General features: G+C 66.8%; 62 protein-coding genes. 18 read left to right on the top strand and 44 right to left on the bottom strand.

Features of this window, described 5'->3' with window-relative positions; genetic code table 11:
• Positions 1-162: 162 nt before the first annotated feature.
• Genes DNA98_RS07400 through DNA98_RS07390 form a run of 3 tightly spaced genes read left to right on the top strand, consistent with a single transcriptional unit; the run spans position 163 to position 1,324 of the window.
• The gene (locus DNA98_RS07400; protein ID WP_110528503.1) at positions 163-396 is read left to right on the top strand and encodes a hypothetical protein; all 234 of its coding nucleotides are present in this window, start codon (positions 163-165) and stop codon (positions 394-396) included.
• 23 nt (positions 397-419) lie between these two features.
• On the top strand, positions 420-827 hold the full coding sequence (locus DNA98_RS07395) for an antitoxin Xre/MbcA/ParS toxin-binding domain-containing protein (RefSeq protein WP_013012839.1): 408 nt from the start codon (positions 420-422) through the stop codon (positions 825-827).
• The gene (locus tag DNA98_RS07390; RefSeq protein ID WP_110528500.1) at positions 824-1,324 is read left to right on the top strand and encodes an RES family NAD+ phosphorylase; all 501 of its coding nucleotides are present in this window, start codon (positions 824-826) and stop codon (positions 1,322-1,324) included. The genes DNA98_RS07395 and DNA98_RS07390 overlap by 4 nt, the downstream gene beginning before the upstream one ends.
• A 73-nt stretch (positions 1,325-1,397) precedes the next feature.
• On the opposite strand, the gene DNA98_RS07385 is transcribed toward DNA98_RS07390, so the two are convergent.
• Positions 1,398-1,613, bottom strand: a complete 216-nt coding sequence (locus DNA98_RS07385) for a hypothetical protein (RefSeq protein ID WP_110528498.1) — start codon at positions 1,611-1,613, stop codon at positions 1,398-1,400.
• 148 nt (positions 1,614-1,761) lie between these two features.
• Between DNA98_RS07385 and DNA98_RS07380 the strand changes: the two genes are divergently transcribed.
• Complete coding sequence (locus DNA98_RS07380) at positions 1,762-2,022, top strand: hypothetical protein (protein WP_013012836.1); 261 nt, start codon at positions 1,762-1,764, stop codon at positions 2,020-2,022.
• Between the two features lie 66 nt (positions 2,023-2,088).
• Here DNA98_RS07380 and DNA98_RS07375 read toward each other — a convergent pair whose 3' ends face one another.
• Positions 2,089-2,808, bottom strand: a complete 720-nt coding sequence (locus DNA98_RS07375) for a sigma-70 domain-containing protein (protein ID WP_013012835.1) — start codon at positions 2,806-2,808, stop codon at positions 2,089-2,091.
• A gap of 351 nt (positions 2,809-3,159) precedes the next feature.
• Positions 3,160-4,593, bottom strand: a complete 1,434-nt coding sequence (locus DNA98_RS07370) for a VWA domain-containing protein (RefSeq protein ID WP_233493147.1) — start codon at positions 4,591-4,593, stop codon at positions 3,160-3,162.
• A gap of 158 nt (positions 4,594-4,751) precedes the next feature.
• Here DNA98_RS07370 and DNA98_RS07365 point away from each other — a divergent pair, with 158 nt between their 5' ends.
• Complete coding sequence (locus DNA98_RS07365) at positions 4,752-5,222, top strand: hypothetical protein (RefSeq protein ID WP_110528495.1); 471 nt, start codon at positions 4,752-4,754, stop codon at positions 5,220-5,222.
• A 46-nt stretch (positions 5,223-5,268) separates the two neighbouring features.
• Here DNA98_RS07365 and DNA98_RS17660 read toward each other — a convergent pair whose 3' ends face one another.
• The 24 genes from DNA98_RS17660 to DNA98_RS07260 all read right to left on the bottom strand — a co-directional run bounded on the left by DNA98_RS17660 (position 5,269) and on the right by DNA98_RS07260 (position 25,274).
• The gene (locus DNA98_RS17660) at positions 5,269-5,451 is read right to left on the bottom strand and encodes a hypothetical protein (protein ID WP_157413562.1); all 183 of its coding nucleotides are present in this window, start codon (positions 5,449-5,451) and stop codon (positions 5,269-5,271) included.
• The gene (locus DNA98_RS17895; RefSeq protein WP_013012832.1) at positions 5,424-5,576 is read right to left on the bottom strand and encodes a hypothetical protein; all 153 of its coding nucleotides are present in this window, start codon (positions 5,574-5,576) and stop codon (positions 5,424-5,426) included. The genes DNA98_RS17660 and DNA98_RS17895 overlap by 28 nt, the downstream gene beginning before the upstream one ends.
• A complete protein-coding gene (locus tag DNA98_RS07360; protein WP_110528492.1) occupies positions 5,573-6,967 on the bottom strand; it encodes a hypothetical protein in 1,395 nt (464 codons plus the stop codon). Before DNA98_RS07360 ends, DNA98_RS17895 begins: the two co-directional genes overlap by 4 nt.
• Before the next feature lie 144 nt (positions 6,968-7,111).
• Positions 7,112-7,456: a hypothetical protein gene (locus DNA98_RS07355; RefSeq protein WP_233493146.1), complete on the bottom strand. Its 345-nt coding sequence runs from the start codon at positions 7,454-7,456 to the stop codon at positions 7,112-7,114.
• On the bottom strand, positions 7,453-8,079 hold the full coding sequence (locus tag DNA98_RS07350) for a hypothetical protein (protein WP_110528489.1): 627 nt from the start codon (positions 8,077-8,079) through the stop codon (positions 7,453-7,455). Before DNA98_RS07350 ends, DNA98_RS07355 begins: the two co-directional genes overlap by 4 nt.
• 9 nt (positions 8,080-8,088) lie before the next feature.
• A complete protein-coding gene (locus DNA98_RS07345) occupies positions 8,089-9,489 on the bottom strand; it encodes an S-layer homology domain-containing protein (RefSeq protein ID WP_110528487.1) in 1,401 nt (466 codons plus the stop codon).
• Positions 9,490-9,501: 12 nt separating this feature from the next.
• Positions 9,502-10,716, bottom strand: coding sequence for a hypothetical protein (locus DNA98_RS07340; RefSeq protein ID WP_110528485.1), 1,215 nt, complete (start codon positions 10,714-10,716; stop codon positions 9,502-9,504).
• Entirely contained in the window at positions 10,713-11,660 is a 948-nt protein-coding gene (locus tag DNA98_RS07335) for a hypothetical protein (RefSeq protein WP_233493145.1), read from the bottom strand. Before DNA98_RS07335 ends, DNA98_RS07340 begins: the two co-directional genes overlap by 4 nt.
• Complete coding sequence (locus tag DNA98_RS07330; protein ID WP_110528482.1) at positions 11,657-12,061, bottom strand: hypothetical protein; 405 nt, start codon at positions 12,059-12,061, stop codon at positions 11,657-11,659. Before DNA98_RS07330 ends, DNA98_RS07335 begins: the two co-directional genes overlap by 4 nt.
• Positions 12,058-12,648 (bottom strand): hypothetical protein, encoded by a 591-nt coding sequence (locus DNA98_RS07325; protein WP_110528478.1) that lies wholly within the window; start codon positions 12,646-12,648, stop codon positions 12,058-12,060. The genes DNA98_RS07330 and DNA98_RS07325 overlap by 4 nt, the downstream gene beginning before the upstream one ends.
• Before the next feature lie 3 nt (positions 12,649-12,651).
• The gene (locus DNA98_RS07320; protein ID WP_110528475.1) at positions 12,652-14,277 is read right to left on the bottom strand and encodes a hypothetical protein; all 1,626 of its coding nucleotides are present in this window, start codon (positions 14,275-14,277) and stop codon (positions 12,652-12,654) included.
• Positions 14,277-15,242, bottom strand: a complete 966-nt coding sequence (locus DNA98_RS07315; protein WP_110528471.1) for an AAA family ATPase — start codon at positions 15,240-15,242, stop codon at positions 14,277-14,279. Before DNA98_RS07315 ends, DNA98_RS07320 begins: the two co-directional genes overlap by 1 nt.
• Positions 15,206-15,664, bottom strand: coding sequence for a lytic transglycosylase domain-containing protein (locus DNA98_RS07310; protein WP_110528469.1), 459 nt, complete (start codon positions 15,662-15,664; stop codon positions 15,206-15,208). The genes DNA98_RS07315 and DNA98_RS07310 overlap by 37 nt, the downstream gene beginning before the upstream one ends.
• Entirely contained in the window at positions 15,649-15,915 is a 267-nt protein-coding gene (locus DNA98_RS07305; RefSeq protein WP_199489365.1) for a hypothetical protein, read from the bottom strand. Before DNA98_RS07305 ends, DNA98_RS07310 begins: the two co-directional genes overlap by 16 nt.
• Positions 15,905-16,153, bottom strand: coding sequence for a hypothetical protein (locus tag DNA98_RS17655; protein ID WP_146237984.1), 249 nt, complete (start codon positions 16,151-16,153; stop codon positions 15,905-15,907). Before DNA98_RS17655 ends, DNA98_RS07305 begins: the two co-directional genes overlap by 11 nt.
• 3 nt (positions 16,154-16,156) lie before the next feature.
• Entirely contained in the window at positions 16,157-16,648 is a 492-nt protein-coding gene (locus DNA98_RS07300; RefSeq protein WP_233493144.1) for a hypothetical protein, read from the bottom strand.
• Entirely contained in the window at positions 16,629-16,838 is a 210-nt protein-coding gene (locus DNA98_RS07295) for a hypothetical protein (RefSeq protein ID WP_110528466.1), read from the bottom strand. The genes DNA98_RS07300 and DNA98_RS07295 overlap by 20 nt, the downstream gene beginning before the upstream one ends.
• Complete coding sequence (locus tag DNA98_RS07290) at positions 16,828-19,089, bottom strand: type IV secretory system conjugative DNA transfer family protein (protein WP_110528463.1); 2,262 nt, start codon at positions 19,087-19,089, stop codon at positions 16,828-16,830. Before DNA98_RS07290 ends, DNA98_RS07295 begins: the two co-directional genes overlap by 11 nt.
• Entirely contained in the window at positions 19,086-19,313 is a 228-nt protein-coding gene (locus DNA98_RS07285; RefSeq protein ID WP_110528460.1) for a hypothetical protein, read from the bottom strand. The genes DNA98_RS07290 and DNA98_RS07285 overlap by 4 nt, the downstream gene beginning before the upstream one ends.
• A 19-nt stretch (positions 19,314-19,332) precedes the next feature.
• Positions 19,333-20,724 carry a hypothetical protein gene (locus DNA98_RS07280; RefSeq protein WP_233493143.1) on the bottom strand — a complete coding sequence of 464 codons (1,392 nt, stop codon included), beginning with the start codon at positions 20,722-20,724 and terminating at the stop codon, positions 19,333-19,335.
• Between the two features lie 9 nt (positions 20,725-20,733).
• Complete coding sequence (locus DNA98_RS07275) at positions 20,734-22,101, bottom strand: hypothetical protein (protein ID WP_110528455.1); 1,368 nt, start codon at positions 22,099-22,101, stop codon at positions 20,734-20,736.
• The gene (locus DNA98_RS07270; RefSeq protein WP_110528452.1) at positions 22,098-24,638 is read right to left on the bottom strand and encodes a TraC family protein; all 2,541 of its coding nucleotides are present in this window, start codon (positions 24,636-24,638) and stop codon (positions 22,098-22,100) included. Before DNA98_RS07270 ends, DNA98_RS07275 begins: the two co-directional genes overlap by 4 nt.
• Positions 24,625-24,933 carry a hypothetical protein gene (locus DNA98_RS07265; RefSeq protein WP_110528449.1) on the bottom strand — a complete coding sequence of 103 codons (309 nt, stop codon included), beginning with the start codon at positions 24,931-24,933 and terminating at the stop codon, positions 24,625-24,627. The genes DNA98_RS07270 and DNA98_RS07265 overlap by 14 nt, the downstream gene beginning before the upstream one ends.
• Positions 24,933-25,274, bottom strand: a complete 342-nt coding sequence (locus DNA98_RS07260) for a TrbC/VirB2 family protein (RefSeq protein ID WP_110528446.1) — start codon at positions 25,272-25,274, stop codon at positions 24,933-24,935. The genes DNA98_RS07265 and DNA98_RS07260 overlap by 1 nt, the downstream gene beginning before the upstream one ends.
• Positions 25,275-25,332: 58 nt before the next feature.
• Between DNA98_RS07260 and DNA98_RS07255 the strand changes: the two genes are divergently transcribed.
• A complete protein-coding gene (locus DNA98_RS07255) occupies positions 25,333-27,132 on the top strand; it encodes a hypothetical protein (RefSeq protein WP_110528444.1) in 1,800 nt (599 codons plus the stop codon).
• Positions 27,104-27,682, top strand: coding sequence for a replication-relaxation family protein (locus tag DNA98_RS07250; RefSeq protein WP_110528441.1), 579 nt, complete (start codon positions 27,104-27,106; stop codon positions 27,680-27,682). Before DNA98_RS07255 ends, DNA98_RS07250 begins: the two co-directional genes overlap by 29 nt.
• A gap of 64 nt (positions 27,683-27,746) precedes the next feature.
• Here the strand turns inward: DNA98_RS07250 and DNA98_RS07245 are convergent, their stop codons facing one another.
• The 12 genes from DNA98_RS07245 to DNA98_RS07195 all read right to left on the bottom strand — a co-directional run bounded on the left by DNA98_RS07245 (position 27,747) and on the right by DNA98_RS07195 (position 36,800).
• Positions 27,747-28,373: a hypothetical protein gene (locus tag DNA98_RS07245; protein WP_110528438.1), complete on the bottom strand. Its 627-nt coding sequence runs from the start codon at positions 28,371-28,373 to the stop codon at positions 27,747-27,749.
• A gap of 12 nt (positions 28,374-28,385) precedes the next feature.
• The gene (locus DNA98_RS07240) at positions 28,386-29,054 is read right to left on the bottom strand and encodes a hypothetical protein (protein WP_110528434.1); all 669 of its coding nucleotides are present in this window, start codon (positions 29,052-29,054) and stop codon (positions 28,386-28,388) included.
• Positions 29,055-29,157: 103 nt separating this feature from the next.
• Positions 29,158-29,745, bottom strand: a complete 588-nt coding sequence (locus DNA98_RS07235; RefSeq protein WP_233493142.1) for a hypothetical protein — start codon at positions 29,743-29,745, stop codon at positions 29,158-29,160.
• On the bottom strand, positions 29,746-30,567 hold the full coding sequence (locus tag DNA98_RS07230) for a hypothetical protein (protein ID WP_110528432.1): 822 nt from the start codon (positions 30,565-30,567) through the stop codon (positions 29,746-29,748).
• Positions 30,568-30,604: 37 nt separating this feature from the next.
• A complete protein-coding gene (locus DNA98_RS17650; RefSeq protein WP_146237983.1) occupies positions 30,605-32,125 on the bottom strand; it encodes a hypothetical protein in 1,521 nt (506 codons plus the stop codon).
• 23 nt (positions 32,126-32,148) lie between these two features.
• Positions 32,149-32,403 carry a hypothetical protein gene (locus tag DNA98_RS07220; protein ID WP_233493141.1) on the bottom strand — a complete coding sequence of 85 codons (255 nt, stop codon included), beginning with the start codon at positions 32,401-32,403 and terminating at the stop codon, positions 32,149-32,151.
• The gene (locus DNA98_RS07215; RefSeq protein ID WP_233493140.1) at positions 32,400-32,720 is read right to left on the bottom strand and encodes a hypothetical protein; all 321 of its coding nucleotides are present in this window, start codon (positions 32,718-32,720) and stop codon (positions 32,400-32,402) included. The genes DNA98_RS07220 and DNA98_RS07215 overlap by 4 nt, the downstream gene beginning before the upstream one ends.
• On the bottom strand, positions 32,714-32,860 hold the full coding sequence (locus tag DNA98_RS17760) for a hypothetical protein (RefSeq protein WP_158531617.1): 147 nt from the start codon (positions 32,858-32,860) through the stop codon (positions 32,714-32,716). The genes DNA98_RS07215 and DNA98_RS17760 overlap by 7 nt, the downstream gene beginning before the upstream one ends.
• 256 nt (positions 32,861-33,116) lie before the next feature.
• Positions 33,117-35,069 carry a hypothetical protein gene (locus tag DNA98_RS07210; protein ID WP_233493139.1) on the bottom strand — a complete coding sequence of 651 codons (1,953 nt, stop codon included), beginning with the start codon at positions 35,067-35,069 and terminating at the stop codon, positions 33,117-33,119.
• A gap of 44 nt (positions 35,070-35,113) precedes the next feature.
• Positions 35,114-36,052, bottom strand: coding sequence for a toprim domain-containing protein (locus DNA98_RS07205; RefSeq protein ID WP_110528421.1), 939 nt, complete (start codon positions 36,050-36,052; stop codon positions 35,114-35,116).
• Complete coding sequence (locus DNA98_RS07200) at positions 36,012-36,431, bottom strand: hypothetical protein (protein WP_110528965.1); 420 nt, start codon at positions 36,429-36,431, stop codon at positions 36,012-36,014. Before DNA98_RS07200 ends, DNA98_RS07205 begins: the two co-directional genes overlap by 41 nt.
• Before the next feature lie 114 nt (positions 36,432-36,545).
• A complete protein-coding gene (locus DNA98_RS07195) occupies positions 36,546-36,800 on the bottom strand; it encodes a helix-turn-helix domain-containing protein (protein WP_110528418.1) in 255 nt (84 codons plus the stop codon).
• Positions 36,801-36,861: 61 nt separating this feature from the next.
• On the opposite strand from DNA98_RS07195, the gene DNA98_RS07190 reads away from it, so the two are divergent.
• The 7 genes from DNA98_RS07190 (at position 36,862) to DNA98_RS07160 (ending at position 45,380) form a co-directional block, all read left to right on the top strand.
• Positions 36,862-37,572, top strand: a complete 711-nt coding sequence (locus DNA98_RS07190) for a helix-turn-helix domain-containing protein (protein WP_110528415.1) — start codon at positions 36,862-36,864, stop codon at positions 37,570-37,572.
• The gene (locus DNA98_RS07185) at positions 37,569-39,194 is read left to right on the top strand and encodes a recombinase family protein (protein ID WP_110528412.1); all 1,626 of its coding nucleotides are present in this window, start codon (positions 37,569-37,571) and stop codon (positions 39,192-39,194) included. The genes DNA98_RS07190 and DNA98_RS07185 overlap by 4 nt, the downstream gene beginning before the upstream one ends.
• A complete protein-coding gene (gene coaD, locus DNA98_RS07180; RefSeq protein ID WP_110528409.1) occupies positions 39,104-39,598 on the top strand; it encodes a pantetheine-phosphate adenylyltransferase in 495 nt (164 codons plus the stop codon). The genes DNA98_RS07185 and coaD overlap by 91 nt, the downstream gene beginning before the upstream one ends.
• A gap of 36 nt (positions 39,599-39,634) precedes the next feature.
• The gene (locus tag DNA98_RS07175; RefSeq protein ID WP_110528406.1) at positions 39,635-41,227 is read left to right on the top strand and encodes an aldehyde dehydrogenase family protein; all 1,593 of its coding nucleotides are present in this window, start codon (positions 39,635-39,637) and stop codon (positions 41,225-41,227) included.
• A gap of 245 nt (positions 41,228-41,472) precedes the next feature.
• Complete coding sequence (locus DNA98_RS07170) at positions 41,473-43,212, top strand: NAD-dependent malic enzyme (RefSeq protein ID WP_110528403.1); 1,740 nt, start codon at positions 41,473-41,475, stop codon at positions 43,210-43,212.
• An 87-nt stretch (positions 43,213-43,299) separates the two neighbouring features.
• Positions 43,300-44,028, top strand: coding sequence for a heat shock protein transcriptional repressor HspR, fused homodimer type (hspR, locus tag DNA98_RS07165; protein ID WP_110528400.1), 729 nt, complete (start codon positions 43,300-43,302; stop codon positions 44,026-44,028).
• Between the two features lie 17 nt (positions 44,029-44,045).
• Positions 44,046-45,380: a dipeptidase gene (locus DNA98_RS07160; protein ID WP_255418282.1), complete on the top strand. Its 1,335-nt coding sequence runs from the start codon at positions 44,046-44,048 to the stop codon at positions 45,378-45,380.
• A 6-nt stretch (positions 45,381-45,386) separates the two neighbouring features.
• Here DNA98_RS07160 and DNA98_RS07155 read toward each other — a convergent pair whose 3' ends face one another.
• The 3 genes from DNA98_RS07155 to DNA98_RS07145 form a co-directional block, all read right to left on the bottom strand.
• Positions 45,387-46,142, bottom strand: a complete 756-nt coding sequence (locus DNA98_RS07155) for a 2-phosphosulfolactate phosphatase (RefSeq protein ID WP_110528395.1) — start codon at positions 46,140-46,142, stop codon at positions 45,387-45,389.
• Positions 46,126-46,797, bottom strand: coding sequence for a ribulose-phosphate 3-epimerase (rpe, locus tag DNA98_RS07150; RefSeq protein WP_110528392.1), 672 nt, complete (start codon positions 46,795-46,797; stop codon positions 46,126-46,128). Before rpe ends, DNA98_RS07155 begins: the two co-directional genes overlap by 17 nt.
• A 96-nt stretch (positions 46,798-46,893) precedes the next feature.
• Complete coding sequence (locus DNA98_RS07145; RefSeq protein ID WP_110528389.1) at positions 46,894-47,571, bottom strand: Crp/Fnr family transcriptional regulator; 678 nt, start codon at positions 47,569-47,571, stop codon at positions 46,894-46,896.
• A gap of 102 nt (positions 47,572-47,673) precedes the next feature.
• Between DNA98_RS07145 and DNA98_RS07140 the strand changes: the two genes are divergently transcribed.
• From DNA98_RS07140 to DNA98_RS07125, 4 genes are all read left to right on the top strand, one after another.
• On the top strand, positions 47,674-48,297 hold the full coding sequence (locus DNA98_RS07140) for an ABC transporter ATP-binding protein (protein ID WP_233493137.1): 624 nt from the start codon (positions 47,674-47,676) through the stop codon (positions 48,295-48,297).
• Between the two features lie 44 nt (positions 48,298-48,341).
• Positions 48,342-49,064 (top strand): purine-nucleoside phosphorylase, encoded by a 723-nt coding sequence (locus DNA98_RS07135; RefSeq protein ID WP_110528386.1) that lies wholly within the window; start codon positions 48,342-48,344, stop codon positions 49,062-49,064.
• Between the two features lie 2 nt (positions 49,065-49,066).
• A complete protein-coding gene (locus tag DNA98_RS07130) occupies positions 49,067-49,876 on the top strand; it encodes an enoyl-CoA hydratase/isomerase family protein (RefSeq protein WP_110528383.1) in 810 nt (269 codons plus the stop codon).
• A 77-nt stretch (positions 49,877-49,953) separates the two neighbouring features.
• A complete protein-coding gene (locus DNA98_RS07125; protein ID WP_110528953.1) occupies positions 49,954-50,826 on the top strand; it encodes a phosphohydrolase in 873 nt (290 codons plus the stop codon).
• Between the two features lie 4 nt (positions 50,827-50,830).
• Here DNA98_RS07125 and DNA98_RS07120 read toward each other — a convergent pair whose 3' ends face one another.
• Complete coding sequence (locus DNA98_RS07120; RefSeq protein WP_110528380.1) at positions 50,831-51,406, bottom strand: TetR/AcrR family transcriptional regulator; 576 nt, start codon at positions 51,404-51,406, stop codon at positions 50,831-50,833.
• Positions 51,407-51,496: 90 nt separating this feature from the next.
• Complete coding sequence (locus tag DNA98_RS07115) at positions 51,497-53,266, bottom strand: M3 family oligoendopeptidase (RefSeq protein ID WP_110528377.1); 1,770 nt, start codon at positions 53,264-53,266, stop codon at positions 51,497-51,499.
• Between the last annotated feature and the right edge of the window lie 209 nt (positions 53,267-53,475).

The raw sequence follows: 53,475 nt of genomic DNA, 5'->3' as shown, positions 1-53,475 counted from the left end.
CCCCAAAGCTTGTCTGCAACCGGGACTGCCAGGGTCCGGGGCTGGGGAAGCACCCCGGAGTGGGTCTTGAACCTGTTCGCAACGTAGCGACATCAGCGCCTTGTCCATGGGCTCCATCGCTTGGCCTCGTCATAGACGGGCTCCAAGCCCCTGGCTTCAGCCATGGGGTCTACGACCTGCCTGTGCGCCGCGCAGTCAGGACTTACGGGTTGGTTGTCTTTCGATGGGGGGGCGGCCACCGCCTTCCTGCACTTCAGCGCGGACTACTTCCGGGTGCTGGCGAAGCGCTACGGGGAAGACGCCCGCTTCCGCCGGGGGCGGGACTACCTCGAGGCCGATCTCTCCCAGGCCCCCCGCACCCTGCGGGCGGCGAGGAGGTTGGGGCTGGAGCGTTGACTTGTTCAAGGTGGAACGCCATAATGTCCCATATGGGAACAGTGCTCCCCCTCCGCTTCGACGGCTCACCCACTGACGTGGCGAGCGTCCGGGAGGGGTTGCCGGTCGAACTCATCACCGAGGTGGCCCGGCACTACGGCCTCAGCCAGCACGACGTGCTGGAAGCCGCCGGCATCCCCCGCAGCAGCGTCCACCGCTACAAGGGCCTGGGACGCCTGAACCGGGAGCAGTCCAACCGCCTGTACCGGGTGATCTACCTGCTGCGCCGTGCCGAGGAGCTCTTCGGCTCGCCCCAGCTGGCGGCCTCCTGGATGAACAGCCCCAAGGTGTTCCTGCACGGCTCGAGCCCCCTCGCGTACCTGGACACCGAACCTGGCTTCCAGGCGGTGGAGCACCTCCTGGGCCGCCTGGAGGACGGCCTGGTGACGTGAGGGCCTGGCGGATCACCTCCCGCAGCTACGCCCACGCCGCCTTCACCGGGGAAGGGGCAGCTAAGAGCCCCGGACGCTGGAACCGCCTCGGGGTCCCCCTGGGTGTACGCTCGCAGAGCGTCCCGAAGGGGATCGTCCCGGTGGTGTACCTGGCCGAACACCTCTCCACCGGCATCCTGGAGGTGCTGGTTCACGTGGACGACCGGGCTCACCTGGCCGCGTTCGTGGCCATCGAGGTGGAGATCCCCGATCCCCACGTCGAGGAGCTGAGCGAACTGCCCCCCGACTGGCGGCAGTTGCCCGAGCCCTACCCCGAGTCCACCCAGAGGCTGGGCAGCGAGTGGGCCCTGAGCCTGCGCTCGCTGGCCCTGCGGGTTCCCTCGGCGGTGGTGCCGGTGGAGTTCAACCTGCTGCTCAACCCCCGCCACCCCGCGATGAGGGAGGTGCGCACCGGCGAACCCCAGCCGCTCTTCCTCGATCCGCGCCTGCTGCGCTAGGGTACACTCTGTGCAAAAAAAGAACCTCCCAAGGAAAAGGATTATCCTCGGAAGGCAAAGAAGGACGGAAGGGTTAGTCGAGGATGACGACCGAAGGGAAGAGAGCCCTCACAAACTCCACAAAACCCCGTTGAAGGGCTTCACTGCGGAAAGTGATCCTATAGGCGGGCTTGAGCCAACCCTGGTCTCCTTCCCATTCGACGAGTCCACCTGCTTTGAAGCCCAGGTAGAGCAACTCCGCAAGCTTCTCGCCGGTGCGCAGATCTGGACAGACAAAAACCTTTTCCATTTTTACCTCCTGACGACAATATTGTATTGTTCAATCTTGACCGCTTCAATCCCCCTCGAGTACCATAAAAAGTGGAAGGGGAAGCCTTTTCCCCTCCTGACCGCAGATGCGCCGGGCTTTCCCGGCCATTTTGCGTTAAGATGGAGCTATGCCTAAAGCAATTCACGAAGGAACCCGAGTTCGCTTCGTTGACACCGATCACCCGGAGGACCTGGCCTGCTTTCTGCGCCACATGGCTGCGTCACTCGGGGAAGAGCCTCTGCTTGATGTTTCAGGCGATACGGTGGTTATCGAATGCCAGACTGCCCCACGGATGCTCGAGTTCCTCGAGGGGTGTCTCAACGGGCGTCTGGTGCCGGTATGGGACAGCAACGGGGCTTACTTCCGCGAGCGCGGCCCGATGAACTAGCCACCGGCCCAAAAAAGAACCTTCCAAGGACAGGGATGATCCTCGGAAGGCAAAAAGGCTTGCCTGCTATGCGACCATGCGGGCCTTGAGCGTCGCCGCCAGGGCGTCCAGATTGGCCTGGGAGACTTCCTCTCCCGCCAGGAAGCGGTCGAGGGTAGAGAGTTCCTCAGCCTTCAGCCCCAGTCGGGCTTTCTCCAGGGCTTCCTCAAGCTCCTCGAGCACGTCTTCCTCTTCGGTTGACGCAACCATCTCCTCCAGCCGTGTGCCGGTCTCCGGGTGTGGAGCCGATAGGCTGAGAATGCGGTTTGCCTCCTCCACAGCGAGAAGGCGCTCGAGGGTCTCCTCATCGACCCCGAGGGCCTGCGCCAGCTCGGGGTGGGTGGGGGCGCGTCCCTTTTCCCCTTCCAGCTCCAGCCGCACCGCCACCAGCTTCTTGAGAAGCCGGTTCTCGCGGTACGTGCCCACGCCGTCCTGGGTCAGCCGCTCCCGGACCTTGCGGTCGAGGGCCACGTTCACCCAGAAGGTGAGGTTCTTGGAGCCGGAGGGAAGCGGTTTCGAGAGCACCTCCACCACTTCACACAAAAGCTCCTGGGCCAGGTCACGGGCCTCGTCGCCGAGGCGGTGGAACAGCCGGAAAGCCTTCTCGAACGCCAGGTAGCCGTAGTGCGCCACCAGGGCCTCGAAAGCCTGGCCATCCCCGTGCTTGTAAGCGATGTAGTTCCGCATGACCATCTCCCGCGACAAAAGCCCGAGGCCGCCGACCATCAGCCGGATGCTGTCGTACATGGCTTTACCTCCTGGGAATATAATACTTGATAACGGCAATAAGAAGTGACATACTGAGGACGCCTGCGAAGGCTGCCACAGCCGAGTGCTGATGGTTTTACTTCCTGCACCGAAGCCCCCCGCAAGGGGGGTTAGGTGTCTAGGTGTTATGTATGGCCGCGGTCGTGTTTTTAAGGCCCGCATACCTCCGTTCCGGTCAGCGCGCTTACGCAGGGTCCGACGTCTACCGCCAACAGATATACGACGGCAGGCGCATCCTCATACGGGCGCCCTGGCCCTTGGAGAAGCGTCGAGTTCTCCGCAGCCGGCAACGCCGGGCGGACCCGCCCGGCGTTGCGAACCTTCAGTAGCCTACTTTCCGGAGCGGTCATGGGGTACCACCACGTCGGCCGAGCCGTAGCCAGTGTTCCCGCTGGCGTCGGTGGCCCGGTACGTGACTGTGTAGACGCGGCGGTTGCCCTGGGCGCTGCGCTCGGCCCGCACGAAGATCCGGCCGTTAGTGGTGATCTGCACGTCATCAGCGGTGTTCCCGTCGCCCTGGCCGTCGTCGGGCTCGCTTACCTTCACCCCGACCAGCTCCACCCTTGGGGTAGGGTCGAGGTTGTCGCTGGCACTTACAGCAGGCTTGACCTCGACCAGCTTGTGGTTGGGTGGCCAGAGGGTAGATGGGGTAACGCTCACGGTAACACTGGGGGGCTCACGGTCTACCGTGGAAGGGTCGGTGTCCCGGATGTTGTTGAAGATTTCACCCAGGGCATACTCGAAATCGGACTGGCTTCCGCCGGGGAGGTAGAAGTACTTGCCCCCGGTTTCCTCGGCGATGCGCTTGAGCACGACCTGGCTAGAAAGCGCCGTTGTGCTCACGCTCTGAACGCCAATGCCTGCCCGGCTGGATACCGAAGCGGGCGGGAGACCACAATCCCCTGAGAGCAGCACGTTCACCCGGACATTGTTGAGCTTGGCCACCGCGAGGATCCCGCTCACGTCGCCGGGCTGGGCTGAGGCGTCGGTGATTACCACCAGATCTCGAGTGTGGTCCACATAAGGCCAAAGGGCCAAGATCCCCGAGCTGATTCCGCCTAGCACGTTCTCGGGACAGTCATCGCCACCCCAGGCGTAGAGGCCATTTACCCAACCAAGGATGGCGTTGCGGTCGGTGGTGGTGCCCAGGACCCTGACGTCGTCTTTGAAGGTGATCAGGTTCCACAGGGTGTACTCGTCCTCAGGGATGCTATTTATATACCCGGCGAGGGAAGCCTTGACCGCTCCGATGACGCTGCCCATTGAGCCGGTATCATCGACCACCAACGATACTGCGCGGGGTCTGCACTGAACATTGCGCTCGTTGGAGTACCGCCGTGCTAGCGGAATCGCGATCACCCCGCCATCAGGGTTGACCGCCTCGATGTTGAGCTTGCTTCGGTAGACTCCGTCACGGCAAGTGGCCACAACGACCAGCTCGTACTGCCTCCAGGTCGCACCTGCCGCTCCCACCTCCTTACGGACCCGGGGGCCGGTGGCAACCTTGGTCCAGACCCCGCCCTGGTTGCGTTCTAGCTCCAGGAACGCTGTGAGGAGGAAGGGCTCACTGCTGGGCGGGCATCGACCGATGGCATCGGCTTTGACTTCGGTAGGATTGTACCCCGACTGGTGCGGATAATTCAGGGTGAAGACGCATAGGCTGATGTCGATCCCCTGTGCGCTTACACCCCCAGCCGTACCTCCTATGGGATCGAACTGAACAGTGACAGCATCAGGGTCGGGTCGTTCCTGACCAAGATTCACCTTGCTGGGACTGACAGAACAAGCTGATAGCAATGCAGTTAACGCTAACAAAAAACGAACCTTGTTCATGGACTTAAGTCTAACAGTAAGAACTAGACCAAGGATGTTTGGATGACCTGCTGGGCGGTATGCAAAGGTCCCAGGTCTATACTGGCAACATGCAGCCCATGTCTGATCCTGATCTAGAGTTGCTGCGGGGGAGCCTACTCGAGGCAGCCGAAGCGCTGAGCCGTCTGGCTCGGGAGCCTGGCCCAGGAGGCCTCGAGCTCGCGGCCGCAGTAACCCAGGCTGTCTCGGAGCTGAACGGACAAGTCAATGCCCTGCTGTTGGGTCTTGCCGCTCGACCAGTGGAACCCATGGATGAGGCCTACCTGCGCTACCTAAAGGACCTGGTCCGACTGCGGGCAGGGGTGATGGAACTCGAGCAACTCCTGCTCGATCGTGCAGCCTTCGAGCGAGCGCGGGAGGAGTGGCTGGGCTTGACGGTCTTGCTAGACCGAACTTTAGAGCCGTTGATTGATCTGATGACGTTCGCTGATCCTAGCCAGCCGGAGGCTGACCTGAGCCGGGGCTACTCCTTCGACAGCGAGACTCTAGGCTTCACCCGAGTGAGGTTCAAGCCGCGTTGACACTCCTACGGCGGGCGGGAGGAAAGGCGTCTGTCACCCGGGGTGGTCAGTGAGCCCCATCCAGGCTGGCTTCGGGGAACTGCTCGAGGGGCTTGCCTGGGTCCACCCCTCCTTCACCACCCGGCTGGCCGTGCCCGGGGCTCAGTTCGTCCACCCCAAGGTCTGGCTGGGCATCCCTGTCCCCGAGGAGGCCCGCGTCGTTCAGCGCCCGGCCTGCGAACGCACCCACCGCCACAGCCAGGCCAGCCACAGCCAGGCCAGCAGCAGACCCACCGCAATTCCCACCCCCACCCCGGCCTTGAAGCCGAAGCCCACCCCGTTCTGCCAGACTAAAGCGACGTGCTCGAGGGTCATCTGAACAGTCCTCCTTTCTTACCCATTCCAAGATACCGGCTCACCCGCCGCACCCACGACTCCAGCGCCGCGATGCGGCTCTCCGTCGAGCGCCGCATGAGCTCCTCGGCCTCCTCCAGCCGGTTCTCCACCTCCAGCAGTATCCGCCCGCGCTCCTCGTCCATCCGTGCCCGGAGCTCCCGTATCTCCTTCTTGCCCGGAGGCGCGGACTTCTCCTCGGAAGAGGAAGCAGGCGCGAGGGTGTCTACCCTATGGCTCACCTTCAGGGCCAGGTCGCGGGCCTCCCGGGCGGCCTCCCGCAACGCCCGAAGCCCTGGGGCCATCCCCCCCAGCCGGGTCTCGGTGCGGTGCAGGCCCGCCTCCAGCCGGGCCACTGCCCGGCGAAGCTCCTCGACCTCGGCCTCGAGGCGTCCGATCTTCATCAGCGCCACCCCGCTCGGCAGGGGGAGGTACGCGGTCCCACCCAACTCCGGTTCCTCGTCCGGTTCGTCCGTCCGGTGTACGGGGCGTGAACCCCGTCCCACCAGGGGATCGTCCGGCCCCAGGACCTCCGTGAGCTCCCTCGTCCGACCGGCGGCTTCCTCTTCGGACGCCCGGACGGCCTCGAGGGCCTTCCGCCGTCCGACCGAGCGTCCGGGGTCGTAGAAGTTCATGGCCGCCCGGATGCGGGCCTCGGCCAGCGGGCCGTCCGGCTCCTCCCCGAACACCGTCCGGTAGGCCTCGTGCCACTTCGCCCGATTGCGGTTCGAGGAAACAGGCCTGTCCGGCTGTGCCTCCCCCTCGCTCATGGGGGCAGTCTTGCCCCCTGGCTCCCCTTCCTCGTCCGGTGACGGGGGCAGGATGCGCCCCGCCTCTACCGGCCTGCCGCCCGGCCCCAGGACCAGGGGGTCGAACTCGTGGTCCGGGTTCCAGGGACGCACCGCTTCAAGGTGTTCGCTCCGCGAAGCAGCCAGCGCCTCCACCCGGCTCCTGGCCTCACCCCGCTCCATCAAGCCCATCGCCCGGCGCACCCGCGCCTCGAAGAGGCCATCCACCTCCCCAAACACCTTCCGGTACGCCTCCTTCCAGCGGGTCCGGGTCTTGCCGGACAGGGGGGTGTCCGGGGTGTCCGCACCAGGCTGTCCGGGGGGTGTCCCTACCCTCTCTGCCGGGACAGGGGGGGTGTCCTTCAGGGTGTCCGGGGGGTGTCCCACCCTGTCCACCCTGGGTGTCCCAGGGTGTCCATCCGGGGTGTCCCTGCCCTGTCCGACCTGTCCTTCAGGGGTGTCCACGGACAGGACAGGGGGGGTGTCCGGGGGGTGTACCTCCTGTCCCTCCACCCTGTCCGATTGAGGGGGTTCAGCGACCTTTTCTCTCGCCTGCACGTCGTTTTCCTTATCCTCACTGGACATTTTCAACCTCGCCCACTTTAGCGTTTTTCTCTCTCCCACGCGCGAAAGGACAGGGGGTGTCCGGGGGGGAGGGAAGTTAGGACAAGAAAGCAACAAAAGCTATCGGTTCAGGAGGGTGTCCCTACCTGTCCTGTCCGGGGTGTCCTATCGGGACACCCACAGTCCGCCCACATAGCCCACCGCCATTCCGATAAGCCACCCCCACCGCTCGCTCCGGCCACCGGCTAGGGCCAGCAGTTGCGAGGCCAGCACCAGCCCCACCAGGGTGAACGGGTGCAGACCCAGCCCGCTCACGAACCAGCCCACCCCCACTCCCACCCCGAGGAGCATCCCGTCCGGCAGCAGCCGCAGGGCAGGCAGCACCGCCAGCCCTACGACGATCAGCAGGGTGGGGGCATCCAGGGCTGCCATCGTCAGGTACCCCAGGTAGGCCAGCCCCGCCAGTACCCACAAGGCCCAGGGGGTGTCCGTCCGGGGTTCCTCGTTCACGGCACCACCACCTTCCCGTCCGCCTCCAGGCGGCTCACCCGGGTCACCCCCTGGGTCTCTCCCTGCACCAGCCGGAAGGCCACGTCCTTCCCGGTGGGCACCGAGAGGGTGGCCTTAGCCTGGGCCACCACCTCCCGCGCCACCAGCACCCGCCCTTTCAGGCTCGAGGGGGGTTCGTCGGCGTAGGTGGGCACCCCCACCGCCTCCTGGGGGAGCATCCACGCCTCGGCCAGTCCGCCCTGCGCCGGGTCGAGCCAGGCCGCCGTGACCTGTACGCTCACCCGCTTGCGGGAGAGGGGCACCGTGGTCCGCCCCCCCTTCTTCACGGTGGCGTCCGTCCGGCCCTCCTGGTAGACCAGGCCGTCCCGTCCGGCCTGTCCGACCAGGGTGTACGCCCCGTCCGGCAGGTTCACCCGGAAGCTGTACGGCTTCGCACACCCCTCCCAGCTACCGGTCAGCTTCCCCTCTTTCAGGGCGTCCAGGCGAACGCACATCCCCTCGAGCGCCCCCGTCACCTCCACCAGGGCGGCAGGCTGGAACTCCCCGGCCACCCCTGAGATCACGTCGCATCCAGAGACCAGGAGGGCCAGCGCGGCCCCCCCGAGAAGCACAGACTTTTTCACCGCTGCCTCCTAGAACTCCAGCCTGTACCCCACCCGCACCGTGAAGTCCGTCCGGCTGGCCGTGGCGTTCTGGTAGCGGAAGCTGAAGCTGCCTGGCTCACCGGCCACCAGCCCTTCCGTACCCCGCACCCCGAGTTCCACGAAGGGGTTGGCGCTCGAGGTGAAGCGCACCCCCCACTCGCTGCCCCTGTTTCCGCTTCCGGGGAAGGCCACCAGCCGGTAGTACCCCCCGAGGCTGCCGAAGTCGGCCTGCCAGTCCAGCCGCCCCTCCAGCAGGCTGTAGGGCTCCTCGCCCTGGTAGCGCCAGTACCCCAGGCTGGGGGTCACGCCGCCGAAGCGGTAGCCCGCCCGGACGAAGAGCAGGTTGCGCGAGAGGCTGCCCTCGTGGAAGCCCGCGCCCGCCCCGGCCTCGGCCACCACCCCGGGGATCAGGCCCCCGTCCGGTTCGTGGATGAGCCGGGCCACCCCGAAGGTCGAGTCGCCGTAGCCCACCTCCAGCCCCAGGGCCACCCCCTCGAACAGCCGATACCCGGCCCGGCTCTCCGAGAGCCCGTCCTTCTGGACGTGCTCGAGGGTGAGCCCGCCCCCTTCGGCCCGTACCTGTACCCCGTCCGGGTTCACCCGTCCGGCGAGCCGTACCCCGTTCGCCTCACCCCGGACGAACACCTCCCCGTCCGGCTGTCCGTCCGAGAGGCCGACCGAACCCCCCACGCTGAGCTTCGGACGGTTCCGGCCCCCCTTCTCCAGGGCGTCCACCCGCCCGCCAAGGTCGAAGACCTTCTTGTTGAGCTCCCCCTGCCCGGCCTGGATTCGCCCCTCGAGGTCCCGCAAGGCCCCCTCGAGGACGTTCACCCGGGCCTGGAGGGCCTTCAGGCCCTCCTCACCCCGCTGGATGAGTCCCTCCAGCGCGCCCACCGAGGCCATGAGGTCGCCGATCTCCTCGCGGGTGACCATCTGGCTCGAGACCTGGGCCAGCTCCTCGGCCAGCCCCTCCACGTTCTTGCGGGTCTCCTCCAGGTCGGCCCTGACCTCGGGGTAGTCCGCCATCGCCTCCTGCACGATCTTCAGGGCCTCCTGAAGGTCACGGATGGCCGCGAAAGCCTCCTCGAGCCGGGCCTGGGAGTCCTGGGCCAGGGCCTCCCTCACCCGGCGCGCCACGTCGTCGGCGAAGACCAGGTAGGCCCGGTAGAGCATGGCGGCGGCCTGATAGCGGGTCATATACTCACGCCCCCGAAAGGTGCCGTCGGGGTAGCCCTGCACGATGCCCTTCTGATAGAGGAAACGGATGTCCTCCAGGGTGGGGGGGACATCCGTGAAGGGGGCCTGCTGGGCCAGGGCCAGCCCTAGACTGGCGCTCCAGACAGAGAGGGCGGTTTTTGCCAGACGCGAACGCTGTTCTCGTGAAAGCATAGCAATAACATATTACCTCACTTTTGTACAATATTCCCGAACGCTCATCACCTGTCCCCGGTAGACCTCCCCGCCCATGATCCCGGTAGACCGGGCCAGGTAGCTCACGTAGGGCTCCCCGCGCATCCACTCGATCCCCACCCCCTGGGGCCTTCTGCCGTAGCCCTCCAGCCCCGGGATCTGGTAGGCCTGTCCGTTCACCCGCACGATCCCCCCCGGCTCCACCGGGAAGGTGCCCTGGGCCTGCCACACGGTGCGCTCGAGCCAGGGCCGAATCCGCGCGGTGACCTCCTCCTGGGTCTTGCGGGTCTCGTACCGGAGGGGATAGATGTCCGCCTGCGTACACCAGTTCCATCCACACTGGGTGCCCGAGCCGCTGCCCCGGTTGCGCCCCTGGAGGTCGTAGATGTAGTACCCGCGCCACCCACACCCGAAGGGGCCGCAGGTGGCGGCGTACTCCACCGCGCGGAAGGTCTCCATTCCGGTGCCGGGGTTGAAGCTGAAAGTATAGTTGTTCCCCAGCGGGCCGGTGTACCGGGCCGTCCGGTTGGTGTCCACCCCCACCTCCACCACGGTGGTCACCGAGCGCAGCGTGCAATCCCCCCGCCCCGTCCCGCCCGCCTCCACCAGGGGCAGGGTCTCCCCGGTGTAGATGCGGTAGGGGTCATACCCCTGCACCCGCACGTCCTGCACCGCCCCGTTCCAGACGTGGTTGAACAGGTAGCTGCTGCTTACGGGGTCGCCCAGGTAGCGTTCCGTCACCTGGAACTCCACCCGGGCCGTGAGGCTGCCCGTCCAGCTCCCCTCCACCCAGGCCCGCCCCGTCCGCGGCCCCGAGAGGCCCATCCACAGGGCGATGCGGTCGTTCTCGGCCCAGCCCGGGTCGTAGATGAGCCCCAACCCCCGGAGGGCGATCCCCTCCAGGCTGCCGCCCTGCCCCACAATGAGGCCCAGCGGCTCCTTGACGCTGCCGGGGAGCACCCGGATGGGGAGCGGGCTGCCGCAGTACTTGGGGGCCTCGCTCTGGGGGATGTAGAAGGTGGTGGGCCCCGCCGTGCGCCACTGCGCGAGTTGCAAGGCCCAGGGGGTGATCTGGGGCACCACCAGGTGCAGCTCCCCGGGTGCGTTGAGCACCTGCTTTAGCCCGGCCAGGTCGGAGAGGCTGCCGCTGGTGGTTTGGGCCGTCGCGAACCCCATCGCCAGAAATACGCCGATGGCCCACCTCATGGCCGCACCTCCCGCGCATTCTGCTGCAAGGCCGAGAGGGAGAGGGCCTTGCGGAATAACTCACTAGCCCCCTTGGGCATCTCGATCACCTGGGTCGCGTCGCTGAAATCGCCCCGCGCAGACAGCAGGATATAGTCGTGGCGGTATCCCCGCACCACGAGCACCCCCGCCACCCCTTTGGTGCCGAGCTCGTACGAGCGGCTGTCCTTCTGGCCGCCGTACAGCCCCAGGCTGGCCCAGCCCTGCTGGAACAGCTCCCCTACCCCCTGCACCGCGTAAAGGCGAAGCTGCACTGGCGCGATGGCGTAACACCACCCCGCGCAGGCGGGCGGGAAGTTCCCCTGGTTGAGGTAGCCCTTCACCAGGTAGTCGCGCAGCACCGCCCGCACCGGCTCGGCTAACCCGGTGACCAGGCCCTCGACGAACATGGGCTGCCCTCCCGTCACGTCGTTCGCCAGGCCCTTGATGTAGTTGGCGGCCTCGGCCTCCTTCCACAAGAACCAGGGCAGGTCGGCGGTGGTCCAGGGGATGAACACGGGAACCCGGGCCTGGGCGCTGAGCTCCTCCCCCACCACCGCCCCGTTCAGCCGGTAGCAGACCTGGGCGGAGAGGGTGAAGGTGTAGGTGCCGTTGGCGCTCGCGGCGAGGGGACCGAAGTTCGCGGTGGCGGTAGGGGAGCCGCCCCAGCTCGCCAGCACCTGCGGGCCGTAGTCTCCCCACCTCTGCTCGCCCCTCACGCTCAGGGTGGCCGACGCCACGTAGGCCCGGGCGTCGGCCTGCACCGCGAAGCTCCCCGGCGCGGCCAGCCCCCCCGGGGAGACGCTCACGCTCGGGGTGGGCCGGGCGCTCAAAGTGGGGATGAGCGAGGGCGGGACGCTCGAGCAGTCCACCCCCTGGGCCAGGGCCAGGCCCATGAGCCACGGAAGGAAGAGCGCGGCCCTCATCCCCGCCCTCCCATCTGCCAGAGCTGCTCGAGGTAGTAGGCCACCTGCATCCCGATCTCCGGGCTGGCCAGTACCGTCCATAGACCCTTTTTGTCCCTCACCACGAAATACCTCCGGTCGATGAGCAGCATCCCCCGGCCCCTGAGCCCCTTGAGGTAACGCACCTCCATCCCGGTCCTGACCCACGAGGGCAGGGCCCCCGAGACCAGGACGCGGGTGCGGGGCGGCAGGGCGCGGGCGAAGGCGGGGTCGGGCAGGTCGCCGATCACCAGGGCGTCCTGTCCCCCCACGCCCGCCACCCAACCCACCGCCTGGGCCAGGTTGGGGGTTTGGAAGAGGATTTGCTGCTGCCCCTGGGCAAACGCCGCCCCCAGAAGAAGCAGCAGGGCCAGAAGCCTCATTTGACCTCCTCTTTGCGCTGGTTGGCGGCCCTGATCTGGTCCACCAGCAGCCGCCCCCAGGTGAGCACCTGGCGCAGGGTGGGGCCCTCGAGCTGCCACCAGGTGGGCAGGTAGACCGCCTGGTTATCGAGGATCAGCAGGGGTAGCCCGGTGCGCCCCACCACCCCCAGGGGCTCGTTCTCGTTGCTGCTCGCCGCCACCTTCACCAGTCCGGCCAGCTCGGGGTTCTCCGTCCAGCCGCGAAACCACACCATCTGCTCCTGGGGCACCACCGCAAAGATTTGCGGGCGGTTCTGCTTGCGGGTGGGGTCGGTGGTCCTGAGCCAGGCGTCGAGGTAGCCCAGGACCGGCTGGAAGGACTGCACGTCCCCGATGAGCAGCACCTCCCGCGCCCGGGCCAGCCGCGCCTCCACATCGGCCTGCCAGTCCGCCGGGTAGATCATGTCCTTGGGCAGCAAGCAGGTGATCTTGAGGCTGCACAGCCCGTTGCGCAGGAGGTCATAGGCGGTCTTGAAGTCCTTGGCGTCAATGGCCAGGCTTCCTCCTCCGAGGAAAACCGTCAGTACCAGTGCATACGTCCAGCGCATCGCTCACCTCAACAGGATGTCGTACACGTCCGGCCCGAAGCCGGGAATATCCACCCCGCTCACCCCCAGCCCCGGGGTGCCTTTGACCCTGGGCACCTCATACCCTTCGGGCACGCTCACCCAGCCCCAGTAGGTGCGCTCGGCGCTGAAGGGCAGCACGTAGGGGGGCACCGGGATGGGCCGGGGCCAGTCCAGCGACCCCGAGAGGGAGATGAAGGGCGGGTTGGGCATCAGGTTGACCTTGATCCGCACCGGGACCCACCAGTAAAAGATGGCCCGCATCCCCAGTGAGGCCGCCACCCCCAGCGGGTTGCGGTCGGCGCGAAAGTCGGGCACCGTGGTCACCTCGGCCCGGTTCCACACCTGGAAGAAGCTCACGTAGCCGAACCGCTCGTAGATGTAGGGGTTGGAAGGGGGGAACCAGCGCTTGATCTCCTCCAGCCGCCAGGCTCCGGGGGCGTTTTTGCTGTTGATGAAGAGGTCTTTCCCGGCCAGCTTGCTCCCCTCGTCGGCGGCGGCCAGGGCCAGCAGGGCTTTCTCCATCACCTTCTCGTCCATCCCGCTGATGAGGCCGGAAAGCTGGTTGCTCACCGGGGCCAGGAAGGGCAGCCGGGAGAGCCCCCGCACCGCCTGGTAGTAGTAGGCCGTCCCCGCCAGCCGCTCGGCCTCGGGGAGGCGGGGCAGGGCCTGCCGCAGGGTGTTGAAGATGCCCTGGGCCTCGCTCACCAGGTTCTGCGGGGTAAGCCCGTCCAGGGTGCGCATCACCGGCGTGACCACCGCCCCCCCCTCGAGGACGTGGGCCTGCCAGGGCATGGGGGCGAAGACCCTGAGCCGGGTAGGATCGGATAAATCGGTGGGCACCCGGGGCCTCAGTGCTATCAGCACGTCCTTCTGGTAGTCGGGGTAGTAGGTGGCTATGGCGTGGGCGATACCGTCCGAGACCCGGTTCTGCGCCTCGGCGTCGTTGAACCACAAGGGCTCGCCTTCCTCATACCCCGGCGTGCACCAGGAAAAGCCGATGGCCTCGATGTCGATGCAGAACCCAGGGACGTACATCAGGGGCAGGATTTGCAGGCCGAGGCTGTCGCAGAAGTCCCCGGTATCCACCTGGGGGATGGGCCAGTAGGCGTCCAGCATGTGCTGCCCCTGGGCCGCCGGTAAGGGCCAGCCCAGCCCCGGGTCAAACCCCTGCGGCACCGTCCCCGAGGGCACGTCCACCCGCACCTCCGGCAGGGGTGGGTCGAGGTCGGGCCCCTTGAGCCCGGCCCAGCAGTACACCGCGTAGAGCGCGGGGTTGTTGAGCCGGGTGATGACGTGCCAGTAATAGCGCTCCTCGAAGCGCTGCCAGGCCCGCCTCAGGTCGCGGGCCACCTCCTGGGTGGTGGTGAGGTCGCTCATGGGCAGCCGCCACTCGTGGGCCACCGGCGCTTTGCCCTCCGCCCGCGCCTGTTGGTTTTGCTTCCAGCGGTCGGCCCGCAAGACCTCGATGAAGGGCCATTTCAAAAGGGGCAGCCGCTCGAGACGATAGTCCGGGGCGCTCACCAGGTAGCGCGTGGTGTCGGGGTAGCGGGGGTCCTGGGCCAACGCTATCCCGGCCAGAATCAAAAAGGCCAGTATCCATCTCTGCATCAATCCCACCTCCCCAGTCGCAAGCCCTCGGGTTCACCCCCCGACAGCAGGGTGTCCAGGGCCTCGGCAAACTCGGGGTAGAGCACGAACTTCCCCTTGCCCCGCACCTCCAGGCACATCGCGAAGGAGGGGCGGCTTCTGCGCCTGCCACCCTCCGGGTCGCCCAGGATGGGCAGCAGCACCGGGTTCTCCAGCAGGTCGAGGATGGTCTCGCCGTGGGCGGTGGCCACCACCCGCACCCCCCGCCTCGAGGCGGTGAGGCACTGGAACACGTCCTCGTTGTAGCCGATCTCGTCGGCCACCACCACCTCGGGCGAGTGGTTGGCGATGGCCTGGTAGATCACCCAGCCCTGGTTCTTCGAGGGCGGATCGGGCACCTGGAGCCGCCGGGCCGGGGAGATGCCGGGGTGGGTGAGCTTGCCGTCCCCTCCGATCTCGTTGGAGGTGTCCACCACCGCCACCCGGGGACCGTAGCGCCCGGCCAGAATACGCACGATGTCCCGCAAGAGGGTGGTCTTGCCGGTGCGGGGCGGCCCCACCACCAGCAGCGAGCCGCTCTGCTCGAGCCAGGGCCGGAGCGCCTCCGCCACCCCCATCACGAAGCGCCCGATGCGGATGGTCACTCCCACCGTCTCGCCGTAGGCGTCCTGGATGCGGCTGACGCGGTGCAGGGTGCCCTCGAGCCCGGCCCGGTTGTTCTCCTTGAACCCGCCCAGACGGTGGGTCAGGTAGGAGAGGTCGTCCTTCGACACCTCCCGCCCCTCCAGGACGTAGACCTGATCCGCCGCCGTGTAGATCAGGGGCTTGCCCAGGTCGAGCACGATCTCGTCCAGGCTGTCCCGGTGCCCCTCCACCTCCACCCGCACCCAGGGGGGCAGCCGCTCCATGAGCCGGGCGAACTCCTCCGGGAAGCGCTCGTGTACCCGGATTACGCTTTTCTGTTCTTCAACCACCGGTACACCCATAGCACGTCCCTCACGTATTTCTGCGTTTCGGGGTAGGGGGGAATGCCCCCGTACTTGCGCACCGCGCCGCTCCCGGCGTTGTAGGCGGCGAGGGCTAACCTCCAGTCCCGGAAGCTGTCCCATAGCTGCCGCAGGTGCCGGGCCGTACCCCACAGGTTCCACTGCGGGTGGGCCAGGCGCTCTTGCGAGATGCCGATGGCCTTCCCGGTCGCGGGCATGATCTGCCCCAGTCCCACCGCCCCTTCGGGGGAGACCGCATCGGGGCAGAAGCGGCTCTCCACCCAGACCAGCGCCACCAGCAGGTCGGGGTCGAGGCCGTAGCCCCGGGCGTAGTAGGCCGCCCAGCCCGCCAGGTCAGGGGGGATGCGGCCACAGGCCAGCCCCCACGAGGCCAGGACCAGCAGGGCTAACAGTCGGGCCATTCCGCCTCCAGGTACTCCAGGACGTGGAAGCGCACCACGCTCTCCTCGAACTCGTCGAGCGGTCTCTTCAGCAGGTCGTAACGCGGTACATACAGCTTGCCCACGTCGTGCAGGCGAGCCCCGTCCACGAACTCCGCCCCCAGGCCGAACCGCCCGGCGGCCCAGGTCGCCAACCACAGCAGCCGCCCGGAGTGGCCACACTCCTCCAGGGTGAATGCGCCCACCCCCTGCCCTTGCTCGTCAATCAACACTGGCCTCCTCCTTCGGAGCCGGAGGCCGCTCGGTATGCAGGGCGATCCGGGCCAGCGCCCGCCGCACCTGCCGCATCTCCTCGAGCACCTCTACGTGTGTCAGCAGGATGGCCCCCAGCAACAAGAGCACCATGCCGAACTCGATCATGCCTCCCCGGAGAAGAAAAACCCCCGGCAGCACGCCCGAAAGCCCTACCACCACTCCGGCCCAACCTGCGATGCGCATGACTCGTTCCACTCGCTACCTCACGTATTTCTGCGCGCTACGTCGCACCAGCCCCTCCACCGAGTAGGGGCGGGCCACCCTGTAGGCGTCCACGAACTGCCGCACCAGGGCCGCCACCCGGCCCGGGTTCTCCTCCAGCCGGTAGACCGGCAGCCCCATCCGCGTCTCGCGGATGACGGCCACCTGGCGGTCCACCACCACGTAGTCCCCCCGGGTGTAGGCCAGCAGTCTTGCCCCCGTCCCGCTCAGGATGGAGGCCCAGGGGAGGTAAGACGCCCCGATCTCGGCGGTGTCCCCCCGGGTGAGGATGTACCCCCTGGCCCCCCGCTCGCCCACCGCCACCCGGTAGCCCTCGGCCACGGCGCGGTCGTCGAAGACGCTCATCTCCAGGAGCACCTCGCTGCGGGCGGCGGCCAGGAGCCGGGTCACCTCGGCTTCCGAGAGGGCAGGCGCGCTCTCCTGCGCCATCCCCGTCGCCAGCAGCAAACTAAGCCACAGCCAGCGCATCCTTCACCCCCATCCGGCGGGCCACTTCAAGGGCCGCTTCGCCCTCGGCCAGCACCACCACACGAGCATCCTCGTATCGGAATACTCGGCCACCCTCGCCGGGAAGCCACACGAAGCAGAGCGGCCCCTCCCACACCACCCAGGTGGCGTGCTCCAGCAGCCGCCAGAACTCCCGCGCCTCAAGCTCCATCTCCCAGGGCCTCCAGCCGCACCGCCACCCGCACCTTTCCTTCTTCCGTGGGGAGCTTCTTCGCGTACTCCCGCAGGACGGTCTCGGCCTCCTCGCCGCTCATGCAGACCTCGGCCTGGCCGTCCACGCCCTGCCGCCTCGCCCACTCCCGCACCCGGCACCAACGCACCAGCGCCGCCACGAAAGGCTTCTCCAGGGCCTCCAGCCCCCGGCTGGTGAGGTTGAGCGAGAGCTCCTTCTGGCCCCGCACCTCGACCCAGCCCTCCCGCACCCAGGCGGTCTCGGGCGGGGGGAAGCCCTCGGGCAGCACGAAGCGAATCCCGGTGGTGGTCTTCTTGTGGTAGTAGCGCTGAAACACCGGCATCGTGGACGCCAGGCGGCGAATGTAAGACTCCAGGCTGCGGGGATCGCTGGCTTCTGGATCCCCGGTCACCGGCGGCGAAGGTGGCGTAGTTTCACCGAGCGGAGCGTGGGGTAGCGGTGCGGGCGGTTCGGCGGCCTGCTCAGGGCGCGGCGCGGGAGTCCCGCCCTGTCCCGCCCTGAGCCTTCTGGCCTTCTCGTACAGGGCGTGCAGGGGGTGCCGCCGCTCCCACATCCCCCCCAGGTAGGTGCGCACCGGCGGCTTGCCGTCGAGGATCACCACCGTCTCGCCCTTCTTGACCTCGCGCATCTCCTCGGCCGAGAGCAGGAAGCGGGCCTCCTCGCGCTCCCCCTCTCCCTCGCTGCCCGAGAGGAAGCCGCTTTTGGAGGAACTTCTTGAGTACCCCACCACCGTCTCGTAGCCCAGCGTGCGGGCCAGCCACTTGCGGTCCTCCTCCGAGAGGCGCTCGAGCAGGTACACCTGCTGCCCGAAGGTGCCCTGGATGCTCTCCCACACGTCCCGCCCGTACACCGAGCGCCCGTTGGCCAGGTTCTGCACGCTGATGTGGAAGGCTGCCCCCTTCGAGCGCATGGTCTTGAGGTTGTCCTCGATGCCGGGGAGCTTGCCGAAGGCGGTGAACTCGTCGAGGTAGACCGAGGTGAGGGTCTTGAGCGTCCCCCCGCCCCGGGCCGCGGCCCGGTGGATTTCCCGGTCCAGGATGCGCTTGACCAGCCACAAGAGGGCCGTGGCCTTGCCCCCCTCCAGGTGCTCCTGGGGGATGCCGATGTAGAGCAGGCTGGGCTCGCCGAAGAAGCGCTCCCAGGGCACGGCCCCCGTCCCGGGCAGGCTCGAGGCGTCCAGGCGGTCGTTCTCGAAGAGGGCCAGCTTCCCCGCCAGCCCCGCCACCACTCCCGCCAGGATGTCCTCCCGGGTCTGCAAGACCGCCCCGATCCGCTCTTTGAGGTGCGGGCGCACCTCGGCGTAGGCTTTGAGCTCCTCCTTGCCCTGCCGCAGCACCTCGAGGATGTGCCGCAGGGAGTAGCGCCCCTCCTGCCCCTCGATCCAGACCAGCCCGGCCAGCAGCATCCGCTCGAGGTTGGCGTAGAACTCCGCCCCCCCGTCGGCCACCCGGGGCACCAGGATGTCGGCGATGTTGGAGGCTTCCTGGGGGTTCTCGGCCCCCTCCAGCAGGGCGATCCGGGCCGAGCCCTCGGCAAAGGGCGTATAGGTGTACACCGCCCGCCCGAAGTGGCGGTAGTAGCTCACCGCCTCCATCAGCCCGCCCTCGTCGGGCCACTTGAGGTCGAACACGACCGCGCTCCAGCCGTCGCGGGCGTCCAGCAGCAGGTTCGGCTGGTAGTAGCCGGTGGTCTTGCCCCCGCCCGGCTTGCCCACCACCAGCGTCCCGGTGCGCCGCTCCATGGGGGGCACCCGTAGCGGCTTGCCCTCGAACAGGCCGTACCAGCCGGTTCCCTTCTCGCCCAGGTAGCCCGCCAGGTCTTTGGCGGTGGCCCAGCGCCCCTGCCCCGGCAGCTTGCGCGGGCGGCGCGGGCGGATCAGGAAGGGCAGCATCCCCAGGGCGAACCCCGCCGCCACCACCAGCCGCAGGGTGTCCAGCGGCAGGGCCTTCTGCCAGAGCTCGTTGAACAGCCGCGAGCAACCGCCGGTGAAGTCGGTGTTGCAGCGCAGGATCAGCTCCCCGGGCGAAGCCGCCTTCAAAGGGCCGCCCCACCCGGCCCGCATCATCTGCGAGGCCACCTCCATTGCGCTCTGCGCCACCAGCCAGAGGGCTCCGGCCAGGGTGCCCAGAATGACCAAGCCTCCCAGAAACCGTAGGAGCTTCTGGGAGGTGGGGACTTCCAGCAGGGACTGCCGCCGGGCCACGCTCATACCCGTTCTGCCAACCTCCGGGTGGCCGCGTCCAGGGTGCCGTAGACCCGCTCGAGGACCTGCCCGTCCACCTCGAGCTGCCAGGTGCCCACCTCATTCCCGGCCCGACCGGGCGTTTCCTGTACCTTGCCCACCGCCCGCACCACGCAGTCGCGGCCCCGGTGGGTGAACCAGCGTCCGAGCAGCTCCTTGCCTTCGATCAGATCAGAAGTGTTCAGTTCCATGCTTCCTCTCAAAGCAGCCTTAGCTATCGCTGGACGATTCGGGCAGGCCGCGCGGCGCGGGGTTGGGCAACTCCCGCACCGGCCTCCACTCGCCCTCGATCACCTCGCCCTGGCTGTACCCGTAGTAGGGCTGTATATCGTAGCTCACCGGGCGCGGGTTGACCTGGACAACAGACGGGTTTGCGGGGCTTGCGGTTCCACCCTGCGCCGCCGCGCCCCCGCTGTACACCCGCCCGCCCAGGGAGGCCGTGCCCATCATCTGGCGCACGCCGGTAGCCACGAAGCCGCCGATGAAACTCATGGCCACCCGCTCGACGTTGAACATGATGTAGCCCGCCGCCGCCATGCCGCACAGCAACAGGAGAACCCCCAGCAGCCAGGCCGTGACCACCGTCTGCAACGCCTGTAGCGCTAGGGTCAGTTCGGTCTTCGCCGCGTCGAATTTAGCCCCCAGGGCGCACAACGGATTGAGGCCGCAGTTTTCGTCACTTTTAGCCACCTCCAAGGCCTCCTCGCTCTTCTCCTTGACCGCCTTCATCTTGTCCAGCGCCTGGTCCACGTGGCTGTTGACCAGGTACACTGGACGGTTGATCCCGATTTCCACCGCCGCCTTGAAGCCGATGGGCAGCAGGATCACGATGAGCAGCGCCCCCATCACCGCCGCCACCCACTTGCCAAACCAGTCCGCCGCTGAACCCCTGGGGAAGATGAGCAGGGCTGCGGCCAGTGGGAACAGGGCCAGGCCCACCTGCACCGTGAACGAGGCCACCACGATGAGGATGAAGAAGAACAGCATCAGCGGAATCAGGAGCAGCGTGGTCCAGTTGAGGTACTGGAGCACCTTGCCCGCCCCTGCGCCTGTCCCGGAGGCGACCGACCGGGTGACCGCGCTCTTGGCCGCGTTCTCAGCGACCTTCGCGGTCATGACCTTGACCGCCCCCACCGCCCCCATGAAGGGGATGATCCGCATGGCCAGCGCGTCGAGGCTATCCCCGGCGTCGGAGAGGGTGGCCGTCATCGAGTCGGTGCCCCACTCCCGCGCTTTCTCCATAGCCCCGTTCACGGTATTGCCGACGAAGCCGCTGTTGAACAGCGACAGCAGCAGCCCCACCACCGCCAGCCGCGTGAAGGCCCCCTTGATGGCCTCCAGGCCGCCGCCCAGGATTCCCTGGACTATGCCGTAGACGAACCCCAGCATCACCAGGGCCAGGGCCAGCCCCGAAATCCCGCTCTCCAGGCGGCCCAGGTCGCGGCTGATGCTCTGGAGCCAGCGCGAGAGGTCAAAGAAGCTCTGGACCAGGCTCTGCTGCTGCGCGGTGCCGCTGGGCGGCGGCACCTGAGGATCGTCGGCCAGGGCCACCCCGGCCAGCCCCACCAGGATCATCAGGAAGATGGGAACAAACCTACGCACCGTGGCCTCCTACGGGCGGATGCAGGTGACCGTCCCGTCCTGCCCCGGCCCCAGCACCCCGTCCGGGCAGGCCACCGTGCGGGAGAGGGTGGCCAGCATCCTGAGGTTGGCGGTCTGGTCCGCGGCCTCCTCGCTGACCTCGGCCATGGTTCGCTCCACCTCGGCCTTCCAGGCGTTGACCTCGTCGGCCCGCCGCTGGAGCTCGATCTCGATCAGGTTGGTGAGCTGCTGGGTGGTGTAGGCCTGCTGGGCGGCAGTCTGCCGCACCGCCGCCACCACGTCCTGGGTGTTGGTCAGGTTCTGCCGCATGATCTTGGCCTGCGCGTCCACCAGCACCTCCAGCACCTCGCGGGTGGAGTTGGCCTCCTTGGCCCGCCGCACCACCTGCTCGGCCTCGCCCTCCTGTGAGGGCAGGGGGTTGGTGACCTGGAGGGCCTTGGAGAGGTCGTCCTGGGTCTGGTTGGTGGCGTTCTCGACCTGCTTCTCCGCCGCCGCTGCGTTGGCCTCGACCTTGGTCCGTAGCTTGGCCAATCTCTCCTGCGCGCGCAAGGTATCGAGCTCGCTCAGCAACAGGTTGGGGTTGAGCTTGATGGCCTCCACCGCCCACCACGAGGGGCTGCCGTTGGGGTAGGGGTTGTTCTGGATGGCCTCGACCTGCTTCTCTCGCACCCGGGCCAGCCAGGTGGAAATCTTGGCCACCATCTGGCGGTAGTTGCGCCTGAGGGCGAGGAAGTCCCGCTCGAGCTGATCCACCCCCGCGTTGGCCTGGGCCAGCCCCAGCTCCGCCCCCAGCCCGTTGACCAGGTAGCTCACCCCGGTGATGAAGCCTTCCTTTTTGAGCATGTCAAAGTCCTGCTTCACCTCGTCCCACATCCCCACCGCCCGGTTCAGGGTGCGGTAGAGGGTGCACACCCAGCGCACGCTCTCCAGGCTGAAGGCGTTGATGGTGGCGCAGGCCGTGCTTCCCCACTGCTGCACCTGGTTCCAGATGGCCTCGAGGCCGGCCGGGTTCTGGGAGGGGGGCTCCGCCGCCGGGTCCACCACCACGCTGAAGAAGTAGGTCTTCTGCCCCACGGTGATCTTGGCGGCGCTCGAGCTGGTCGGGGCGTTGGCCGCCGCCGTGAAGACCATATCCACCGTGGCGTTCTTCTTGGGGTCCGAGACGGTGATGCTGGTGGGGCTGTAGGTCACCCCCTGGGGCAGCCCGGTGACGGCGATGGGGAGCGTTCCGGTAAACCCATCCGGCAGCACCGCCAGCGTGGCCTTGGCGCTCTTCCCCGGGGCCAGCGAAACCGGGGTAGGGGACAGGTCGATGAAGTAGTCCTGGGCCAGGGCTATCCCCGGAAGGAGCAAAAGCAGGAAAAAGAGCTTTCTCATGTTTCTTCTCCGTAGGCCAGCGCCCGCACCGCCCGCATCACGTCGCCGTACTTGCGCACCATTTCCCGCCTGCGGGCCACCTCCTCCTTGGTGGAGGTGAACAGCCAGTAGTCCACCGGGCTGGGCCGCACCACGATCACCTCGCCCTCCTTGCCCTCGCCGGTGCGAATCCAGGCCAGGGCCTCGGAGTAGACCCCCTTGACCCCGGTCAGCCGCTCGTGCACCGCGATGGCCCGGTCGGGCATCCCCAGCACCTCGCGCATCACCTGTAGCTCGGCTTCGCCCCGGGAGAGCCGGAGCAGGAAGTGGAAGCTGGTGTTGGCCAGCAAGGCCCGGGGGCCCTCCCCGGCGAAGTCGGCCAGGCTCTGGGTGATGCTCCAGATGCCCCCGCCCAGGAAGCGGAAGCGCCGGTACAGCTCCTCGATGAGGCGGCTGGCGTAGGGGCTCTGGAAGACCTTCCAGGCCTCGTCCAGCACCACCAGCACCCGCCGCCCCCTGCCGTCCTTCTGCCGCTTGGCCCGCTTCCAGACCAGGTCGGCGATCAGCAGGGTGCCGATGATCTCCAGGTCGTCCTTGAGCCCCTCGAGCTCGTAGCACACCACCCGCGCCTCGGAGAGGGGCACGTTGGTGGGCCGGTCGAGGAACTGCCCTTTGGGGCTGTCGCCCACCCAGGACTGAAGCCTGAGGGCCAGCTTCCGCGCCACTTCCTTCTCCGAGGAGGAGGCCGGGCGGCTGCCCACCTCGTCCAGCAGCACCAGCGTCTGCACCAGGTCGGAGAGCCTGGCTCCCTGGTAGACCTTCCTGTAGCTCCCGTCCGGCTGGGGCAGGTCGGGGCTCGCGCGCTTGTAGGTCTGCTCGATGGCCGCCTCGAGGATGGCGTTCTCGACGGCCTCCTCGGTGCGGTCCTCCCCCGGCGGCAGGATGGCCCGCAAGAAGCGCAGCACGTCCTGAAGCTTCTCGGGGCCCGGCTCGGCCTCCCCCTCCTCCAGGTCGAACATGTTCACCGCCGTCTCCCCGCCCGGGCGGATGTCGATGAACACCCCGCCGAAGGCCTCCACCAGCGCCTCGTAGTTCTTCCCCCGGTCGAGGATCACCACGTCCACCTCGTCGCGTCGGAGCAAATCCGAGAGCACGTACTGGGTGAAGAAGGTCTTGCCCGAGCCAGAGCCGCCCGCGATGATCCCGTTCCAGTTGGCGGTGGAGGGCGTGAAGGGGTCGAAGCGGGTGAGGGAGAGGAAGCGGTTGTGGAACATGACCACCGGCTTCTCGTGCCCCTTCCAGGCCCCCGTGAGGGGCACCAGGTCGGCGGCGTTGGACTCCAGCAGGCTCACCACCTCGTCGCTCATCCCCCCGCCGAAGGGGGCCCGGCTCTTCCAGGGCTCGAAGAGCCCGTTCCTGAGCTGCCGGAAGGGGTTGCCGGGGATTTCCGAAAGCCGCCCCACCACCTGGTTCGAGCGGCGCTCCAGGGCCTCCCGCTCCTTCTCGATCAGGATCAGGGCCACCCCCACCCGGTAGACGTGGTCACCAGACTGGGAGATGTGCTGGATGGCCCCCTCGGTCTCCCGCTGCCCCACCAGGATGTTGGGGTCCACGTAGGTCTCGGTGTTGGCGCTGGCCGCGTAGAAGCGCCGCGCCCGCGCCTTGAGCGCCTTGAGGGCCTTCTCGTAGGGCTCGTGGTAGAAGTCCACCACCAGGTAGAACTCCCCCCCTCCGGCCAGGGCCAGCACGTCCCCCATCTCGGTGTAGGTCTCGTCGGGGATGGTGTAGAGGGTGAACATGCCGAGCCAGCGCCCCCCCACGTAGAGGGCCTCGCGGAAGGAGTTGTCCACCTCGCTGCGCAGGAGCTGGGTGCGCAGGGTGGGGGGCCTGAGGCCCGGCATCTTCTCCACCGCTTTGCGCGGGTAGCGCTGCCAGGTGGGGCGGTAGCGGGGCACCCCGCCCTGCCGGAGGCCGGGGTTGAGGTAGCGGTAGGCCAGGCCGAAGACCTCCTGGGAGTCCATCTCCCGCACCTCCACCCCCCGGCCCTTGGCGATCATGCGGATGCGCTCGCGGATTTTGGCCCCCTCCTTGACCCGCTGGGCCAACTCGGCCCCCCCGAAGGGGAGCCGCCGGGGTCGCTTGTGGCCGTAGCTGACGGTAAGGAAGGCCCGCCGCTCCATCACCTGCCCTCTGGCCCACAGGTCGTGCCAGTGCCGGTGGCGCTCCTCGCCGATGGCCCGGGCGGTGGGGTGGGTGGGCTCGAAGGCCTCCTTATAGGCCGTGACCGAACCTTCGGGGGCCGGAGCCGCCTCCACCAAGAGCCGGGCCCGCGTCCCCTGGGGCACCCCGTTCCTGAGGACGCTGCGCACCATGTAGAGCAGGCCCTCGAGCTCGCTCTGCATCAGGAGCAGGGTGGGCCTGAGCACCAGTTCCACCCCCACCTCGCACCGCCCGTCTTCGAGGAACATCACCCCCTCGTGGATCTCCCAGTAAGGAAACTCCTCGGTGAGCGTGCGCTCCCGAGGCCGGTTGAGCAGGCTGGTATTACTCGCGGTCATGACGAATCGAAAGTGGCGTGGTCTCCTGATCCTTCCCCGGCGTGTAGCGGTCGCTCTGGGTGAGCCACAGCGCTTCCTGTAGCAGGGAGGCCCCGGGGTAGCGCTCCCGCAGCTTCTCCGCCAGCATCAGCGCCAGATAGCCGGTCACCGCCCCCGTCAGGAGCCCGGCGGCCGGGTGTACCCCCTCCATGAGCCGGAGGCCGATCACGAAGCCCAGCCCGATGACCGGAAGCTGCCACAGCTCGAGGCCCACAATCGTGATGGGCTGGTAGAGGCGGTACACCCGGCGGCGCATCAGCAGTTGGAGGTGCTGGAGATGAAAATCTTGGCGAACGCGGGGGCCGCGGCCAGGATCACCCCGCCTATCGCCGCGCCGATCATGATCGGGACCGCCTTCTTCCCACCGATCATCAGGCTGATCGCGCCGATGGCGAACATGATGATCACCAGGGCCAGCCCGAAGCCGCCTTTCATGGCGTTGTAAATGTTGCAGATGGCGGTGGTCAGGTTGTTGAAGGCCTGTTCCGCCTGGGCGTGGGCTACGTTGCCCAGCCCCACCAGCACGAGCCCCATCAGCAGGCCGCGCGCCTCCGGCAGGGCCGCCAGCCTCTTCGCTACGAGTCCGATTTTGTGCATCGCCGTTCCTCCATTGCGACTTTTTATTACCCTTTTACGGGTAATATGATATTACCATATGCGCCTTGATCCAGAAGTCAAGAAGCAGGTGGAGGCCGCCCTCAAGTCCCCGGTGCCCCCACCCACCGACCCTGCGTTTGACGAACTTCTCCTGCGGTTGCGCAAGGAGAATCCCGAACTGGCCGATTTGCTCGAGTCCGGGGTGGTCTTCGACGACCTCCCCACCCCGGAGGCGGAGACCGCCCGGGCGGTGGAGCGGCGCAGCGCCCTGCTCACCCTCAAGCACCGCCTGCTCGACCGCTACGACGAGCTCACCGGGGAATGGGTGCCCTCGCGCCCCAAGCAGATCGCGGTGGGCTTTGTGGGGCTGATCGCGGCGACCACCCTGTGGTTCACCCTCTCCACCCGCGAGACCGGCCCGGCCCGGGGCGGCCTGCCGGTGCCGGTGGCTACCGCTAAAGCGCCCCAGGCTACCGCTCCGGGGGATGTTTCGCCCCGCGAAAGCACGGCTGCGCCCGCCCCGGCGGATTCTCCTTCCCAGAGCGGTGCCGCTACGGGTGCCCCGTCGGGAGAGACCCCGGCCTCCACCAGCCCGGGTAGCGCGGCCCCTTCGCCGTCCTCCCCGCTTGGCGGCGAAACAAGCGCCTCCCCGCTTCGCGGCGAAACAAGCGCCTCTGCTGCCAGCAACCAGAACCTTCCCCCGCCTCCTAGCGGCTATTCCGAGGTGCCGCCGCCCCCTTCGGGGTATCCGGCTTCCGGGACTACCGGAGCCGCTGCGCCGCCGCCCCAGCCCCTCACCCTCTACACCGCGGTCAGCCCCGCAGGGGCTACCTTGGGGGCCCAGCCCGTACAACCCAGCTCCACCGGCCAGGGCGGTCAGACCGCCCAACCTGCTCCCGCTCAGCCCCTCACCCTCTACACCGCCGGAGGGGGTCAGGGGGCCGCTCAGCCCCTCACCCTTGCACGCCCTGCAACGGCGGCTGCTCCGAGCTCCTCCTCCCGGCCTGTAACCGGCAGTGTGGCCGACGACGTGGCGGCCACCCTCCAGGGGCAGTCGGCCTCGGCCCCTTCCTCAGCGGCTGCGGGTAGCAGCAGCCTCACCCTCAAGAAGGAGACCCAATCCACCTTCGCGGTGCAGCAGGTGAGCGGTCAGGGCGGCCAGGGGGGGAGCTTCTACCTGCTGGGAGGCCCGAACCAGCCTCCTGCCGCTGCCGCCCCCACCCCGCCGCCGAGCCTCCCCGCTGCACCACCTACCTTCTCTGCTCCACCGACCACCCCGACCTCACAGACCACCTCCACCGCCGCCTCCCTACCGGCCTCCCCCTACTCCCTGGGCACCCGGCTCAGGGGCCGCCTGGGGGTGGGGGTGCTCATCGCCGAGGGGACGCCCGGCGCGGTGGCCGTAGACGCCGAGGACGGCTCGACCTGGGTGGGGGAGGTCACCCTGGACGAGACCCGCCGCCTCAAGGGGAAGCTCACCCGGGTCATCAAGGATGGCCGAGAGTACGCGACCTCGGCCACCCTGCTCGACGCCGAGGGCACGCTGGGGGTGGCGGCTAAGGTGCGGGAGGAAGCCCCCTCCATCGCCGCCGACCTCATCCGGGGAAGCCTGCGCGGGGTGAGCGATTACGTCACCGCCGCCTCCCAGGCCAAGAGCGTGACCGTGCTGCCGGGCGGGGGCGTGGCCCAGTCCTCGCAAACCCCGCCGCTGGAGCTCTTCATGGCCGGTAGCCTGGCTAACCTCTTCGCCCTCCAGCAGGACAAGAAGGCGGTGGTGCGGGTGGCCCAGGCCGACAAAGGAACGGAGGTGGTGATCCTTGTTGTACCGGATGCAAGCCAAAGTCCTGCGGGGAGGTGAGCGTCAGGAGGCCCTCGAGTGCATCCGCCTGGCCCTGGGCTGCGACCTGGCCCTCAGCGAGGGCCAACTGATGCGCCACTACGGAGTGACGCCCTCGGAAAGGGAAGCCCACGCCATGGGGTTGCACGTGGTGCGGGCGGTCTTGAACCCCTCCCACCACGCCAACCGGCTCCTCGAGGTGCGCTTTTTCACCCCCTACCTCTGGGTCGCCCGGCTGGGGCCGCCCCTGCTGCGCCACCTGGCCGGGGTGGGCGAGATGCGGCATATCCTGGGGGTGCCGCCCTCCTCCTGGCGCACCGACACCCACCGCATCCACTACCGCGAGCAACCCGACGCCTACTGGTACGCCCCGGAGGGGCCTATCGCCGTCGAGTACGACGCGGGCAGCTACTCCGTGGCCCAGCTCGCCCGCAAGGTCGAGGCCTTCGCCCTGCGCTTCGTGGGGCAGCGCTGGGGGGCTCCCACCCCGCGCAAGGCCGCAAGCCTGCGGGGGAAGCTGGCGGGCCTTGGCCTCGAGCCGGGGCACGTGATGGCCGCGCCGTGGTGGTAGCTTTCTTGCCCCCGTAAATCAATATGGATGGAGAAAAGGGGGGCAAGAACCCCCCTTTCCTGTTCTACGCGCGGAAAACCCGCCTGACCTCAGCCTTCCCCCAACCCTCGGCTTCCCGGCTGCGCTCGAGCAGGTTTTCGGGCAGCTCCGGCAGGCGCTCCTTGAGCGCAGCGAAGGCCCGCTCGAGGCCCCTCCGCCGCATCCCCAGGTCGAGGGCCACCCGGCCTCCGAAGCGCCAGGCCGCCAGCCAGAAAGCCCAGGCGTTCTGCGGGGTAGGCTCGGCCCGGCAGAGCGGGCCATCCTTGAGCAGCCCGGCCTTTTCCTCCAGGCCCAGCCGCTCCAGATCGGCCCGCCAGGCCTGCCACCCCTCCTCGGGGAGCTGCCGGGACCGCCACAGGTAGAGCGGGGTGTCCTCGAGGTCAAAAGCCCGCGCCACCTCGTTCCAGCCCGCCGCCACCCGCACCGGCGTGTCCTCAAAGGTCCCCTCGATGACCAGGGCTCCTTCTTCGCGGCCCACCAGCCGCCCTTCCAGAAAACCCCGGGCCGTCCCGCCCTCGTAGATGGGAAGGCGCACCGGCCTGGGGGTGAGGTCGCTCACGGTGGCCCGGTCGAGCTCCGCCGCGAGGCCTCGAGCCAGCCATCCCTCGATCTGATCGCTGTTCAAGACACCGGGAAACACCTCTACCCGCACTGTATTCCTCCTTTATGCCGCTGCCCCCTCCCACACCAGGGGCCGGGGGTCGTCAAAGGCCAGCAGCACCGGGATGGGGCCGCCCACGTCCACCACCGCCACCGCCTGAGGGGATTCGCCTTCCTCCTCCCAGCAGGCCAGGTTACGCTCCACCAGCCGCCGGGCGGTCTCCTCGAGGCTTCGTCCCTGGAGCACCATCCTTAGCCGGGCTGCTACCTCGGCCACCAGCTCCTCGCTTTCCGGGCGCAGCAGCACCGGCTCCTCCCGTGGGGTGAAACCCTCCGCTCTCAGGATATGGGCGATCTGCCGCAGGGCCTCCCGCGGCGTGAGTAGGGGCGCATCCCTGAAGTCCTCCCGCAAAGGCCGCCTTCCCCCCCACGGTAGCCGCTCCAGGTCGGGCACCTGGTTCAGGGCCAGCGCCCTCACCAGCGGCTCCTCCAGACTCCACACCAGCAGCACCGCCTCCGCCCCCTCCTTTCCCATCACCACAAAGCGCCGTCGGTAGTAGTCCAGGTACTCCTGCACGAAGCGGCGGTGCGGAGGAGGCAGCGCTTCCAGGGCGGCCTCCAGGGTGGGCCTGACGATGGCTCCGTCCGCCTCGCCGAAGCCGTACCGCTCACCCATCGCCTGTACCCCTTCGGCGAGGGCGCGGTCAAAAAGCTCTTTCAGTCCTGTTTGCATCTCTGTTATCATTATATCGAGCTAGCCGCTCGTGGACATTGAAAACCGAGCTCTGGCCGTCCGGCGTTCCGAGGGTTCTTTTTTGCTCCTTCTTGCCCCCTTCTCAACCCTCAAGCCCGGCCTCCGGGGGCAAGATTTCCTTCATGTCCCGCACCTCCAGCCCCCCCTCCTTCACCATGTGGTCAAACCGCCTGGGATAGGGGTGGTAGACCCGCACCCGCTCGGCCTCTCCCTGCTGCTTCCGGCTGTACCAGCCCATGCGCCGCAGGGTGTTCTTCAGGCTGTGGGTGGTGTACGCCCTGAGGCTGGCCACCAGGATCATCCGCTCCCCGTCCCGGCTCAGGAAAGCGATTCGTCCCCGGGGATTTCTCCCCTGGAAGCGCCACCTCTCCCGCTCCGCGACGCGGATCGCCCTCCGCAGCAGCACCGCGTCGGCCACCGCCGTGGCCCGGGGCCGGTAGAAGCGGGTCAGCCCCAGCACCTCCACCCGTCCCCGGGGGCCCACCACCACCGCCTTGCCGATCACCGTGGGCACGGCCACCAGGTACTTTCGTCGCACCAGGTCGTAGAAGGTGGCCCGGGGCATCTGCTCGAGCAAGCCTTCCAGCAGCACCGGCCCCCGGTGGTGCAGGCTGTGGATCAGCCGCCGGTGCTTCTCGGCCAGGCGGGTCTCCCCGTTGGCCCGTTTCATCTACTTGCCCTCGAGCTCGATCCGCGTCCCCGCCATCACCGAGCGCTTCAGGCTCAGCGCCCGTCCGGTCCCGATCTCCACCAGGCTCCACTCGAGGCTGATTTCTCCGGGCTTGACGTTCTCCAGCGTGATGAGGCCCGACTGGGCCTCACCGGGGTTGATCAGGGTGCGCAGCGGTTCCCTCTTCAGGGAGTACGCGACCCGGTTGCCCCCCTGGGTGATCACCAGCCTGCCGGGGTCCGCCGCCAGCGTGCGGTTCCCCCGGTTCTCCAGGGTGAAAAAGACCGTCACCGTGCCCTTGCTATCCGAGGGCACCTGGGCGGTGGTGGTGAAGCGCACCGTCTCAGGCGCAAGGGGCGCAGCAGGCGCCTGAGACGCCCCTTGTGCGGGTGCAGGGACTGGAGCCGGATTCGCCGGTGGGATATAAGTGCTGGCCGGTGCGCTTACGCTTCCCCGCGCCCGGGAAAGCTCGATCACGTAGCGCCGTGGCCCGGTCCCCGGCCCGATCTTGAGCGTGAAGAGCAGGGTGCGCCCGGCCACCTCCACCACCAGGTCGGTCTGTCCGGCCTTCTGGGTGGCCGACACCAGGATGCGCGGCCCGGCGCTCTCCACCCGCAAGAGCTCGCCCTTGGCCGAGGCCAGGGTGCTCACCGTGTCCCAGAAGTCCATCACGGTGGTGAACCCCGGGGAGACCTCGATGATCCCCGGCACCCGGGTGAGGTCCTCGGCGTAGTAGGTCTTCAGGACCGACTGCCCCAGGGCCAGCGGTGCCAGCAGCATGAACATGGCGAACAGCTTCTTGTAATATCTTATTGCCTTCATAGGGGCATTATATGGCAACACGGCGTTGCCGAAAATGCTAGCGCACTCGGCCGCGGGAGCGCTGCGCCTCGAGGGCCGCCCAGCGCGGCCAGGAGGGCCAGACTCCCCGGAGGACGGAGACCAGGCCCGGTACCAGGAAGATCATCCACTCCCACCTCGAGAGCAGCTTGCCCGGGTCGAACTTTCCTCTCGGGCCATCCAAGGCAACCCAGACGAAGAAAAGCTCCAGCGCTCCTACCCCCAGCAGCGTCCAGCGCTTCCAACCCTGGGGGTCGCCGTACAGGGCGAAGAAGCGCAGCAGCACCAGCCCCACCAGGAAGAGCGGCCCGGCGCTCTCCGCCCCCGGCCGGTACAGGGCCACCAACACGAGCACAACCAGCTCCGGCAGGAACACCACCCGCCAGCCCACCGCCCGCAAAGCGGTCAGGGCGGGGTTGGGTTTGGGCGGAGGACCCGGCGGCACCAGCTCCACCACGAAGGCGGGCGGGGCCTTGGTGCGTCCCTCCGCCACCTCCTCCCCCTTCAGCCGGTAGCGCCCCCCCTTGGGGCGGATAGGGGGCACCGGGGCGGTGCGGTTGCCCAACCACCCCGCCACTCGGTCCACCTCGTCGTCGTCCAGCGCCCGCCTGCCGCGCAGGAACTCCCGGATGGCCCCCTCGTCGCGCAAGGCCAGCACCCCGTCCACCCGTCCCTGAGGCTCCTTCAGGGTGGGTACGAGCACCGCCGGGACCACCGAGAGAGCGCCCTGGGAGTCCTCCCAGACCCGCCTGGCCTCGATCTCGGCGATGTGGGGATGATCCGCCACCACCAGCACCCCCACCGGCCCCACGTAGAAGGCGGCGGGGATGTCTTTGAGCTTCACCGTGCGCATCCGGTGTTCTGACCCTTGGGGGCTACCGGAAGGTTGCGCCACCCGAGCGGCAGGCTCCGTGTGGGTCAGCAGCCGCACCGCCTCGCGGACCTCCTCCGGGGAGAGCCGTGGGCGGCCCCAGCGGACTCGAGCCTCGAGCCGGTCATCCCGCCGGAGGGCCTTCACCGCCATCCGGGGGAAGCGGGTGACCAGCCGCACCTCCGCGTCCAGCCGGGCCTGCTCCCTGGCCTCCCGCCCCTCGGCCACCACCCACACCCCTGCCGGGCCGACCCAGATGACATAGGCCCCCGTCCGCTCCCGGATGCGGTAGACCGGGCCGGGGGGCTCCTGAGTACCGGCGCTAGCCGGGGGCCGATGGCCCTTCACTGGCGCAGCCTTTCTGGGCGGTGGGCTCGCCTGGGCCTGATGTCTTGCCAGCACCTCCTTGAGCGCCGCCACCGCCTCCTGCCCCGCCTGCTCCACCTGCTCCTTCGAGGGCATGGGCATCTCGGGGGGCTTGTTGTGGATCACCTTGTTGCGTAGCCTCAGAAACCGGCGCACCCGGCGCAGGCCGGGTTCGTCGAGGAGGTGCTTCACCTGGTCCAGGAGGTCGCCCGCTCCCCTGGCCGGGCCCCGTGCGCCCAGCCGCTCCAGCAGCCCCTCCACCTGATGGCCATACCGAACGGCGATGGTCTCGATGTTCTGCATGTTGCTACGTTTATTTCAGAACTTCAAAAGGGCAGCTCGTCCTCTTCCTCCTCCTCATACACAAAATGGGCGTGGGCCTCGTCCGCTGCTTCGGTGGCCGCCCAGAAAGCCTCGTCGAAGCTGCCGTAGCGCCCGATGACCTCCTCCCTTCCGTCCTTGTCCCGATGCACCGCCTCGAAGGCGTGGATGTTCGGCTGTCGCACGAACCACACCCCCAGGCCCCGGTGCGAGACGAAGACCTCCCGCTCAACCACCATCCCGTTCAGCTTCAGGATCAACCGTCCACCTCCCTATCGCTCACGCCACGCGGCTTTCCCAGCCGCCAGGTGTAGCATACCCTGGAATCCTCCTGTACTCTCTCGAACTGCGCCCGTCCCCGCAACAGGGCCTCCTCAAAGGCGCTCTCGGCCACCAGATCGTAGAGGGTGCGCCATCCCCACCGCTCCCGCACCCGCACCTCCCGCCACACCTCGCCGCCTGCCTCCACCGGCCTCGAGAGGGCCAGCTCCCCATCGTGCCAGGCCCGGATCACGATCTCGCCGGGAGGCATCCTGAGGGAGAGGGCCACGATCTTGGCTCTGGGTCGGATCAGCATCTCCGCACCACCACCGGCACCAGCAACCCCCAGTACACCACCTCTCCGTCCACCACCAGCCGCAACCGGCGGCAGCCCATCCGCCGCACCTTCTCCGCCACCTGCGGGATCTTCTCCAGCAGCGCCCCCCAAGGACCCATATAACCCCTTTCAGAACTCCCTACATTCCCTACACCACCGATCTTTTGCCGTCCTGGAGCGCATTTTATCCCTCTGAGGTCATCTCCCGACGCCCCGGGCTTTTTCGAGGCTTTTTGCTGTCCAGGACGTTGTTCCTGCCCGTAGGGAGAAAATTGCTCTCCCCGCTCCCCCTTCTCCCTACGCTTTTTCTTCGTCCAGCACGCAAATATGCCGCCTGTAGGGACTGTTGGGAGTTTTGGCGATATACCCCCCCAATTACAGCTCAACGCCCCACCCGCCTCCTTCCTCCGGGGCGTAGGGAGAAACCGAACTCCCTACAGCCGATTTTCTCCCTACGCCTTTTCCCTCGTGCTGGACGGCGCTTTCTCCCTCGTAGGGACTGTTGGGAGTTTTGGCGAGGATACCCCCTGAGATCTGTATCACGTCCCGGGGCACCCCCCCGATCCGCACCGCCACCCCGTAGCGCACCCGCCCACCCCGTTCCTGCGAGCGGATCAGCCCGCGCTCCCCCAGGCGCTTCCACAGGGTGCGAGGGGTGGGCAGGGGTTCCCCGATCTCGGCGGCCAGCCGGTTCAGCGCAGCGTAGGCAGCGGCGGGCTCGAGGTAAACCCCCTGCTCGTCCACCCACCCCACCCGCGCCCCCTGGGGAACCCACCCGTCGGCCCTGGCCTGCCAGCCCCAGCGCTCGGGCTCGGTCGGAGGCTCTGCCGCGTTGTGGCGGTTGCCCAGATGAGCCCGCCCTGAAGAGAGGGCCGCCATGAGCAGCGGCAGGAACCGCTCCACCGGATCGGTGTCCCGCTGGTAGCCCCCCTGGGCTTCCCCCACCGCCCGCAAGGCCGCCTCCACCTCCAGGCTGAGGCCCACCGCCTCCGCCTCATCCAGCACCCCCGCCTCGAGCCAGTACGTCCGCAAAGCCTCCCACACCGCGTATAGCCGGGCCAGGGCGTCGGTGGTGCGCCCGTGGGGGCCGGGGTAGCGCTCCCGGAGCTCGGCGCTGCGCAAGCGCACCCCCTGCCGCACCCCCTCGAGCCGCCCGGCCAGCCAGCACACCCAGGCCGCCAGCCCTGCGGAAAGCCCCTCCATCTCGCCTTGCAGCCGGGAGAGTGCTTGTAAATCCACCTCCCCCCGCTCGAGCTCGAGGATCAGGCACCGCGCCCGCACGCTGTGGCCGGGAGGCAGGTCCTCGCCGGTGATGATGAGGCTACCCCGGGGAGCCCGGTCGGGCTGGAGGCCTCCGTCCGGGCGCATCCGGGCCCGCCCACTGGCGTTGCCCTGGTTGCGCAACAGCCGCGCGGCCCTGGCCTGTAGCTCCTTCTGCTTGCCCTCGTGCCCGGTGGGGGCGTAGTCATCCACGAGCAAAAGCGCGTCTTTAGCGGTGAAGGCCAGCGCCTCAAGGGCGTTGGCGGTGGCCTCCCAGTTCACCGGCGGGTGGGGTGCGGTGTGGCCCCACAGGGCTTGCAGCAACAGGGCGAGGGAGGTTTTGCGTGCACCGGTGAGCCCCGAGAGGTAGAGGCTCCCCATCGGGTGGTTGATGGGGGCTCCCATCGCGTAGAGCAGGAGGGGCCAGGTCACCCGTCGGGGGGCCACCTCCAAAAACCCGAGCAGCCGCCGCCCCGCCTCCCGCTCCTCCTCCCCGGTGGGCGGGTGGGGCAGGGCAAACCCCGCCAGCTCGGGGGGCAGGTCCACCTCCAACCCCCCCACGCTCCCCCTCGGGCCAATCCCCCCGCCCGCGTGCAGGTAGACCCACTCCCCGTCCCGCTCGATCCAGCCGGTGTGGGCGTAGACCGTGGCCCGCTCGGGATCGCTGAGGTGCTGGATGGCCGCCCTGAGCCGATCTCGCACCCCCATCCCCGGCGTGACAATCGCCCGGGCCCCCCACTCCCGCACCGGCCAGTGCATGGCGGCAAACTCGGCCGCCCGCACCCGCACCTGCGGTAGAGGGCCTGCCGGGGTGTGGCCCTCGAGCTCGAACAAGAGCTCGGCCTGCACCCCGTCGGTACGGCGCACCTCGCGGCGGATGCGGCAGGCGAAGTTGGCCAGGGGGACGTAGGACACCTCGCCCTCTTTCCCCGTCCGGGCCTCCTCGATGCGCCCACCCTGGACGCGGTAACGGGGATAGCCGGGAAGGACTTCCTCCCCGCTTCGCGGCGAAGGAAGCGTCTCCCGGCTTACCAGCTTCTGATCCAAGGATGGTATACTCTCAACCACAAAACCTCCTTTGCATCCCACCTGGCGGGGTGGGGTGTTTTCTTTCAGGGGATCGTCCGCCGGAGCCGCTCGCCCAGGGCGGCCTGGCCCCACCGGGCGGCGTACTCACAGGCGTCCAGGCCTTCCGGCAGCGGCTCGAGGACAAACGCAGCAACCCTCACGTGGGCCGCCTCGCCCCTCCAGCGCTCCAGGGCCGACCTGCCCCCCTCGTCCCCGTCGGCGTAGAGGTAGACCCGCCGACCCGTGAGGTGGCTCCAGGGCACAGCGCCCTCCACCCCTGGAAGGCCCACCACGTCCACCTCCCCGGCCAGGGCGAACCAGCTAGCGATGGCGTTGAGCTCTCCCTCCATCACCAGGACGGGCCGCTCGGGGTGCTTCCTGAAGCCGGGGGAGAACCAGGCCGGGGCTCCCCGGCCCGGGGTGAGGTAACGGTAGCGAAACTCCCGCGCCCGGGCCAGCCTCGCCTTGATGGCCTGAACCTGACCGTCAGGCCCCAGAACGGGGATCACCAGGTCCCCCTGACGGCTCTTGCCCAGCCCCACCCGCCGGGCCTGCTCGAGGGTGAGGCCCCGTCCCCGGATGGCCTCCTCGTCGAGGTGGGCCTGAGCCTGCTCGAGGGCCCGCCGCTCCTCGAGGGTGAGGCCCCTGGGTGTGCGTCGTTCTGCGCCCGGGCGTGGCCCGTGAAGTGGTGCGGGTACGGGCTGCTCAGCCCGGGCCTTGATCATCTCCGCCGCCTGCTCCTTGCCCATCCCCGCCCGGAGCAGCAGATGGAAGGCGTTGCCGCTCTCCCCGGTGGCGTGATCTTTCCAGAACCACATTCCCCGCACCCTGAAGAGCGAGAGCGAGGGGTGCGCATCCCCCCGCCACACCGCCCGGCAGAGCCCCGCCCGCCCCGGCCTGGCCCCCGATTCCGGCCAGATCTCGGCCACCAGCGCGGGGAGGTCAACCGTCTCGATGGAGCGCGTCAAGGTGTCCTTCGTCATCGGCTTCTTCCTCCAGTTCGTAGGAGAGCACCTCCAGACTCTCCCCCCGCCAGACCTGGACCTCGAGCCAGGCCAGCCCCCTACCCCTCACCACCAGCCGCAGTCCGGCTGTCTCCATGCCGGTGACCCGCGAGGCGAAGCGGGTTCTGCCGGTCATCGCCAGCAGGTCCTGGAGCCGGTCGCACAGCAGCGACAGCGGATGCAGCAGCGCCCCTGCCCCCTGGAGTTCAAAAACGATCTCTGGATAGGGTTTCGTGTTCGGGAGCAGCGCCAGCATCTCCTGGGCGGAGTGCAGCAACCTCTCGGTGGTCCCTATGGGTAGGGAGAGCACGATGGATTTCTGGTGTGGTGTCATCAGATAGTAATCCCGTTCCTCCATGCGCTTCACCTCCGGGTGCGCAGAGCGCACCCTGGTTATCTCTCGAATTTAGTACGATTTCCAGGGCTCGCCGGATAAAAGATGAGAAGTCTTCAGCTTGGCTGTAGTGGCGCACTAGGCGGATGCGTCGTGGCTTGGACGGCACTCGAATCCCTCCGCAATCTGCAACAGCAGCCTTTCCTCGCTCACGCCCAGCCGCGAGGCCAGCACCTTCGCCAGCTTGCGGCTGCACAAGAGCGAAGGCCGCCGCACCTCCCCCCGCTCGTATTTCGTCAGTAGCGAAACGGTGATCCCTGCTTCCACCGCCAGTGCCTCCTGGCTCAGACCCGCCTGTTTCCTCAACTGGCGAATGATGTTCGGGCACTCCATACACTAATTGTAATATGTTCCCTTATAAGTGGCAATATATTACATGCAATACAATATTCCCATGCCCAAGAAGAGCTTCCGTACAGCCTCCCTTCGCTCAGAGAGCAGCAGCCCTCACTGGGCACGGCTGCTGATGGCCCGGCGGGAGAAGCTGGGCCTCTCCCGCGAGGCGCTGGCCCTGGCCGCAGGGGTGTCTCCCTCCCTCATCGCCAAGCTCGAGCGAGGGGCCCACGACATCCGGGACGTGAGCGTGGGCCGGTTGCAGGCGTTGCTGCGCGCGCTACACCTACCTTCCATGGACTTCCTGATGGGGGAGGGCTCCACCGGGGATTTCCCTTCCACCCCCGGCCTCACCGCGCTGCCCTACTACCCGGCGCTGGTCCCGGCCTGTGTGGGGGAGGAAGCGCCCACGCACGCCCATCTCGACACCCGCCTCCTCCCCACCCGGCCCAGCTACGCAGGCTTCTTCCTGGCCACGCTGGAAAGGGACGCGCTGCGCTTGGAGGACCTCTCCCTCGCCGAGGGCTCGGCGCTGATGGTGGAACGCAAACCCGCCCGGGAACGGGGTGTCGCCCTGCTCGGCTTCATTGAGGAAACCCGCCGTCCGCTGCTGTACCGCCTGCCCCCGGAGCCCCGGCTGGTGCGGCCTGTGGGTGGAGTGGGGATGGTGTACTGGCTGCTGCCGGATGGCTCCCTGCAAGTGCCGGGTAAAAAGGCCGTCATGTACCCTATCGCGGTGGGCATCGTCCACGGGGAGCTCCGCCAGGTATGAAGCGCTGCGCCTTATACACCCGCGTCTCCACCGAGGAGCAGGTCGAGCGCTACTCCCTCGAGGCCCAGCGCGAGGTCCTCGGGCGCTGGGCCGAAGCCTTGGGGTACGAGGTGGTGGAGACCTACACCGACCCCGGCTACTCGGGAGCCCAGGAGGATCGGCCCGCCCTGACCCGTCTGCTCGCGGATGCACAGGAGGGGCGTTTTGCGGTGGTGCTGGTCTACCGGCTCGACCGCCTAGCCCGCAAGGTGCGCCTGGCCTACGACCTCATCGAGCGCCTGGAGGAGGCCGGGGTGGGCCTTATGAGCTACTCCGAGCCAAACATCAACACCACCACCCCCATCGGCAAGGCGGTGCTGGGGATCATGGCGGTCTTCGCCGAGTGGGAGCGGGACACCTTCGCCGAACGAAGCCGTCTGGGCATGCACAAGGCCGCCCGGATGGGAAAGTACCTCGGTGGCATAGTGCCCTATGGCTACACCATCGAAGACGGTCGCCTGGCTCCTTTGCCCGAGGAGGCGGCGGTGGTGCAGCAGATGTTCACCTGGGTGGTCGAGCGGGGCTGGAGCACCGAGCGGGTAGCTCAGGAGCTCAACCGCCTGGGCATCCCTCCCAAGTACCGCCGAGACGGTCGCGGGGTGCGCGGCAAGCGCACCGCCGGGGTTTGGCGCGGAGGCGGGGTGCTGCGCATCCTCAAGAACCGAACCTACATCGGCGAGTACACCTATGGTAAACGCACGCGCAAGGCCCAGCCCGAGCTGGTGAGGGTGGCGGTGCCGCCCATTGTGGAGACGGCCCTCTTCGATGCGGCGCAGCAGCAGCTAGCCCGCAACGCCCTCTTCGCCACCCGCAACGCCCGAAACGCCTACCTGCTCAAAGGGCTCATCCGTTGCGGAGGGTGCGGACGTGCCTATGTCGGTTCGGGCGACTACTACGCCTGCGTGGGGCGGATCAACCGTCAGGCTTCCCCCATCCCCTCCATGCGCTGCACCGCTCCCCATGTGCGCCGAAAAGACCTGGAGGAGAAGGTCTGGGACGATGTGCGAACTTTTCTGGCCAATCCCGGGAAGGCCCTGGAAGGATTTCTCGAGCAGGACAGCCGTGCGCAAAGCGAGGCCGATCTGCTGCAAAAGCGGCTACAAGCCCTCCTCGAAGCCAGAACCCGGCTGCTCGATCTGTTTCTGGAAGGAGGGGTGGGCAAGGAGGAATACTACAGCCGCATACAGGAAATGGAGCGGCGTACCCAGGAGATACAGCAGGCGCTCGAGGAGGCTCGGCGGAAGGTCGTCGCCGAGCGGCAGCGGCAGGAGGCGCTTGCCACCCTGGAAGACCTGGCTTCTCGCCTGCGCGAGAATATAGAGCGCCTCACCCCGGAAGAGAAGCAGGCCGTGGTGCGGGAGCTGGTGGAGGGGGTGACGGTGCGTCCAGGAAAGGGAGAGATTGAAGTAGAGGTACGTTACCGGTTCGGGCAGATTGCACCTCACACGGGCATACTTGCGCTTTGTGCCCTAACCCTCGAGACTAGACACATATGCACGTGGTTTACCCCGGCAGCTTTGACCCACTGCACAACGGCCACTTTGATGTCATCGTGCGCTCGAGCAAACTTTTTGACCGGGTAACGGTGGCGGTGCTCGAGAATCCCAGCAAACGTGACCAGTGGCTCTTCACCCCGGAGGAGCGCGTGAGAATCATTCGCGAGGCAGCTGCTCAGGCCAAGCTGGCTAACGTTGAAGTGGACACCTTTCACGGCTTGTTGGTGGACTACATGAAGAAGGTGGGCTCGAGGGTCATCGTCAAGGGCTTGCGGGCGGTTTCCGACTACGAATACGAACTCCAAATGGCCCACCTCAACCGGCAGTTTCCTCCCCACGCCGAAACCCTGTTCATCATGGCGGCGACGCGTTGGTCCTTCGTTTCGAGCACCATGGTCAAGGAGATCGCTCGCTACGGGGGGGATGTGGGAAAGCTGGTCCCGCAAGCCACCTTGGAAGCCCTCAGGGCTCGGGTACAGCCTAGGCCCTAGTCTTGCGCCGAATCCCCCTCGCGGGATAATGAGAGCATGAGGACATCTCCTGCTAAGTACGGCCATACCCTCGAGTTCGGCCACTGGATCGGCGGGGAAGAGGTGTGGGAGGGTAAGGCCCTCGAGCGCCGTAACCCCTCAGACCACGCCGACGTGGTGGCCCGCTTTCCCGAAGCCAGCAAAGACCTCCTGCGACGGGCGGCCCGAATCGCCCGGGAGGCCTTCGAGCGCTGGTCACGCACCCCGGCCCCGGTGCGGGGCGTGACCCTCTTGAACTTCGCCACCGCCTTGACCCGTGAAAAGGAGACGCTCGCGCGGCTGTTGGTGCGCGAGGTCGGCAAGACCCTCAAGGAGGCCCGCGGGGATGTGCAGGAGGCCATTGACACCGCGGTGTTCTTCGCCTCGGAGGGCCGTCGCCTCTATGGCCAGACCGTGCCCAGCGAGATGGCGGGCAAGGAGCTTTTCACCTTCCGCCGCCCCCTGGGGGTGGTAGGGATGATCACCGCCGGGAACTTCCCCATCGCGGTCCCCTCTTGGAAGATCATCCCCGCGGTGCTCGCCGGGAACACCGTGGTGTGGAAGCCCTCCGACGACTCCCCTACGCTCTCCATCGTTTTCGCCCGGCTCTTCGAGGAGGCTGGGCTACCGCCTGGAGTGCTCAACGTGGTCTTCGGCGGGGGAGGCGGTTCTACCGGGGAGTGGTTGGTTGAGCTAATGGATGAGGGGCTATTCAACAAATTCGCCTTCACCGGCTCGAGCGCGGTGGGTCGCCGTATCGGGGAGATCGCCGGGCGCAACCTGATCCGCCCCACCCTCGAGCTAGGGGGCAAGAACCCGTTGGTGGTGATGCGCGATGCTGATATCGAGCTGGCGCTCGAGGGGGCTTGGTGGAGCGCTTTCGCCACCGGCGGGCAGCGCTGTACCAGCGCGGGGAACATCCTGGTGGACGCGCCCATCTATGAGGAGTTCAAGCGGCGCTTCCTCGAGCGAACCGAGGCTACCGCCATCGGCAACCCCTTGCTGACCGAGCCGATCACCTATGGCCCCTTCATGAATGAGCGTTTCTACGCGGGGTGGGCTAGGCACTACGAATGGGCTTCCCAGGACAGGGCCAAGCTCCTTTTCGGTAAGGGGCGCATCACCGCGAAGAACCCTTATCCGCACTTCAAAGGCGACCCGGATGCTGGCCACTTCGGCTGGCCCACGGTCTGGGAGGCTGCCCCCGGCATGAAGATCTTCGAGACCGAGGTCTTTGGCCCCACTGTCAACCTGGTCAAAGTAGACGGGATCGAGGGGGCTATCGAAGCGGCGAACGCCCACCCATATGGGCTTTCCTCCAGTATCTACACCAATCACCGCGGCTGGGCTTACCTGTTCAAGAACGGCATCAAGGCCGGGATGACCTCGATCAACAACTCCACCGTAGGGGCCGAGGCGCACCTGCCTTTTGGGGGTATTCGCGCGAGCGGCAACGGGGCGCGCGAGTCGGGCATCTGGGTGATCGAGGAGTACACCTACTGGCAGGCGGTAAACGAAGAATATTCCGGCAAGCTCCAACTTGCCCAAATGGATACCGAGTACGCCCAGGCCAAGGAACCCACCGACTGGGCCAAGACCCTGGGCATGTGACCGAATACACCATCGGGGCCTTACCGGGCGTTTCAGCCGCCACCTTCGGCGGGGGTTCCACCGCTTGTCCGGCTGCGGGGTGTCCAGCCTAGGCTCCAAGCGCCTTTACTCCACCGCTTCCCGATCGGTCACGGCGTTCGAGCACCGCGCCTCCCGGGCCTTTCAGGCCAGGGGGGCGGGCTATCCACGTTGGCCGCCGCAGGTTTGGGCTGGGCAAACCCGTGCAAAGCGTTAGGATAATGCGTATGAGCGTCAGCCGGTATTACGACGTCAAGCGCGACGAAGGGGGCAACCGTTACCTCGAGGTCTACGTTCAAGGATTTCTTCTGACCCGCTTCCCGCTGCTCAACAAGGGAACTGCCTACACCCTGGAGGAGCGCCGCCAGCTGGGGCTTGAGGGGCTCCTGCCGCCGCACGTCAACACCATCAAAGAGCAGCTGGACCAGACCTACCGGCAGTACCGCCTGTTGGGCTCGGAGATGGAAAAGCATATCTACCTGCGCAACCTGCAAGACCGCAACGAGGTCCTGTTTTATGCGCTGTTAGAGGAGCACCTCGAGGAGATGCTGCCCATCCTCTACACCCCCACCGTGGGTGAGGCAGTGCGGCAGTTTTCCCATATCTATCGCTACCCGCGGGGCTTCACCGCCAGCACCGCGAACATCGAGGGGATCCGGGAGGCGCTGGCAAACGTGCCTCTAAACGATGTACGGCTCATCGTAGCGACGGATTCTTCGGCGATTTTGGGCATCGGTGATCAGGGTTTTGGCGGGATGGCTATTCCCATCGGCAAACTCTCGATCTACACCGCGGCGGGCGGGGTGGGACCCGATAAAACCTTGCCGGTGGAGCTTGACGTAGGCACCGACCGGGCCGATTTGCTCTCCGATCCCCTCTACTTGGGGATGCGGCACAAGCGCCTTAGCGGCGAGCCCTACTACGCCTTCATGGATAGGTTTGTCGAAGCGGTCAAGGAGCGTTATCCCAAGGTGGTCATCCAGTGGGAGGATTTCGCCAAGGATACCGCCTTCGCCGTGCTCGAGCGCTACCGTAAGGTGATCCCTTCCTTCAACGACGATATCCAAGGAACCGGAGCGGTGGCGCTGGCCGGGTTGCTCTCCGCCTGCCGCTTGAAGGGCGAGCGGCTCTCGGAGCAGCGCATCGTCATTCACGGGGCCGGAGCGGGAGGCATCGGGGTGGCCTGGGCCATCTTGGAAGGGCTCAAGCGCGAAGGCCTGTCCGAGGAGGAGGCTAAAAGGCGGCTTTTCGTGCTGGATTCGCGAGGGCTTTTGGTGGAGGGGCGCGGCATGGAGGCCTACAAGCAGCCGTATGCTCAGCCGCTCGAGGCCCTGACCGGTTGGAGCTTCGCCGGGCAGATTCCAACCCTGCTCGAGACCATTCAAAACGCTCGCGCCACCGCGTTGCTGGGCCTCTCAGGGCAAGGCGGCTGCTTCACTGAACCGGTGGTACGGGCTGTACAGAACAATACCCCCAGGCCCATCATCTTCCCCCTCTCCAACCCCACCTCCGCTTCCGAGGCCCTTCCCGACGACCTTATTCACTGGACCGAGGGTCAGGCTATCGTGGCCGCGGGTAGCCCCTTTCCTCCGGTGGACTACAACGGAAACCAGTACCCGGTGGGCCAGGGCAACAACGCCTTTATCTTCCCCGGGTTGGGCTTCGCGGCGGTGCTGGGGCAGGTCAGCGAGGTTTCGGATGGGATGGTGTTGGAAGCCGCCTATGCCCTGGCCGACTATACCGCCCGCGAGACCCCGGGGCGGGTCTACCCGCCGGTCAAGCAATTGCGCGAGGTGAGCCGCGAAGTGGCCAGCCGAGTGCTGGCTAAAGCCCTGGAGGAGGGGTTGTGCCGCGAGCCTCGAGTCCAGAACATGAACGCCGCCCAAGTAGGGGCTTTTGTGGCCAGCCGGATGTGGGAGCCGCACTATTTACCCTTTCGCTGGGCGGACCGGAGAAAGGAAGGATGAACCCCCCACGAGCCACAGAGGATTCGCCTGATATTTGTGCAGCTTGATTGATCATTGCTGTATAAGATTTTGTATACTCACCTTGATATGGCAGGGGAGAAGGACCGTCCGGTGTACATCATCTCGGTGGCTGCGGAGCTGGTAGATATGCATCCGCAGACCCTGCGCTTGTATGAGCGAAAAGGGTTGATCCGGCCTAAACGCTCTTCGGGGAAGACCCGCCTATACTCCGAGCGGGACGTAGAAAAGCTGCGCGAGATCCGCCGGCTGACCCAGGAGCTGGGGGTGAACCTGGCCGGGGTGGAGGAGATCATCAAGCTGCGGGATGAGTTATACGCCCTCGAAACCCGCTTCCGCGAAGAGGTATTGCGCCTCAAGGCCGAACTGGGAGAGAAGCTCGAGGCCCTCAAGTCTCCCCCAGCCCTGCCCGCCCCGCGCGAGCTCGAACCCCCAGCCAAGAAGCAGTCCGCTGCCAAAGACCGCCCGGTCTACGTGATCTCGGTGGCTGCGGAGCTGGTAGATATGCACCCACAGACTTTACGGTTGTATGAGCGCAAAGGGTTGGTGTCTCCCAAACGCTCTTCGGGGAAGACCCGCCTATACTCCGAGCGGGACGTAGAAAAGCTGCGCGAGATCCGCCGGCTGACCCAGGAGCTGGGGGTGAACCTGGCCGGGGTGGAGGAGATCATCAAGCTGCGGGATGAGCTCGATGCGCAACAAGCCCGGCTCGAGAGCGAGGTGACTCGGCTGCGGCTGGCCTTGCTGCGCGAGCTCAGCGAGCGGCAGAAATCCGAGCCCAGCTCGGAGAGTGCTTAAAAAGCCGCTCCGCCCATATAATCCGTAGCGTGAACAAGCATTTAGACGCCCTCATCGAGTTCTTGCGCATCCCTTCGGTTTCGGCTAGTCCCGACCATAAGGAAGACGTCGCCCAGGCGGCTCGCTGGCTGGAGGCTAAGCTCTCCGCGCTGGGGTTCCAGGCCGAAGTGATCGCCACTCCCGGTCACCCCATCGTCTACGCCGAGAGAATTGTGGACCCCCAGGCCCCCACCGTGCTCATCTACGGCCACTACGACGTGCAGCCGCCGGACCCGCTCGAGCTGTGGCACACCCCGCCTTTCGAGCCCACCCTTCGAGAGGGCAAGCTCTACGCCCGGGGGGCCTCCGACGACAAGGGCCAGATCTACGCCCACATCGCCGCGGTCGAGGATCTAGGGGCTGACCTTAGGGTCAACGTCAAGTTCGTGATTGAGGGGGAGGAGGAGATCTCCAGCGCCAACCTCGAGCCCTTTGTGCGCGCCAATGCCCTGCGCCTAGGGGCCGATGTGCTGCTCATCTCCGACGGGGCGATGTACGCCCCTGGGGTGCCGAGCCTGGAGTACGGGCTGCGCGGGTTGGTGTACATGGAAGTTCGGCTGGAAGGGGCCAACCGCGACCTGCACTCCGGCGTGTACGGCGGGGCTGCTCCCAACCCCATCCACGCGGCGGCTTGGATGATCGCCAAGCTCAAGGGCGAAGACGGGCGGATTCTGGTCCCCGGTTTTTACGATGCGGTGCGTGGGCTTACCGAGGAGGAACGCGCCAACCTGGCCAGCCTGAACTTTGACGCAGCGGCGTTCGCCTCCTCCATTGGCGCTGAGGCCCTGCCGGGTGAGCCCGGTTGGGGGGCGTTGGAGCGCACCTGGGTTCGCCCCACCCTGGACGTCAACGGCATCTGGGGCGGGTATCAGGGAGAGGGTTCCAAAACGGTGATCCCTGCCAAGGCGGGGTTCAAGTTCTCCATGCGCTTGGTCCCCGATCAGGATCCTGAAGCGATCCAAAAAGCCGTTACCGCTTACCTCCAGCAAATCAAGCCCGCAGGCTACCGGATGGAGATCCTCTCCCATGGTAGCGGAAAGCCGGTGCTGACCGATTTGGACTCGCCTTATATGCGCAAAGCCGCACAGGCGCTCGAGGCCGCTTGGGGCCGCAAGCCGGTCTTTACCCGTTCCGGCGGGAGCATCCCCATCGTGGCGAGCTTCCAGGAGACTCTAGCTATCCCGGTAGTGCTCCTGGGGATGGGCCTCAATGACGACAACCTGCACTCGCCCAACGAGAAGTTCGACCTGATCAACTACGAGAAGGGCATCGAGGCCAGCCGCAACTTCTTGCGGCTGTTGGCCTCCCGCTGAAGCCCGCTACGACACCACCGGGATCCCTACCTGGCTCGAGCGCTGCGAGCTTCCCCGCCGGAAGATCAAGGCCTCCCCGCTGCGGCCCTCTAGCAGGGGCACGGCGGGGGATTTGGCCACCTGGGCGCAGAAGGGTACGTCGTCCTCGAGGCCTACCTGCCTGAGCGCCTGGGCCGCCGCCGAGAGGGAGAGGGGCTCGAGCGGGTCGGGGTAGGTGCGGCGGGTGGAGAGGGCCACCAGCGCCCCGTCGTCGAGGTCGTACTGGCCCATCAGCTGCAAAAACTCCGCCAGCACCCCGGCGGTGTAGGTATCGTCGAGGCCTACCCGGCCCTCCTTGCCCGCACACAACACCGCCACCTCCTCGGTGGCGAGTTCGTGGGCCAGCCGGGCGGCGGCGTGGGCGTTGTACAGCGAGGCCAGCAGCACGTGCTTGGCCGAGCGGGCGGCCAGGTGGGCGGCCTTGGTGCCGTTGGTGGTGCTCATCACCACCGTGCGCGCCCCCACGGGGGCCTCGAGCGCCTCCCGGGGGCTATTGCCCAGGTCGAAGCCCTGGGGTTTGAGCCCCCCCACCTCCCCCCCGAGGACCACGTCCTCGTCCTTGAAGGCCCGGGCGGATTCGATCGAGGGGGTCAGGTAGAGGGCGCTGGCCCCGGCCTCCAGGAACGCCGCGGCGGTGGTGGTGGCCCGGATCACGTCCACCACCAGCACCACGTCGGCAAAGGCCAGCTCTTCGCGGGGAATCAGGTCAACCCGTAAGCGCATAGTTCTTCCTCAGGGTGTTGATATTTTCCCGGATGCTCGAGCGGGCATTAAACACGCTCGAGCCCGCCACCAGGATGTCGGCTCCCGATACTTGGGCCACGGTTTGGGGGGTGATCCCCCCATCCACCTCGATCAAGCAGGCCGGGTTGAGCCGGTCGCGCAGCGTCCGTAACTCGCGCAAACGTTGCGTGGAGCTTGGGATAAATTTCTGTCCACCAAACCCGGGATTGACCGTCATCAAAAGGGCTAGATCGAGGTCGGGAAGCAGGGGTTCCAAAAAGGATAAAGGAGTGGCCGGATTGAGCGCCAGTCCCGGTTTAGCCCCCAGCTCGCGGATGCGCTGCACGGCCCGATGGGCATGAGGGGTGGCCTCGGCGTGAAAGGTGAGGTAGGTGGCTCCGGCCTGTACGAAATCGGCCAGGTACTTCTCGGGTTCCACGATCATCAGGTGGACATCCAAAGGAACCCGCGCGACCCGCCGGATGGCCTCCACCACCACGATCCCCATGCTGATGTTGGGCACGAAGCGCCCGTCCATCACGTCCACGTGGATCAAATCGGCCCCACCTTCCTGGGCTTCTCGAACCTGCTCGCCCAAGCGGGTGAAGTCGGCGGCCAGCACCGAGGGGGCGATCCATACGGTCGGTCGGCTCATCGGTTCCCCCTTTGGGGAATCGAGCAGCGTACCAACGGGCCATCTCGGTTCACGGCGCTGGCCAGGCGGTGATGTTGTCCCATAGGTCAATAGATTTTACCGAAGACCGTACAAGACTTCTTCTAGGGTAGTGGTGTCCACGATCTCCACGTACCCCCCGGTGACCCGTAACAACCCTTCGTTTTTGAGGGCGTGGAGTACTCGGGTCACGGTCTCACGGCTGGTGCCGGAAAGCTGGGCTAGCTCGAGGTGGGTGAGCTTCATCCGGCCGTTCTCGCCAAACCCCTGCCGGTAAAGCTTGAGCAAGGCATAAGCTACCCGGCCCCGGGCTTCCTCAAAGGAGAGGACTTCCAGCTCGAGGTCGGCCTCGCGCAACCTTTTGGCCAGGATTCCGGCGATGTTGTGGGCCACCTGTGGATAGCGGCGGATCAGGCTTTGGTAAGCCTCGCGGTAGAGCACCAAGAGTACCGAGTCGGTGACCACTTCTGCGCTCGCGCTGCGGGGCTCGTCGTCCAGGAGGCTCATCTCCCCGAAGACCTCGCCGGGGCCCAAGAAGGCAAAGACCCGCTCGCGGTCGTCGAGATAGGTGCGGAAGATGCGCACCCGGCCCTGTTGTACCACATAGAGCGCGGATCCCAGATCGCCCGCTTTGAAGACCGTGGCCCCCGCCGGATAGAAGCGGGCGATGAAGGCTTCCTGGGCGATCTCGAGCGCCTGAGGCGGGACTCCCCGGAAAAGAGGAGTCTGGGCCAGCAGGGTGGTGTCGCGCAGCATCGTCCCCACTCTAAGCGCCTCCGCCGGATCAGCGCAAGATACGAAAAGGGGCATAGTTGGGCTGGCGAGGGGGATCACGGGGGTTGGTATGCTTTGGGGGTGGTGTTGCGGACCGTTCGCCTGGCCTATCGGTACCCTGAGGTCGAACTATTCAAGGACTTCAACCTCGAGCTTTCCCCGGGGGAGGTACGGGTCATCCTGGGGCCATCGGGGAGTGGCAAGACCACCCTGATTCACCTGGTGGCCGGGCTGTTGGCCCTGCAGGAGGGCGAGGTGTGGTGGGGAGCAACCAACCTGGGGGGTTTGGGTGAAGAGGCCCTGGCGCGGTTGCGGCTGGGTTACTTGGGCCTAGTATTTCAGCACCACTACCTGATGTCCGAGCTAACCGCCCTCGAGAACGTGCTGGTTCCCGGCTATCTGGCGGGCCGGGTAGACCCAGCCTGGGGGCTCGAGCTGCTGGAGCGGATCGGCTTGGCAGACCGTGCCCGATTGCGCCCTCAAGCGCTCTCCGGCGGGGAGCGGCAGCGGGTGGCGGTGGCGCGGGCGCTCTACCTGCGACCCAAGCTGCTGCTGGCCGACGAACCCACCGGCAGCCTGGACCGCCGGAATGCCGAGCGGGTGCTGGCTTTGATGCTCGAGCTGGCCCGCGACTTGGGCACTGCGGTGCTGCTCGCCACCCACGACGAACACCTGGTACAGGGGTTGCCCGAGCTGCGGTTGGGCTGAGCCATTCGCTTCTTACCCCTTGCACCCTGTATCCTGTCTTGCGTATGACGCCTTTACACGTGCGCGCAAAGCCAGGGGAGGTGGCCCCTTACGTGCTCTTGCCGGGCGATCCAGGCCGGGCCCAGTGGATCGCCGAGCATTTCCTCGAGGACCCCAAACCCTACACTACCTACCGTAGCCTGCTGGGCTTCACCGGCACCTACCAGGGCTTAGCGGTCTCGGTGCAGACTACCGGAATGGGCTGCCCCTCCACGGCCATTGTGGTAGAGGAGCTAGCCCAGCTAGGGGCCAAGGTGTTAGTACGGGTCGGCACCTGCGGGGTCTTTAGCGACGACCTCAAAGCCCCTGAGTTGGTGGTGGCCCAAGCCGCAGTCCCCTTCGACGGGACCACACGGCAGTACTTGGGCGGCAGGCCCTACGCGCCCATTCCGGACTACGGGGTGCTCGAGCAGCTGGTAGGGGCCGCCCGCCGCCTTGGCTATCCCCACCACGTCGGGATGATCGTCACCGAGGACGCTTTCTACTCCCCGCTGGAGCACCACGGCCAGGCCATGGCCCCCTTCGGCGCTCTGGCGGCGGAGATGGAGTCCTCGGCCCTCTTTCTCATCGCCAAGATGCGGAAGATGAAAGCCGGGGCGGTACTGGCGGTGGTGAATAAGGTGGGGGATACCCAGTTTGTAGCCCCCGAGTTGATCCAAGAGGGGGTTGACCGGATGACCCGGGTGGCCCTCGAGGCCTGTGTGCAGATGGCAAACCAAGGAGGTTGACGATGAACCAGGAAGACGCTTTCACGCTCGAGATCCCCGAGTTCCGATACCTCTCTTACGCGGTGGAGGGCGGGATCGCCACCGTCACCATCCGCCGCCCCGACGCCTTGAACGCCCTGAATCAGGATGTGCTGCTGGAGCTGGCCCAGGTGAGCGAGGTCATCGCCGAAGATCCCGAGGCCAGAGTGGCCATCTTCACCGGCGAGGGGCGGGCCTTTGTGGCCGGGGCCGACATCAACCAGATTGCAGGGATCGCGGATGTGTTCGCCGCGCGCGAGTTCGCCCTGCTGGGCCAGGCGGTATTCAACGAGATCGCGGTGTTGCCGGTACCCACCATCGCGGCGGTCAACGGCTTTGCCCTGGGAGGGGGGCTCGAGCTGGCGTTGGCTTGCGACCTTCGGGTAGCCAGCCAAAAAGCCAAGCTGGGTCTGCCCGAAGTGGGGTTAGGGATCATCCCCGGCTTCGGCGGGACCCAGCGCCTGCCGCGCCTCGTCGGGCGAGGGCGGGCGCTCGACCTGATCTTCACTGGTCGGCACGTCCCTGCCGAGGAAGCTTTGCAGCTGGGCCTGGTCAACCGGGTGGCTGAAGACGCCCTGCAGGCGGCCCAGGAGTTGGCCCGGCAGATCCTAAAAAACGGCCCGGTGGCTTTGGCTTTGGCCAAGGAAGCGGTGGCGCGGGGAGAGCACCTCGACCTGGCGGAGGCCCTCGAGATCGAAGCCGATCTCTTCGGCCTGGCCTGCCAGACCCAGGACATGAAAGAGGGGACCCGGGCTTTTCTGGAGAAGCGGGCGGCGAATTTCAAGGGCGAGTAAAGGTTGATGCGTGAGCCAGGACGCCCATCCAGGGTAGAGATGGCGTAGCATGGGGTGTGTCAGAAGCTAACCTCAACGTGCAAGAACGCGTCGTTTTGGTCTCGAGCCCCAAGTCTAAGCTCTACCTCGAGGCCGACCAATCCATTCGCGAAGCGCTCAGGAACTACCCCCGGGCCCTGCGGGCTTACGAGATCCTCTACAACGATCCCGAGGCCAAAGCCCACTGGGACATGGCCAACTACATCACCATGCGCAAGCTGGGCTATAACGATCACGGGCGGGTCCACGCCATGCTCACCGGGGCGGCTAGCGTGGCGATCCTCTCCCTCATCGCGGGGTCGGGGGCCAAGCTCGACGTGGTGGAGAGCGGGGCGGGGAACCTTGAGGACACCTTCTTGGTGGTTCTCCTCTCGACCATGCTCCACGATATCGGCAACCAGGTGCACCGGGTAGCCCATGAGGGGTTCAGCGTGATGCTGGCCACTCCCATCGTGGACCGCATCTTGGAGCAGATCTACCCTGATCCCGAACAGCGGGTCAAGCTGCGCGCGTTTATCTTGCACAGCATCAACTGCCACGACCTCTCTCCCGAGCCCCTCACCGTAGAGGGCGGCATCACCGCAGTAGCTGACGGCACCGACATCACCAAGGGGCGTGGGCGCAAGGCTTTCGCGCTGGGCTCGGTGGACATCCATTCCATCAGCGCTTTGGCCGTGGATGAGGTGCACATCCTCAAGGGGGAGCGCACCCCGGTGGAGATCCAGGTGTACATGAACAACTCCGCCGGAATTTTCCAGGTCGAGGAAACCCTCACCAAAAAGGTTATACGCAGCCCAATTCGCCACCTGGTGAGCGTGGTGGCGATGACCCTCGAGGGCTCGGATAGCGACCAACGCATCATCAAGCGGGTGCGGTTGCACGACACCGAAGACCGCTTCGTCCTGGACTGAGCGCTCACCTGCCGGGCGACGTGAGCGTTTGCACAAAAGCCTGGAAAGCTCGATTTACCCGGGCTTCATCCTTGGTCGCCAGCAGGTCAAGGATCAGCCCATTGAAGCTCGCGACGATATGGGTGGCCAGGCTCCGGTGGTCACCTTGCCCCAGGATTTGCCCGAGCAGGCTTTCGATCAACCCTACCCAGCCCTCGAGGGCGGCCCTGGAGAAACCCGCGTACACTGGATGCCCCGAGAATCCCAACACGTCTACCTCAAACAACAGGCGCAAAAAAGCCCGGGATTGGGGGGCGCTCAAGCGCTCCCAGAAGGCGCCCAGCAATTCCCCCAGACTTGCAAAGCGCTGCTTTGTGGCCAGGGTTTGCATGGCGGCCTGTTGGCGGGATACCGCCAGGGTCAGCACCTGGCTGATCAGGTGTTCCCGCGAGCCGAAGTGGTAGATCAGCATTCGCGCGCTGGTGCCCAAAGCCTGGGCCAAAGGGCGCAGGGAGAGGTTTTGCAGTCCATGCTCGAGCACGTACTGGGTAGCTTGCTCGAGCAGGGCTTGCCGGGTTTGGGGTTGCTTGCTCCGGCTCATATGTAACAAACGTTACACCTGGCGATGCATGTCCGGCACCCCCGAGGTCGTGTCGGGGCCAGGCCTGGCGCTCCGACAGTAGGGACGGGTTTAGGCCAGCGCCTCGAGTTCCGATAGCCAACCCTCGATCACCCGGAAAGAGCCCTCCCAAAATCCGGGGTCGGCGGGGTTGATCCCGGCCTTGGCCAAAATGCCCTGTGGGGTATCGGACTCGCCCGCGGCCAGGATCTCGAGGTACTTAGGTACAAAGGCCTGCCCCTCTTCCCGGTAGCGGTTGTACAGCGCCAGCACCAGCAAGTAGCCATAGGCGTAGCTATAGCAGTAGAACCGGTAATGCACGAAGTGGGGGATACCGCTCCAGGCTACCCAGTCCAGCTCGGTAAACTCCATGCTTTGCCCGTAGAGCTTTTGGTTCTCTTGGCGCCAGAGCCGGTTGTAGAGTTCGGCGGGTTGGATCCCATCCTTACGGGCTTGCTGGGCCTCGAGCTCCCAACGGGTGTACATCACCTGGCGGAAGGCGGTGTTGACCGCGTCCTCGAGGCGGTTAGCCAATAGCGCTGCGCGCTCTTCTTCGCTGTTCAGGCGCTCGAGGATCAAGTCATCCAGCAGGATTTCGGCGAAGACGCTGGCGGTCTCGGCCAAGGGGGTGGTGGCGCCGAAGTTCAGCAGGCGCTGCTGGCGCATCAGCATATAGTGCAGGCCGTGCCCCATCTCGTGGGCCAGGGTGTGGGCCGAGTCGAGGTCGTCGGTGTGGTTCAGCAACAGGTAGGGATGGGTGCTGGGCAGCCCACCCGAGCAGAACGCCCCGCCCCGCTTGCCCTTTTTGGGCAGCACGTCGATCCAGCGCTGGTCGAAAAACTCCTGGGCGATCTGCCTCAGCGTTGGGCTGAAGCGGCCCAGGGCCTCGAGCGTCATCTCTTTGGCTTCTAGGTAGCTCACCTTAGGCTCCTGGCCCCAAGGAGCCAGCCGGTCCGCGCTGGGCAGGCGCTCGAGACCCAGCCGCCGGGCTTTGAGGCGGTGGTAGCGCTCCACCAAGGGGTAATGGGCCTCGGTGGCGGCCAAGAGCCGCTCGATCTCCTCGGGGGTAAGCTCGTCGTCGAGGGCGGTCTGGCCCAGCGGGTGGGGGTAGCCGCGTAGCTCGAGGTCGGTCAGGCGGTCTTGGAACACGGTGTTGAAGATATAGGTCAGGGTGGGGGCTTCCTCGGCGTACTTGCCGTACAAAGCGGCATGAGCATTGCGGCGCACGGCGGGGTCAGGGTGGCGGAGCAGGGAGCGGGTCTGGGGGTCGTTGAGTTCTTTTTCCTCCCCGTCCACTTGCACCCGGAAGCGGAAGCGGCTGGTGTACTCGGTGTAGAACTGGCTCCAAGCGCTCCTTCCGGTGAGGTTCTTGAGGTTGAAGACCCGCTCCTCCTTTTCCGAAAGGGTGTGAGGCGCATAGGCCCGCAGCCGGGCGAGCCAGTGGCGAAGTTCGGCCAGCTCAGGGGCTTGGAGGAATTTGGCAAACTCCTCCTCGGGCATAGCCTTTAGCTCGATCTCGGCGAAAAGCAGGGTGTTGTTCACCTCGGTAAGAGCCTGGCGGGCTTGGTCTTGCACCTTCTTGATGAGGTCGTTCTGGGTGTCGGTGGCGAAGGCCAGGTTGGCGAAGATCAAAGGCCGGTAGGCCCGCTCGAGGATGGCTTCATATCTTCGCAGGGCCGCCTCGAGTTCAGCGGGGGAGAGCCCAGCCATCTTCCCGGCATAGCGCGCTTGGAAGGCCCCGGCCTCGGTTTTGGCGGCCTCGAGGTCGTGAATGAGTTTAGGGTCGGTGGGCGAGGCGTAGAGGTCGCTTAGGTCCCAGGTGAGGTCTAGGGTCTGTTCCATAGTGCGAGTATACCGGCTGATCTTGAGAAGGCTGGGGGCAAGGATATGACCCCCTTAACCTAGACGATACTTTTGATGTATCCTGCAGAGATCAGGAGGTCCAGATGAAGAAGCCCAAGGCAGTAGCACCCCAGGTCAAGTTCCAGGCCGCCCTGGAGGCGGTCAAAGGGGAAAGGAGCCTGGTGGAGCTGGCCCGTGCTTACGCGGTC

Origin of the sequence: Meiothermus sp. Pnk-1, from assembly GCF_003226535.1 — a bacterium.
Lineage (GTDB): Bacteria > Deinococcota > Deinococci > Deinococcales > Thermaceae > Allomeiothermus.
This window is presented reverse-complemented; position numbering and strand designations above follow the sequence as displayed.

Bases quoted from the DNA above. Each gene is read 5' to 3' on its own strand.
- DNA98_RS17760 (WP_158531617.1), bottom strand. From the start codon at position 32,860: ATGGGTCCTTGGGGGGCGCTGCTGGAGAAGATCCCGCAGGTGGCGGAG.
- DNA98_RS07145 (WP_110528389.1), bottom strand. From the start codon at position 47,571: ATGCTGCGCGACACCACCCTGCTGGCCCAGACTCCTCTTTTCCGGGGA.
- DNA98_RS07320 (WP_110528475.1), bottom strand. From the start codon at position 14,277: ATGCAGAGATGGATACTGGCCTTTTTGATTCTGGCCGGGATAGCGTTG.
- DNA98_RS07295 (WP_110528466.1), bottom strand. From the start codon at position 16,838: ATGGAGCTTGAGGCGCGGGAGTTCTGGCGGCTGCTGGAGCACGCCACC.
- DNA98_RS07345 (WP_110528487.1), bottom strand. From the start codon at position 9,489: ATGCTTTCACGAGAACAGCGTTCGCGTCTGGCAAAAACCGCCCTCTCT.
- DNA98_RS07130 (WP_110528383.1), top strand. From the start codon at position 49,067: ATGAACCAGGAAGACGCTTTCACGCTCGAGATCCCCGAGTTCCGATAC.
- DNA98_RS07230 (WP_110528432.1), bottom strand. From the start codon at position 30,567: ATGAAGGCAATAAGATATTACAAGAAGCTGTTCGCCATGTTCATGCTG.
- DNA98_RS07155 (WP_110528395.1), bottom strand. From the start codon at position 46,142: ATGCGCTTACGGGTTGACCTGATTCCCCGCGAAGAGCTGGCCTTTGCC.
- DNA98_RS07135 (WP_110528386.1), top strand. From the start codon at position 48,342: ATGACGCCTTTACACGTGCGCGCAAAGCCAGGGGAGGTGGCCCCTTAC.
- DNA98_RS07275 (WP_110528455.1), bottom strand. From the start codon at position 22,101: ATGAGAAAGCTCTTTTTCCTGCTTTTGCTCCTTCCGGGGATAGCCCTG.
- DNA98_RS07380 (WP_013012836.1), top strand. From the start codon at position 1,762: ATGCCTAAAGCAATTCACGAAGGAACCCGAGTTCGCTTCGTTGACACC.
- DNA98_RS07260 (WP_110528446.1), bottom strand. From the start codon at position 25,274: ATGCACAAAATCGGACTCGTAGCGAAGAGGCTGGCGGCCCTGCCGGAG.
- DNA98_RS07200 (WP_110528965.1), bottom strand. From the start codon at position 36,431: ATGGAGGAACGGGATTACTATCTGATGACACCACACCAGAAATCCATC.
- DNA98_RS07360 (WP_110528492.1), bottom strand. From the start codon at position 6,967: ATGTCCAGTGAGGATAAGGAAAACGACGTGCAGGCGAGAGAAAAGGTC.
- DNA98_RS07185 (WP_110528412.1), top strand. From the start codon at position 37,569: ATGAAGCGCTGCGCCTTATACACCCGCGTCTCCACCGAGGAGCAGGTC.
- DNA98_RS07190 (WP_110528415.1), top strand. From the start codon at position 36,862: ATGCCCAAGAAGAGCTTCCGTACAGCCTCCCTTCGCTCAGAGAGCAGC.
- DNA98_RS07175 (WP_110528406.1), top strand. From the start codon at position 39,635: ATGAGGACATCTCCTGCTAAGTACGGCCATACCCTCGAGTTCGGCCAC.
- DNA98_RS07215 (WP_233493140.1), bottom strand. From the start codon at position 32,720: ATGCTGATCCGACCCAGAGCCAAGATCGTGGCCCTCTCCCTCAGGATG.
- DNA98_RS07325 (WP_110528478.1), bottom strand. From the start codon at position 12,648: ATGCGCTGGACGTATGCACTGGTACTGACGGTTTTCCTCGGAGGAGGA.
- DNA98_RS07250 (WP_110528441.1), top strand. From the start codon at position 27,104: ATGCAAGCCAAAGTCCTGCGGGGAGGTGAGCGTCAGGAGGCCCTCGAG.
- DNA98_RS07255 (WP_110528444.1), top strand. From the start codon at position 25,333: ATGCGCCTTGATCCAGAAGTCAAGAAGCAGGTGGAGGCCGCCCTCAAG.
- DNA98_RS07300 (WP_233493144.1), bottom strand. From the start codon at position 16,648: ATGCGCTGGCTGTGGCTTAGTTTGCTGCTGGCGACGGGGATGGCGCAG.
- DNA98_RS07385 (WP_110528498.1), bottom strand. From the start codon at position 1,613: ATGGAAAAGGTTTTTGTCTGTCCAGATCTGCGCACCGGCGAGAAGCTT.
- DNA98_RS17895 (WP_013012832.1), bottom strand. From the start codon at position 5,576: ATGACCCTCGAGCACGTCGCTTTAGTCTGGCAGAACGGGGTGGGCTTC.
- DNA98_RS07340 (WP_110528485.1), bottom strand. From the start codon at position 10,716: ATGAGGTGGGCCATCGGCGTATTTCTGGCGATGGGGTTCGCGACGGCC.
- DNA98_RS07330 (WP_110528482.1), bottom strand. From the start codon at position 12,061: ATGAGGCTTCTGGCCCTGCTGCTTCTTCTGGGGGCGGCGTTTGCCCAG.
- DNA98_RS07270 (WP_110528452.1), bottom strand. From the start codon at position 24,638: ATGACCGCGAGTAATACCAGCCTGCTCAACCGGCCTCGGGAGCGCACG.
- DNA98_RS07115 (WP_110528377.1), bottom strand. From the start codon at position 53,266: ATGGAACAGACCCTAGACCTCACCTGGGACCTAAGCGACCTCTACGCC.
- DNA98_RS07285 (WP_110528460.1), bottom strand. From the start codon at position 19,313: ATGGAACTGAACACTTCTGATCTGATCGAAGGCAAGGAGCTGCTCGGA.
- DNA98_RS17650 (WP_146237983.1), bottom strand. From the start codon at position 32,125: ATGCAGAACATCGAGACCATCGCCGTTCGGTATGGCCATCAGGTGGAG.
- hspR (WP_110528400.1), top strand. From the start codon at position 43,300: ATGGCAGGGGAGAAGGACCGTCCGGTGTACATCATCTCGGTGGCTGCG.
- rpe (WP_110528392.1), bottom strand. From the start codon at position 46,797: ATGAGCCGACCGACCGTATGGATCGCCCCCTCGGTGCTGGCCGCCGAC.
- DNA98_RS07335 (WP_233493145.1), bottom strand. From the start codon at position 11,660: ATGAGGGCCGCGCTCTTCCTTCCGTGGCTCATGGGCCTGGCCCTGGCC.
- DNA98_RS07170 (WP_110528403.1), top strand. From the start codon at position 41,473: ATGAGCGTCAGCCGGTATTACGACGTCAAGCGCGACGAAGGGGGCAAC.
- DNA98_RS07195 (WP_110528418.1), bottom strand. From the start codon at position 36,800: ATGGAGTGCCCGAACATCATTCGCCAGTTGAGGAAACAGGCGGGTCTG.
- DNA98_RS07290 (WP_110528463.1), bottom strand. From the start codon at position 19,089: ATGAGCGTGGCCCGGCGGCAGTCCCTGCTGGAAGTCCCCACCTCCCAG.
- DNA98_RS07310 (WP_110528469.1), bottom strand. From the start codon at position 15,664: ATGGCCCGACTGTTAGCCCTGCTGGTCCTGGCCTCGTGGGGGCTGGCC.
- DNA98_RS07235 (WP_233493142.1), bottom strand. From the start codon at position 29,745: ATGAAACGGGCCAACGGGGAGACCCGCCTGGCCGAGAAGCACCGGCGG.
- DNA98_RS07395 (WP_013012839.1), top strand. From the start codon at position 420: ATGTCCCATATGGGAACAGTGCTCCCCCTCCGCTTCGACGGCTCACCC.
- DNA98_RS07240 (WP_110528434.1), bottom strand. From the start codon at position 29,054: ATGCAAACAGGACTGAAAGAGCTTTTTGACCGCGCCCTCGCCGAAGGG.
- DNA98_RS07400 (WP_110528503.1), top strand. From the start codon at position 163: ATGGGGTCTACGACCTGCCTGTGCGCCGCGCAGTCAGGACTTACGGGT.
- DNA98_RS07315 (WP_110528471.1), bottom strand. From the start codon at position 15,242: ATGGGTGTACCGGTGGTTGAAGAACAGAAAAGCGTAATCCGGGTACAC.
- coaD (WP_110528409.1), top strand. From the start codon at position 39,104: ATGCACGTGGTTTACCCCGGCAGCTTTGACCCACTGCACAACGGCCAC.
- DNA98_RS07365 (WP_110528495.1), top strand. From the start codon at position 4,752: ATGCAGCCCATGTCTGATCCTGATCTAGAGTTGCTGCGGGGGAGCCTA.
- DNA98_RS07120 (WP_110528380.1), bottom strand. From the start codon at position 51,406: ATGAGCCGGAGCAAGCAACCCCAAACCCGGCAAGCCCTGCTCGAGCAA.
- DNA98_RS07375 (WP_013012835.1), bottom strand. From the start codon at position 2,808: ATGTACGACAGCATCCGGCTGATGGTCGGCGGCCTCGGGCTTTTGTCG.
- DNA98_RS07205 (WP_110528421.1), bottom strand. From the start codon at position 36,052: ATGACGAAGGACACCTTGACGCGCTCCATCGAGACGGTTGACCTCCCC.
- DNA98_RS07265 (WP_110528449.1), bottom strand. From the start codon at position 24,933: ATGCGCCGCCGGGTGTACCGCCTCTACCAGCCCATCACGATTGTGGGC.